We start from the raw sequence: 55,872 nt of genomic DNA, 5'->3' as shown, positions 1-55,872 counted from the left end.
TTGGAGCGGGAAACGAGACTCGAACTCGCGACCCCGACCTTGGCAAGGTCGTGCTCTACCAACTGAGCTATTCCCGCTTGGTGATGCGCATTCTATAGAATTAAGAAGCTCCGTCAACCCCTTGATTCAAAAAAGTTTTATTTCTTTTCAACATCGGTCTTCAGATGCGGCCAGGCAGCGCGCAGGTACTGAACCATCGACCACAGCGTCAGGCCGGCGGAGACCATCAGCAAGGCGTAACCGAGAACGACCCAGAAGGTGAAGTCCCGTGGATTGGCCAGCAGGATCACCAGCGCGAGCATTTGCGCAGCGGTTTTCCATTTGCCCAGGTTCGATACGGCAACGTGTGCACGGGCACCGAGTTCGGCCATCCATTCACGCAATGCCGAAACGACGATCTCGCGACCAATGATGACAGCCGCTGGCAGTGTCAGCCAGAGATTGCCGTGTTCCTGCACCAGCAGGACCAGTGCGACGGCGACCATCAGCTTGTCGGCAACCGGATCGAGAAACGCTCCGAACGGCGTGCTTTGCTCCAGTCGGCGAGCCAGATAACCATCCAGCCAGTCCGTTGCTGCCGCGAAGGCAAACACCGAGGCGGAGGCCATGTAACTCCATTGGTAAGGCAGATAGAACAGCAAAATGAAGATCGGAATGAGCAGGACGCGTAGAACGGTAATCAGATTAGGGATATTCATCGGCACAACTGGCTACGAGGTGAAGGGGCATTCTACTCGCTATGCAGGTTTGCATAAATCGACTCTGCGAGCTTTTTACTGATCCCCGGGGCTTTGGCGATCTCTTCGATGCTTGCACGAGTCAGCTCCTGCAATCCACCAAAATGTTTCAACAAATCGCGTCGACGGGTCGGCCCTACTCCCGCAACGCCTTCCAGCGTTGACGTACGGCGGGTTTTGCCACGACGCGCGCGGTGTCCGGTAATTGCAAAACGGTGAGCCTCGTCGCGGATCTGCTGAATCAGATGCAGCGCCGGCGAGTCGCCGCGCAAGGTGAACTCGTGCGCTGCATCATTCAGATACAGAGTTTCGAAACCAGCCTTGCGCGTCGCACCCTTTGCCACGCCGAGCAGGATCAGATCCGGCACGGCCAGTTCGTTAAGCACGTCGCGGGCCATCGACAACTGCCCCTTGCCACCGTCCACCAGCAGAATATCCGGCAACTTGCCCTCGCCGTCTTTCAACTTGCTGAAGCGTCGGGTCAAGGCCTGGTGCATGGCAGCGTAATCGTCGCCTGCTGTAACACCTTCAATGTTATAGCGACGATAATCGGATTTGATCGCACCTTCCGGGCCGAACACCACGCAGGACGCGACGGTCGCTTCGCCGCTGGAATGACTGATGTCGTAACACTCCAGGCGTTGTGGCGGCTCCTCCAGGTTCAGCACTTCTGCCAAAGCCTCGAAACGCGCAGCCGTGTGCTGACGGTTGGCCAGACGTGCACCCAGTGCCTGCTCGGCATTGGTTACAGCCAGTTGCTGCCAGCGAGCTCGCGTTCCGCGCACCCGGTGACTGATGGTCAGTTCGCGGCCACGCAACTCGTGAATCGCCTCGACCAGTGTCGGAAAATCTTCGTGGACGACGTTGACGATCAATTCGCTTGGCAGGTCGCGCTCCGGACTGCTGATGAAGTATTGGCCAAGAAACGCCGCCATGACCTGCGAGACATCTTCTTCAATACCCACCTGCGGGAAGAAATTCTTGCTGCCCAGCACCCGTCCGCCGCGCACGCTGATCAAATGAACGCAGGCACCGCCCGGGTTGACGAACGCCGCAATGACGTCGATATCGCCGGTGCCGCCTTCCATGCTCTGTTGATCCTGAACCCGACGCAGCAGTGCAATCTGGTCACGCAATTCAGCGGCGCGCTCGAATTCAAGGTTGATCGCCGCCTCTTCCATCGCCGTTGACAGCTCGTTGGTCAGTGCATGACTGCGTCCTTCGAGGAACATCACCGAGTGACGTACATCCTCGGCATAGACCTCAGGCTCGACCAGTCCCACACAGGGTGCCTTGCAGCGTTTGATCTGATATTGCAGGCATGGCCGGGTACGGTTCTTGTAGTAGCTGTCTTCACACTGCCGAACAAAAAAGGTTTTTTGCAGCAGGCTGAGGCTTTCGCGAATGGCACCGGCACTCGGATACGGGCCGAAGTATTTGCCTTTGGCTTTCTTGGCGCCGCGATGGATGCTCAGACGTGGGAATTGTCCGTCGGAGAGAAACACGTAAGGGTAGGACTTATCGTCGCGCAACAGAATGTTGTACGGCGGTCGCCATTCCTTGATCAGCGTTTGCTCAAGCAAGAGCGCTTCGGTTTCATTGGCAGTGATGGTCGTCTCGACCTGGGCGATACGCCCGACCAGTGCTGCCGTTTTCGGTGCCAGCCCGGTCTTGCGAAAATAGCTGGCCAGACGCTTCTTGAGATTCTTGGCTTTGCCGACATACAGCAGACGCGCGTCGCTGTCGAACATGCGATAAACGCCAGGGCGCCCGCTGACGGTGGACAGAAAGGCGCCGGAATCGAATGCTTCAGTCATGATCAGGCGCTGGCATCAACCATGCCGTGACGCACCGCCAGAAGCGTCAACTCGACGTCACTGCTGATCGAGAGTTTCTCGAAAATGCGATAACGGTAAGTGTTGACGGTTTTCGGCGACAGACACAACTTGTCGGAAATGATCTGTACCTTCTGACAGCTGACAATCATCAATGCGATCTGAATCTCCCGTTCGGACAAGGCATCGAACGGCGAATCGTTGGTCGGCTGGAAGGATTTGATCGCCAACTGCTGAGCGATCTGCGGGCTTATATAGCGCTGGCCGGCGAATACCAGGCGAATGGCCTGAACCATCTCCGGCAACCCTGCGCCTTTGGTCAGATAACCCGCCGCGCCTGCCTGCAACAACCTTGTAGGAAAAGGATCCTCTTCACACACGGTAACGGCAACCACCTTGATATCCGGCTGACTGCGCAACAGTTTGCGCGTGGCTTCCAGACCGCCGATGCCGGGCATCTTGACGTCCATCAGGACCACGTCGGGTTTCAATTCCCGCGCCTTGATCAGGGACTCTTCACCTGACTCGGCCTGACCCACCACCTGCAAGCCATCGATATCGGCCAGCATCCGTGTAATGCCTGTACGAACGAGATCGTGGTCATCGACCACTAGCACCCTAATCAAGCAGACACCTCGCGATATGGTCTTATTGGGATGCCGGACACCTTAGCAAAAACTGCCAGACAGACCTAGCGGCAAGCAGCATTTAAAAAGTTTCAATTCATCATTGAGGGCTTGCCAGCCGTGGGTTTCAGAGCACAGGTGTACCGATATCGAGCTGCATCCTCAGGAAACACTCGTCCTCACCCTGTACTGCAAAGCCTTTTCTCAGATACAAGTTTTTCGCCAGATTATTTTTGAATACCGTTAGACGCACAGCGGGGTTGCCGTCGCGGCGAGCCATGGCAATAACCTGATCAATCGCCCAGGAACCCACGCCCTGGCGCTGAAACGCCCGCGTCACCTGTAGTTCACGGATATACAGCGCCCGCGCATCGCGGCTGAGGCTGAAAAACCCCAAGGGCGCCTCCTCACGGATCATCAACCAGTTCTCACGTCCGACCCAGGCAACGTCGAACGCCTCATCCTGCCACAACAAATCGTAATCATTGTAATAGCGCAGCATGTTCTCGCAGGTCAAAGTTCGCACAAATGCCAGGTCATCCTGCGTGGCCCGGCGCATTTGAAAGGTCATACAGCCCCCGCGAGACTGACGACCTGCCCCTGCCATGAGCCACCTTCGCGACGAGCGATCACCAATTCATCGCCAGCACCGGGAGCGGCAATGATCAATATGCCGTCTTCAGACCACACGGCGCTGCGCCCGGCCGATTGCCAGCCTCCGGTGAGACCGCCATGGTTGGCCATCAATACCACCATCGAGTGTTGCCGGGCATATCCCTGCAGCATCGCGGTGTCAGGTTCGTAGCCCTTCTCGCCGATCAATACGCCCGCAGCGTACAGACCGGCGCCCAGCTCGGCAGCGGCCGCCGCATGGCTGGCGTGAGAAAAATCGGCACAGACAGCCAGGGCCACCGTGTCCGCGCCGATATGCAGGGCTGCGCCACCATTCCCGGCGGCGTAAATGAGCTCTTCACCGCAATGCAGATGCTGTTTGCTGTAAACCCCAAGCGTGCCATTGGCGCCCAATACCAAGGCACCAATCAATACTGCCGAACTGCCCTCCTGACGAATCGGCATGCCGACGACAGCCGTGATGCCGCGTTTTTGTACCAGATCCCTTAACGGTTGCAGCACGGCGTCTTGCGGATCAATGGCCAATGCCGCCGCCACTTCACCCTCATAACCGGTCAGCGACAACTCGGGAAACACCAGCAACTCGACACCGTGTAGCGCCGCCAATTCGATGAATTCCATGTGCCGGACAATGTTTGCGGCGGGATCACCGGCAATGGAAACCGATTGAGCAGCAGCGATGGTCAGAGTTGTCATGTTTCGTCCTTGGTTTCAGGCAAAGCGCAGAGTGTGTCACAACTGTTGCGGCGCTCAAGCGATAGGCATTGTCCTGTGCAATCGATAGCATTTTCTGATTGCTGATGCGTATCTGCCTCTAGTAAGCTCGGCGCATTCATCGGAGACAGACCATGTTCAACACCCTTTCACAGCTACGTACCGCAAGCGCCTCGCGCTCGGTTTCGTCTGCCCGGGTGAATGACGTCTGCGCTCCTGCAAGCTTTTATTTTGGGTATTGGTTTAGCCACTAGCGCGCCTGATACCCCACACGGCGCCCATGAAGACGGGTCGCCACCTGAGAAATCTCAACCCCCGGTCGGCCTCCCGACCGGGGGTTTTGTTTTTTCAGGCACAAATTTTCCAGCAACACACCAGACACTTTGAGGATTACGACATGACCTACGCCACTTATTACCGTTACGACCGTTTTTTCGCCTGGCGATTTACCAGCCTCCGCTCGGGACAGCCTGCCGCCTCCGATCGGTCACCTACAGGTGGCAAGCACACACACGTAGCCAATACGGCCAACTGTCGAACACCCCAATAGGGCCGAGCGAGCGGGAAACACCCGCCGCCTGCCCAGGAAGACCGAATATGAACTCGTCCGTTTCTGCCCTGCCACTTTCCACTCTTGATTCTGCCAACGAAGCACTGACTCTGCGCTTGCCCAGCTCGTTGCAACTCAAACAGCAATTGCCTCTGACCAGCGCCCTGAGTCAGCAGATTGCCGCCCACCGCCAAGCGGTGCGGGCCATTCTTGATGGCGACGACCAGCGCCTGCTGGTGATCGTCGGACCTTGCTCGATCCACGACTCGCAATCCGCCATTGAATACGCAGACAAACTCGCACGCCTCGCCGACGAAGTCAGCGATATGATGTTGCTGGTCATGCGCGCCTATGTCGAAAAGCCGCGCACCACCATCGGTTGGAAAGGCCTGGCCTACGATCCACATCTGGACGGCAGTGACGACATGGCCGGTGGTCTGACGCTGTCCCGCGAGCTGATGATCGAAATGATCCGCCGCGGGCTGCCAATCGCCACTGAAATACTGCAACCCATGGCAGCCGGATACTTTGACGATTTGCTCAGCTGGGTCGCGATCGGTGCACGCACTACCGAATCGCAGATCCACCGCGAGATGGCCAGCGGCCTGAGCATGCCGGTCGGTTTCAAAAACGGCACCGATGGCGGCGTGACCGTGGCAGTCGATGCGATGCGCTCCGCTTCCCACCCGCACCGACACTTCGGCGTTGATAGCCAGGGACATCCAGCCATTGTCCAGACCACAGGCAATCCTGATACCCATCTGGTACTGCGTGGCGGCCATCAAGGGCCAAACTTCGACCGCGAAAGTGTCGCCCGGATCCATGCCGACTTGACCCGCCTGAAGATTCCGAGCCGGATCATGGTCGATTGCAGTCACGCCAACAGCGGTAAAGACCCGTTGCGCCAGCCTGATGTATTCAACGATGTAGTGGAGCAACGCCTGCACGGTGACCGTTCGCTGATCGGCATGATGATCGAGTCTCACCTGTTCGAAGGTTGCCAGCCACTCAGTACCTCTTTGCGTTATGGCGTCTCGGTTACCGACGGTTGCCTGGGTTTCGCCGCAACGGAGCGCTTGCTGCTGAACGCCGCCGAACGCCTTCGCGCGCAATCTCAGGCCTGACCTCGCCAACAGCCTTTGCGGACACCTGGTCCGCAAAGGCTGAAAGGCTGATCAGCCCGCACGGAAATTACGCACGAACACGTATGCGGGTAGCGCTGGAAGCCTGACTGACATCATCCAGTCGCTCCACCGTATACGACACCTGCACCACCGTTTCCCGGTGCTCCCGCCAGAATCGGTGCGGCACAATAAACACCAGAGGCTCCCCGGCGGTTTCCCGGGTGATGTCGCGATCATCACGGTGATTGAAATACTCACCATCACAGCGCAGGTACACCAACTCGCCCTCCTCTGCCTGAGCATCGACGATGACCACCGTCACGCCATCAATGGAATCGGCGACATCAAGTTCGCCACCCTCCGCATCCAGAACCTGCGGTGCCGCCAGCTCGCCTCGAACGAGGGGAGCGATCAGGATTCTCAAGATCGCCGACTGCCTCAATTCACCCTCTGCCGATATGACCTGATAACTGAGGCTTACCGTTTGTCCGGTGTGCGAGGCCAAGTGTTCGTGGGTAATCCAGAAAGAAAGCTCTTCGCGAACGGCAAAAGCTTCGACCATCAACTCATCACTGAACGTCTCTTCACTTTTTGCACCTTGCCAGCCAAGCAGGATCCGGTCCCCGACGGCCATCCGTGCATACGGACGCACAATCACGTTTGTACCTTTCTCGACACGCGCCGGATCGAGTGTCCCGCCTACGGTCTCTTCGATAAGTGGTGCCAGCAGATCAGGTTCGGGATCACCTACGTTCAATTGCAAGCGATCAGATGAAATCGGCTCAGGCAGATTGACGCTGAACAGCGTCCAGTGAATTTCCACCGAGCCGCGTTCCAGCATGGCGATGTGCACACCCTTGATGACGAACACGACCTCGTGCCCCACTTGCGCGGCACTGACAAAACGCGAAGTTACAGATTCGTAGGACAGTCCATCAGCATCGAGACCGCACCAATTCAAGACCAGCTTGTCACCACATTTCATCTGCGGGTAAGGCGCAACCCGAACAAAGGCCTTGTCCAGTGAGGGATCGATCATTCCGCCCTCCAGAACTTCGAGAGCCGGCGCAGGCAAATGCCGGACGGTCGCAGCCTCCGTAACAGGCCATGGCCGATAGCTGAATTCGAGTGTCTCGCCTTGCACCCGGAAACTCAGTTTTGGCTGCAGGGCTGAATGGGTATCCAGCAATGAGGTATCTGTTGCGAGCGTCTTGCAAGCATCGGTATTAGCGTCATACATGGTCATTCGTGGCTCCATTCCCTGGATAAAACGTCGCTGATCACAACAACGTCGAATGAGAGCCATTAAATAGCAACGCTTGCGCTTTCGATGTCAGCCTCGACAACTCCATAGCGGAGGGAAATGCGTCTGAAGGCGTAAGGCACAGGTATTGAACCCGTCAAAATAGCGCTAAAGATTGCTGAATGTTCCGACCATGCCCGCAAACAGAGCTGAAATGTCGTACAGCTTTTAGTCCTTTTTCACTTCAATACTGCGGTATTTTCGGACACCGACTGCATGACAACGTGATTTACAGTGATCCGGCGGAATCACCTATGAACGTCTGGAAAAGAGGTAGGAACATGCAACGGAATGCAACAACTCGCTATCCCATCCTGTTGGTCCACGGCCTGTTCGGTTTTGAGCGGATAGGCCGTTTCGAGCTGTTCCAAGATGTCAAGCAGGCATTGCAGGGTGCGGGCAACCGAGTGTTTGTGCCGCAGCTATCGGCCACTCATGACAACGAAGTTCGTGGCCAGCAATTACTCATGCAGATCGCGCGGGTGTTGAAAGACACAGGAGCAGGCAAGGTCAATTTGATCGGGCACAGTCAGGGTGCCCTGGCATGCCGTTACGCTGCCGCACTGGCATCCAGCAGCGTCGCATCCGTCACTTCGGTCAGCGGCCCAAATCATGGCTCGGAACTGGCTGACCTGTTGCGCAAAGCGCTGGTTCCCGGACAGATACCGGAACATCTCGCCGAGGAAATCGCCACGCAGTTCGCGAACTTCCTGTCGTTGCTCAGCGGTCAACTCGCGTTGCCGCAGAACGCCATAGCAGCACTCAACGCGTTGACCACCGAAGGTGTTGCGCGTTTCAATCGTAAATACCCGCAAGGTCTGCCTCCTGTCTGGGGAGGGCAAGGTGCGGAACAGGTCAATGGCGTTCGGTACTATTCGTGGAGCGGCACACTGCCAGAAAATCCGCTGGCCAATCCTCGTCCGCTCGACCCGTTACATGCCGTGTGCCGGGCCTTTTCCGGACACTTTTGCACCGAAGCCTGGCAGAACGACGGACTCGTCGGTCGCTACAGCTCGCATCTGGGCAGCGTGATCCGTTCGGACTATCCTTTCGATCACCTCGACAGCCTGCGCAGGCCCAAGGTCTTGCGATCACTCACACCTGATCCGATCGACCTCTATATAGAGCACGCCATGCGCCTGCAGGCCGTGCACTTGTAAATCGGGGGCGAACCCACTGAATGGAACTTTGCCGAGAATTCACCCACTGAATCCGGTAGGCTCCACACTTTACTGAAATAGATCGGAGATTTTCCCCATGGCTAAAGCCACTGCCCGCCACATCCTGGTTTCCAGCGAAGACAAGTGCAACGAACTCAAGGCCCAGATCGAAGGCGGCGCTGATTTCGCCGAAGTCGCCAAGGCCAACTCCACTTGCCCATCCAGCCGTCAGGGCGGCGACCTGGGTTCGTTCGGTCCTGGCCAGATGGTCAAGGAATTCGACACCGTGGTCTTCAGTGCACCGATCAACGTCGTGCAAGGCCCGGTGAAGACCCAGTTCGGTTATCACCTGCTGGAAGTCACCAGCCGTCAGGACTGATTCGTCGTCCGATTGCTCTGCAACGGCCCGCCTTTTGGTGGGCCGTTGTGTTTCAGTTACACATACGGCTGGCGACTGGCGCGCCTCTCGCGTACAACTTGCGCTTATCGATTACCCGGTTCCAAGGCTGACAATGCGACTGGTTTTCCCAACATTGATGCTTACCGCCCTCGCCCTGCTGTCGGGCGCCTGCGGTGTGAATGCAGCACCGCAACACGCGCTGACCGTGTATGGCGAACCCGCCAAGTATCCTGCCGGTTTCAGCCATTTCGACTACACCAACCCGCAAGCACCGAAAGGCGGGACAATGCGCCGCTCGGCAATAGAAATCGGTCACTTCGACCATTTGCTGCCGTATATCGACAAAGGCATCGGCGTCACGCAGATCGACGGCCTGCTGTATTCGCCGCTGGCCCAGCGCTCGATGGACGAGCCTTACACCGTCTATGGTCTGGTGGCACAAAAGATCGAGCGTTCGGATGACGGGCTTTCACTACGCTTCTTCATCAATCCCAAGGCACGCTTCGCCGACGGTAAACCGATCACCGCCGAAGACGTGCGCTATACCTACGATCTGCTGATGACACAGGGCAGTCTGCGTTATCGCACTCAGTTTGCCGACGTCAAAGGCGTCGAAGTGGAAGCACCGTTGACCGTGCGTTTCGACTTCAAGAACAACGAAAACCGTACCCTGCCGCTGGATATCGCGACCCTGCCGGTATTCCCCGAGCATTGGTGGAAGAGTCGCGACTTCGCCGGCGGTGGCGGTTATGAACCGCCGCTGGGCAGCGGACCGTATCGCGTCGGCAAGGTCGATTCCGGGCGCAGCATCACCTTCGAACGCAATGCCGACTGGTGGGGCAAGGACTTGCCGGTCAGTCGTGGCCTGTACAACTTCGACCATTTCAGCATCGAGTACTTCGGCGATACCGACGTTGCCCGCCAGGTGTTGCGCGGCGGCGCCTACGACTACAACCGCGAGTTCTCCGCCACCGGATACTCGATCGGCTACGACAGCCCGGCGTTGAGCGACGGACGTCTGCAGAAAGCTCACCTGGCCACCGAGGCCCCGCAATCGGCCCAGGGTTTTGTGTTCAATCTGCAAAAACCGATGTTCCAGGACCGTCGTGTGCGTCAGGCGCTGGCCATGCTTTGGGATTTCGAATGGAGCAATCGGCAGATGATGCGCAACCTGTACATCCGTCAGCAAAGCTACTTCTCCAACACCGACCTCGCCGCGGGAAATTTACCCGATGCCGCCGAGTTGAAAATCCTTGAACCGCTGCGTGGACAGATCCCCGACGAAGTCTTCACGAAAGTCTTCCAAGCGCCGAAAACCGATGGCAGCGGCATCATCCGCGACAAACAACTGCAAGCCCTCGAACTGCTTGAACAGGCTGGCTGGAAACCGGACGGCGATCAACTGGTGAATGCTGAAGGTGAGCCCCTGAGTTTCACGTTTCTGGTCAGTCAGAACGGCATGGATCGCCTGCTGCTTCCGTACAAGCGCACATTGAAGCAGATCGGCATCGACCTCAACATCCGCCGGATCGACTCCTCGCAGTACGTCAATCGCCTGATGAGCCGCGACTACGACATGATCGTCACTGGCTATCCGGTCACCACCGCGCCTGGAGGCGAGCTGCTCAACTACTTCGGTTCCGCGTCGGCCAACGATCCGGGGGCCAACAACTACATGGTCCTGAAAAACCCGGCAGTCGACACGTTGATCAACGGACTGATCCGCGCCTCTACCCAATCGGACATGCTGCATTACGCGCACGCCCTCGACCGGGTGTTGCAATGGAATTACTACTGGATTCCCAATTACTACCCGCCAGGCACGTCGACCGTCTGGTGGAACCGCTTTGGCATACCGACAGTTCAAGCCAGCAATGACGAAGCCATCGATAGCTGGTGGGAGATCAGCAGCACGGCGCTGACCAATCAACAGATGACCGCTGAAAAAATCAGTCGAAGCAGACCCGGAGGGCCGCACTGATGTGGGCTTACATACTACGGCGCCTGCTGCTGATCATTCCGACGCTGGTGATTATCCTGCTGGTCAATTTCGTCATCATCCAGGCCGCGCCGGGTGGCCCGGTGGAGCAGGCCATTGCGCACCTGCAAGGGATCGGCGGTGGCAATGTCGGCGGCGGTTCCAGCGAAACCATGAGCAGTACCTCTCGGGCGAGTCGTGGCCTCGATCCGCAACTGATCAAGGATATCGAAAAACAGTACGGTTTCGACAAGCCGGCCCATGAACGCTTGTGGCTGATGCTGAAAAACTACGCGCAGCTGGACTTCGGCAAAAGCTTCTTCAGAGGCGCCACGGTCACCGACCTGATTCTCGAAAAAATGCCGGTAACCCTTTCACTCGGACTCTGGGCCACGCTGATCACCTATCTGGTGTCGATCCCGCTGGGCATTCGCAAAGCCGTGCACCACGGCAGCCATTTCGATATCTGGAGCAGCACGGCAATCATCATCGGTTATGCGATGCCGGCGTTTCTGTTTGCGATGTTCCTGATCGTGGTGTTTGCCGGTGGTACGTCGTTGAACTGGTTTCCGGTGCGCGGACTGGTCTCGGACAACTTTGATTCGCTGTCGACCCTGGGCAAGATCGCCGACTACTTCTGGCACCTGGTGCTGCCGGTGACTGCGCTGGTCATCGGCGGCTTTGCAACGTTGACGATCCTCACCAAAAACTCGTTCCTCAATGAAATCACGCGTCAGTATGTGGTCACGGCTCGCGCCAAAGGCTTGAGCGAACGCCGCGTGCTGTACGGGCATGTGTTTCGTAACGCAATGCTGCTGGTGGTCTCGGGCATTCCCCAGGCGTTCATCAGCGTGTTCTTTGCCGGCTCGTTGCTGATTGAAGTGATTTTCTCTCTCGACGGTCTCGGCCGCATGAGTTACGAGGCGGCAGTATCGCGGGACTATCCGGTGGTGTTCGGTTCGCTGTTCATCTTCACCCTGTTCGGCCTGCTGATAAAACTGATCGGCGACCTCTGCTACACCTTGGTCGACCCGCGTATCGACTTCGCCGCGAGGAATGCCTGATGTTCAAGCTCTCGCCGCTGGGTCGCCGGCGTTTCGAACGTTTCAAGAAAAACCGCCGGGGCTGGTGGTCGTTGTGGCTGTTTATCGGTCTGTTTGTGCTGACGCTGGGCGGCGAACTGATCGCCAACGACAAGCCGTTGGTGGTCAGTTATCAGGGCCAGTGGTACTTCCCGGTATTCAAGCGCCACACCGAACAGGAGTTCGGTGGCCAATTGCCGTTTCAGGCCGATTACCGCAGTGACTATGTGCAGAACCTGATTCGCAAGGACGGCGGCTGGCTGCTGTTTCCACCGATTCCGTTCAGTGACGACACGCCAAACTACGACCTCAACAAACCGGCACCAAGCCCACCGACGGGCGTCAACTGGCTGGGCACCGACGATCAGGCGCGAGACGTGTTGGCGCGGGTGATTTTCGGTGCGCGCGTATCGATTCTGTTCGCTTTGATGCTGACATTCGTCAGTGCGCTGATTGGCATTGCGGCCGGTGCGTTACAGGGCTATTACGGTGGCTGGGTCGACCTGCTCGGACAGCGTTTGCTCGAGGTCTGGTCAGGGTTGCCGGTGCTGTACCTGCTGATCATCCTCTCGGGCTTCGTCGAGCCGAACTTCTGGTGGCTGTTGGGGATCATGGCGCTGTTTTCATGGTTGGCGCTGGTTGATGTGGTACGTGCCGAGTTTCTCCGTGGGCGCAATCTGGAATACGTCAAAGCTGCGCGCGCATTGGGCCTGACTGACCGCAAAGTGATTGTCCGGCACATTCTGCCGAATGCCATGAACGCGACGCTGAGTTATCTGCCGTTCATTCTGACGGGGGCAATCTCGACACTGACCGCACTGGATTTCCTTGGTTTCGGCATGCCTGCCGGCAGCGCTTCGCTGGGCGAACTGATCGGTCAGGGCAAGCAGAACCTGCAGGCGCCCTGGCTGGGGTTGACGGCGTTTTTCACCCTGGCGCTGATCCTTTCCTTACTGGTGTTCATCGGCGAAGCGCTGCGTGACGCGTTCGACCCACGATCCTGAAGCGTGACCATGACTGACAACCTGATTGAAATTCGTAACCTCAATGTCGCTTTCCATGGCCAGAACGTGGTGCGCGACCTGTGCCTGGATATTCGTCCCGGCGAGTGCCTGGCACTGGTCGGCGAATCAGGCTCGGGCAAATCGGTGACCGCGCATTCGATTCTGCAACTACTGCCTGAAGGCGATGCACAAACCACTGGCAGCATTCGTTATCGTGGCCAGGAACTGGTGGGGGCCGACCCGAAGGTGTTGCGTGAACTGCGCGGCAACCGTATAGCGATGATCTTTCAAGAGCCGATGACCTCGCTCAATCCGCTGCATACCATCGAAAAACAGATAGGCGAAACCCTGTTGCTCCACCGTGGCCTTGGCGGCAAGGCGGCACGGTTACGCATCCTTGAATTGCTCGGCCTGGTCGGCATCCAGAAACCCGAGGAGCGGCTCAAGGCTTATCCGCATCAGTTGTCCGGCGGCCAACGGCAACGCGTCATGATCGCCATGGCGTTGGCCTGCGAACCGGAACTGTTGATTGCCGACGAGCCAACCACCGCACTCGATGTGACGGTGCAGCGCAAGATCCTGCTGCTGCTCAAATCCCTGCAACAACGTTTGGGCATGTCCCTGCTGTTGATCAGTCACGACCTCAATCTGGTGCGCAGCATCGCTCAGCGCGTCTGCGTAATGAAGGCCGGGCAGATTGTCGAGCAGGCACCGTGCGAAACGCTGTTTACCGAGCCGAAACACCCTTACAGTTGCGTGCTGCTCAACGCCGAACCCGACGGCCAAGCGTTGCCCCGTGATGAGCGTGAGAATGTTCTGCAAGTCGAAGACCTTAAAGTCGAGTTTGTCATCGGTGGCGGGCTGTTTCAGCGCAAGCAATACCTGCGTGCAGTGGACGGCATCAGCCTGAGTATCCAGCGCGGCAAGACTCTGGGCATCGTCGGTGAATCCGGTTCGGGAAAATCGACATTGGGTCAGGCGATCCTGCGCCTGCTCGATTCCGAGGGCAGTATCCGTTTCCAGGGCACCGCGCTCGATGGTTTGGACCAGAAGCAACTGCGGCCTTGGCGGCGACAGATGCAGGTGGTGTTTCAGGACCCGTTCGGTAGTCTCAGCCCGCGCATGTCGGTGGCGCAAATCATCAGCGAAGGGCTTGAGGTGCATTGCGAGTCAACGGCCAATGAGTGTGATGAGCAAGTGATCCGCGTACTCAAGGAAGTCGGCCTCGACCCCGAAAGCCGCCATCGCTACCCACACGAGTTTTCCGGCGGTCAGCGACAACGCATTGCGATCGCTCGGGCGCTGGTACTGAAACCGGCGCTGATCCTGCTCGACGAACCAACTTCGGCACTCGATCGCACGGTGCAGAAACAAGTGGTCGCCCTGCTCCGTGATCTTCAGGAAAAGCATGGCCTGACGTATCTGTTCATCAGTCATGACCTGGCGGTGGTACGCGCCCTCGCCCACGACATGATCGTGATCAAGGATGGCCAAGTGGTCGAACGCGGTGCCAGTCATGAGGTGTTCGATGCGCCACAGCATCCGTATACCCGAGAGCTGTTGGCGGCGGCACATCCGCGCCAGGCATGATCGGCGCCAGACGTAAAACCGAGTCGCGGCCATCGCTGGCAAGCCCGCTCCCACAGGTTTCACGGGTGCGCACCCCATCTGTGAACAATCGCGAACCTTATGGGAGCTGGCTTGCCAGCGATGAGGCCGCCATTAACAACCCGAATTCCGGATCTGTCTGCACATGAACTCCACCGAAAGCCTCAAGGACTACCAACGGGTGCGCACCCTGGCGATCCGCTCGCTGTTCGAGATCATCGAGCAATCGAGCGAAGGCACGGTGATTGTCGATCGTGATGCCAACATCGTCTGGATGAACGAGCGTTACGCCCGTCGCTTTGGCCTCGAGTCCGCTGCCGGAGCCATCGGCAAACCCTGCGAAAGCGTGATCCCCGGCAGCCTGCTGCGCGAAGTGGTGCGCACCGGGCGGCCAATCCTGCTGGACATGCAGGACACCCCGAAAGAGCCGCTGGTGGTGATGCGTCTGCCGATCCACGATGATGCTGGCAGCGTCATCGGCGCCATCGGTTTTGCCCTGTTCGATGAATTACGCACCTTGTCGCCGATGCTCAAGCGCTACCTGAGCATGCAGGAAGAACTGGCCTCGACGCGTTCGCTGCTGCGCGCCCGCCAGACCAAATACAACTTCGCCCACTTCATCGGCACCAGCGCGGCCAGCCTTGAAGTCAAACGTCGTGCGCGACGCAGTGCCAGCGCCGATTCGCCGGTATTGCTGCTCGGCGAAACCGGCACCGGCAAGGAGTTGCTCGCGCAAGCGATCCACAGTGCTTCGCCACGGGCGCACAAGGCGTTCGTCAGCATCAACAGCGCGGCGATTCCCGAGGCATTGCTGGAAGCGGAATTTTTCGGCACCGCACCGGGCGCGTTTACCGGCGCCGACCGCAAGGGCCGCACCGGTAAACTGCAGATTGCCCAGGGTGGCACACTGTTTCTCGACGAGATCGGTGACATGCCGCTGCCGTTGCAAAGCAAGCTGCTGCGCGTACTGCAGGAAAAAGAGTTTGAACCGGTCGGCTCCAACGAGGTGATCCAGAGCGATGTGCGAGTGATTGCCGCGACGTCGACGGATCTGCAAGCGGCGATCAAACGCGGCGAGTTCCGCGCCGACTTGTATTACCGCCTCAACGTACTGCCGATCCAGGTGCCGCCATTGCGCGAGCGTCTTGATGATCTGCCGGCACTGAGCGAAGCGATTCTGGAAGAACTGCGCAGCCAGCACGAATTGCACCACGATGCGCTGCAACTGCTCGGCCAGCATGCCTGGCCGGGAAACATTCGCGAACTGCGCAATGTATTGGAACGGGCGGCGTTGCTTAGCGATGACCTGATGCTGACAGAGAGCGATATTCGCGCCGCCATCGGCACGTTGACTCAGGTTGAGCGCAGCTCTGCGCCTACGATTGAAACGCTGCCCGTGGAAACCTATGCGCAGGCTCGCGAGCGCTTTGATCGGCAGTTGATCCAGTCAACGCTGGCGCAGTGCGCGGGGAAAGTGCCGGCAGCGGCGGCAAGGTTGGGGCTTGGGCGGTCGACGTTGTATAAGAAAATGGTTGCGTTGGGGATTGCCGAGTCTCAATAACGAGACTTGATCTCTGATTTGAGATTATCCATTTAAAGATCAAAAGATCGCAGCCTTCGGCAGCTCCTACGGAGGTTCATCCAATCCAGTGTAGGAGCTGCCGAAGGCTGCGATCTTTTGATCTGCCGAAAAAGTCTCCAAACGGAGACAACCCATTGAAACACGCCCCACAAAAACACCTAATATCTTTATATTTCAATAACTTATATACCTGGCACAAATCTCGCTTTAGCCTCTCCTGCACCCGTTTCAACCACAAAAATAACAATTCTGGAGAGACACACCATGAGTGTGATCATTGCCTTGGCAGCCCTCGCGCTGCTGATGCTCGCGGCCTACCGTGGCTACAGCGTTATTCTCTTTGCACCGATCGCCGCCCTCGGCGCCGTGCTGCTGACCGATCCTTCTGCCGTCGCCCCAGCCTTTACCGGGGTGTTCATGGAGAAAATGGTCGGCTTCATCAAATTGTATTTCCCGGTATTCCTGCTCGGTGCGGTGTTCGGCAAACTCATTGAGCTGTCGGGCTTCTCACGCTCGATTGTCGCTGCCGCCATTCGTCTGCTCGGGACCAAACAGGCGATGCTGGTGATCGTACTGGTCTGCGCCCTGCTCACCTACGGTGGTGTGTCGCTGTTTGTCGTGGTGTTTGCGGTGTATCCGTTTGCCGCCGAGATGTTCCGCCAGAGCAATATCCCCAAACGCCTGATCCCGGCGACCATCGCCCTCGGGGCGTTTTCGTTCACCATGGATGCCCTGCCCGGGACCCCGCAGATCCAGAACATCATCCCCAGCACGTTCTTCAATACCACCGCTTGGGCGGCGCCGTGGCTGGGCGTGATCGGCACGATTTTCGTCTTCTGCACCGGCATGCTGTTTCTGCAACGTCAGCGCAACAAGGCGCAGCGCGCCGGTGAAGGCTACGGGACCGAGTTGCGCAACGAACCGGAAACAGCCGAAGACCTGAAACTGCCGAACCCATGGATTGCGCTGTCGCCGCTGCTGGCAGTGGGCATCATGAACCTGCTGTTCACCCAGTGGATTCCGCAGTGGTACGGCAAGACCCACAGCCTCGCGCTACCGGGCATGGCTACGCCGGTTACCACCGAAATAGCCAAGCTGACGGCAATCTGGGCGGTGCAGGCGGCTTTGCTGGTGGGCATTCTGATGGTGTTGGCGTTCGGCTTTCAGGCGATTCGCAGCAAGCTCGCCGAGGGCAGCAAAAGCGCAGTGAGTGGCGCGTTGCTGGCGGCGATGAACACTGCGTCGGAATACGGTTTCGGTGCTGTAATCGCTTCGCTGCCGGGCTTTCTGGTCTTGGCTGACTGGCTCAAGCAGATTCCCAATCCGCTGGTCAACGAAGCCATCACCGTGACGTTACTGGCAGGGATCACCGGTTCGGCGTCGGGCGGCATGAGTATCGCGCTGGCGGCGATGTCCGAGCAGTTCATCAGCGCCGCGCACGCGGCGAACATTCCACTGGAAGTGCTGCACCGTGTAGCGGCGATGGCCAGTGGAGGCATGGATACCTTGCCGCACAACGGCGCGGTGATCACCCTGCTCGCGGTCACCGGCCTGACCCACCGCGAAGCCTATAAAGACATTTTCTGTATTACGCTGATCAAGACCCTTGCGGTCTTCGTCGTGATCGGCACTTTCTACGCCACTGGCATTGTGTGAGGTACTCATGACCACTCTTTCCGGCAAGACCGCACTGGTTACCGGCTCCACCAGCGGCATCGGCCTGGGTATTGCGTTAAGTCTGGCCAAGGCTGGGGCCAACCTGATCCTCAACGGTTTTGGTGATGCCACGAGCGTCATCGCCGAAGTCGGCCAGTTCGGCGGCCGGGTTGGCCATCATCCGGCCGATGTCAGCGACCCGGCGCAGATCGCCGAGATGATCGCCTACGCCGAGCGTGAGTTCGGCGGCGTCGACATTCTGGTCAATAACGCTGGCATCCAGCATGTCGCCGCTGTCGAGGAATTTCCGGTCGAGCGCTGGGATTCGATCATTGCGATCAACCTGTCGTCGGTATTTCACAGCACGCGCTTGAGCCTGCCGGGCATGCGCACGAAAGGTTGGGGGCGGATCATCAATATTGCCTCCGTGCACGGTCAGGTCGGTTCGACCGGCAAGGCTGCGTATGTCGCGGCCAAACACGGGGTGATCGGTTTGACCAAAGTGGTTGGCCTGGAAACCGCGACCAGCAATGTCACCTGCAATGCAATCTGCCCGGGCTGGGTGTTGACGCCGCTGGTGCAGAAGCAGATCGATGATCGCGCCGCCAAGGGTGTCGATCCGCAACAGGCGCAGCATGACCTGCTCGCTGAAAAGCAGCCGTCGCTGGAGTTCGTCACACCGCAGCATTTGGGCGAGTTGGTGTTGTTTCTGTGCAGTGAGGCGGGTAGCCAGGTAAGGGGCGCGGCGTGGAATATTGATGGTGGGTGGTTGGCGCAGTAGTCGGTTGAAAGACCGCGTTAACGTTCATCGCGGGCCAGCCACGCTCCCACAGGTGCAGGGTAAAATTGGAATCTGCTGACTACCTGTGGAGTGTGCCTGCCCGTGTCTGGATCTGAAGCTAAAACAAGAGGCAAACAATGTCCGACATCCTTTGGCAACCCGACGCCAACCGTATCGCCCAATCGCGCATGGACACCTTCCGGCGCGCGGTCAATCAGCGTCATGCGCTGAATCTCGACGACTACCCTGCTCTGCACCAATGGAGCATCGAGCAGCGTCCACAATTCTGGCAGGACATCGTCGATTTCTTCGACATCCGTTTTCACACTCAACCTGATGCGGTGCTGCGTGAAGGTGCACAAATGCCCAGCGCCGAATGGTTTCCCGGTGCCACCCTGAACTTCGCTGAACACCTGCTGCGCCGCCGTGACGATGCCGTGGCGGTCGTGGCAGTGGCGGAAAACGGCCAGCGCGAGCAACTGAGCTGGGCCGAACTGGCCGAGCATGTCGCCGGCTTCCAGGCCAGTTTGCAGGCTTGCGGCGTCGGCCTCGGCGATCGGTTGGCCGCGTGCATGCCGAATACCTGGCAGACGCTGGTGGCGATGCTTGCGACCACCAGCCTCGGCGCCATCTGGTCGTGCTCTTCGCCGGATTTCGGCACGCACGGCGTCATCGACCGTTTCGGCCAGATCGAGCCGAAGGTGCTGATCACCTGCGCCGGCTATCGCTATGCAGGTAAAGAGATCGACCAAACCACCAAGCTCAATGAAATTCTCCAACGGCTGCCAACACTGAAGCAGCTTATTGTCGTGCCTTACGCACGCCCGCAAGCGCGCCTCGCCGATTACCGGACACGCGCCGAAGTGACGCTCTGGGATGACTTTTATCAACCCGGCGGCGATCCGGATTTCGTCGCGGTGGCGTTCGATCATCCGCTCTACGTGCTGTATTCCAGTGGCACCACCGGCGTGCCGAAATGCATTGTGCATAGCACCGGCGGCGTGTTGCTGCAACACGTCAAGGAACATGGCCTGCATTGTGATCTTGGCCCCGGCGAGCGTTTGTTCTACTACACCACCTGCGGCTGGATGATGTGGAACTGGCTGGTATCGGCCCTCGCGGTCGGCAGCGCAGTAGTCCTGTACGACGGCTCGCCGTTCTATCCGGATCATCAGCGGTTGCTCGATCTGATCGACGATGAACGCATCAGCGTGTTCGGCACCAGCCCAAAGTTTCTCGCGACCCTGCAAAGCGATGGCAGCAAACCGCGCGACAGCCATGATCTGCGCAGCCTGAAAACCCTGCTGTGCACCGGCTCGGCGCTGTCGCCGCAAAGTTATGACTTCGTCTACCGCGACTTCAAAACCGACGTGTGCCTGGCGTCGATGTCCGGCGGCACCGATATTGTCTCGTGCTTCGTCAATGGCAATCCGCTGTCAGCGGTGCGTCGTGGCGAAATCATGGGCAAGAGCCTGGGCATGGCCGTTGAAGTCTGGAACGACGCCGGTCAACCGGTGACCGGCGAGAAAGGTGAACTGGTCTGTACCCGGCATTTCCCGGCGATGCCGATCGGCCTGTGGAATGACCCGGATGGCAGCAAACTGCAGCAATCCTATTTCAGTCTGTTTCCCGGCGTCTGGGCGCAAGGTGATTACGCCGAACAATTGCCCAACGGCAGCATGATGATTCATGGCCGCTCGGATGCCGTACTCAACCCCGGCGGCGTACGTATCGGCACCGCGGAAATCTATCGTCAGGTGGACAAAGTCCCGCAAGTGCTCGACAGCGTCGCCATCGGTCAGCGATGGCAAGACGACGTGCGCGTGGTGTTGTTTGTGCGTCTGGCAGACGGCGTAACACTCGACGACCCTCTGCAACAGCAGATTCGGCAGGTGATCCGCGCCAATACCACACCACGGCATGTGCCGGCGAAGATAGTCGCGGTCAGCGATATTCCACGCACGATCAGCGGCAAGGTCGTCGAACTGGCCGTGCGTAATGTGGTGCACGGCGAAAAGGTCAAGAACACCGACGCGCTGGCCAATCCCGAGGCGCTGGAGCAGTTTCGCCAGCGCCCTGAACTCGACGACTGAATCCGCTCATTCCATCAAGCCCCACTCACCCGAGGTGGGTGGCGCCGGTGCAGCATCGGCCTGCAATTTCAAGCGCAGGCGCAGGTTGTTCACCGAGTCGGCATGCTTGAGCGCCTCGTCTTCGCTGATTGCACCTTCCAGCACCAGTGCGTGCAGCGCGCCATCGAACGTCTGCATGCCCAGCTCGGTAGATTTTTCCATGATGCCCTTGAGCTCGCCCAACTGATTACGCCGGATCAGGTCGCCGATGGTCGGCGTCCCCAGCAGCAACTCGACCGCAGCCCGCCGCTGGCCGTCCAGTGTGCGCACCAATCGCTGAGAAACAAAGGCCTTGAGGTTGTTGCCCAAAGCATGCAGCAACTGCGGCCGGCGCTCCTCGGCAAACAGGTTGATGATTCGCTCAAGCGCCTGATTGGCGTTGTTCGCGTGCAGGGTCGACAGCACCAGATGCCCGGTTTCGGCAAATGCCAGCGCATGTTCCAGGGTGTCGCGGTCGCGGATTTCACCGATCAGCACCACGTCAGGTGCCTGGCGCAGGGTGTTTTTCAGTGCGGCATGAAAACTGCGCGTGTCGACACCGACTTCGCGTTGATTGATGATCGACCGTTGGTGCCGGTGGATGTACTCGATCGGGTCTTCAATGGTCACGATATGCCCGCTACTGTGACGATTGCGATGATCGATCAACGCCGCCAGTGACGTCGACTTACCGGAATCGGTGGCGCCGACGAACAGGATCAGCCCCTGTTTGAGCATCACCGCTTCGAGCAGCACCGGCGGCAGCTTGAGGTCTTCAAAACGTGGAATGTCGAGTTTGACGTTACGGATTACAATCGACACCTCATTGCGTTGTTTGAACAGGTTGACCCGAAAACGTCCGATACCGGCGCGCGAGATCGCCAGATTCATTTCCAGATCGCGGTCGAACTCCTGACGCTGTTCGGCGTCCATCAGGGAATTGGCGATGGTCGCGACCTCGCCGGGTCTGAACGGCTGCGCACTCAGCGCCGTCAGCACCCCCTGAAAACGCGCACTGGGTGGCGCTCCCGTAGACAAGAACAAGTCCGAGCCGTGCTCCCGGGCAAAACGTGTTAACAGTGCATCGATTTCCATGGCCACCAGTACCCGCGAAGCTTCCAATATTCAGACATGCCCTGCTGCCGTGACGCAGCGGTACATTGAGCGTCTACCGTCCCTGAAGAATAGTAGACGCCGCTTAACGAACGACACGCAGGACTGACGCGATGAATGCCGTACCCACCCACGACGATGCTCAGGCGCTGATCGCCCGCACCGATTGGAGCCGCAGCCCGCTGGGCGATGCCAGTGCCTGGCCACAAAGCCTGCGCACCGCCGTGGACATCGTGCTCCACTCGCCGATGCCGATGCTGTTACTCTGGGGCCCGCAGCTCACGCAGATCTACAACAACGGCTTCGCCATGCTCGCCGGCAACAAGCATCCGCACGCTTTCGGACAACCGGCGCACCTGGTATGGCCTGAACTTCGAGACTTTACCGACCCGATCTACAGCGCCGTCCTGCAAGGCCAGGTGCGCACCTACAGCGAGCGACGCTTTACCCTGCAACGTGAAGGGCAGGAATCCGACTTCTGGCTGGATTTGACCTACAGCCCGATCCGCGATGAAACCGCGCAAGTGGCGGGCATTCTGGTCACCGCCATCGAAACCAATGAACGGCGGCGGATCGCCCTCGAACTCAAACAACGCTCGGAAGAAAGCCTCAAGGCCCAGCGCGAATCCGAGGAACGTCTGCAATTGGCGCTGGCCGCCACTGACGCTGTCGGCACCTGGGATTGGGACATCGGCGAAGACCGCTTCATCGCTGACAGCCACTTTGCGCAGTTGCACGGCGTCGATCCGGCCCTAGCCGATCAGCTGCCGATCAGCGCTTACCTGCAAGGCGTGCACCCTGAAGACCGCGCCATGATCGCGCGCAGCATCAAGCACTGCATCACCCACGGCACCGAGTACGCCGAGGAATATCGCCTGTTGCAGCCCGATGGCGAGTTGCGCTGGGTGTTTGCCCGGGGCCGCTGCTACAAGGACCATCACGGTCGGCCAGTGCGTTTTCTCGGCGCCGCGCTGGACCTGACTGAGCGCAAACACACCGAGCAGGCGTTGCGCCAGAGCCAGACGGAATTGCAGCTGATCATCAACGCCATGCCGATCCTGATCAGCTATGTCGATCGCGAAGAACGCTTCAGGCTCAACAACGCGGCGTATCTGGACTGGTATGGCCTGACACCGCAAGAACTCTATGGTCGAACCATTCGCGACGTTATCGGCGAGGAAGCCTACTTCCTGCGCGCGCCGTACATTGCCGAAGCACTGGCTGGCAGGTCTTGTTCCTTCAGCCTGTACACCACGCACCGCGACGGCAGCAACCGCCACGCCTTGATGAACTACTTGCCTCGTCACGGTGCGGACGGCGCGGTCAACGGTTTCTACATTTTCGTGATCGATGAAACCGAGCGCAAGAAAACCGAAGAAGCCCTGCGCAACCTCAATGAAACGCTCGAGGAACGGGTCAGCGCCCGCACCGAACAACTGGCGCAGGCCAACCAGCGTCTGCAGAACGAGATGTTCGAACGCGAGCGTGCCGAGGATGCGTTGCGCCATGCGCAAAAAATGGAAGCGGTCGGTCAGCTCACCGGCGGCATTGCCCATGACTTCAACAACATGCTCACCGGAATCATCGGCAGCCTCGATTTGATGCAGCGCTATATTGCCGATGGCCGCGCCAACGAGATCGGGCGTTTTACCGAAGCAGCAGTCTCCTCGGCCAATCGTGCAGCAGCCTTGACCCATCGTCTGCTGGCGTTTTCGCGACGCCAGTCACTGGATCGCAAGCAGCTCAACGTCAATGAGCTGATTCATTCCCTGGAAGATCTGATCCGCCGGACCAAAGGTGATCCGATCGAACTCAAGTTGCAGCTGGCCGATGACCTCTGGCCTGTCAGCACCGACGTCAGCCAGTTGGAAAACGCCTTGCTCAACCTGGTGATCAATGCGCGCGATGCAATGCCTGACGGCGGCGAGTTGCTGATCGAAACCGCCAACGTCTACCTCGATGGCAGCGACATCACCACGCTGGAGCCGGTCAAGGCCGGTGATTACCTGATGCTCGCGGTCAGCGATAACGGTTCGGGCATGACGGCGTCGGTCAGGTCCAAGGCGTTCGATCCGTTCTTCACTACCAAACCGATTGGTCAGGGTACCGGGCTTGGGCTGTCGATGATTTACGGGTTCGCTCAGCAATCGGGCGGGCATGTGAGCCTCGACAGCCTCCCGGGGCAAGGCACTTGTGTGCGCCTGTACTTGCCACGCCTGCAGGGCTTGGAGCTGGAACGCCCGGCCAGTGCGCCGATCCAGCAGCCGGCGCCGGCTGCAACCGGCGAAACCGTGGTAGTGGTCGAGGACGATCCTGCGGTGCGCATGCTGGTGCTCGACCTGCTGCGCGAGCTGGGTTATCAGGCCTTTGAGGCCGAAGACGCGAAAACCGCTTTGCCGCTGTTGGAGTCTGATCTGCGGGTCGACCTGCTGGTCACGGATGTCGGCCTGCCTGGCATGAACGGCCGGCAACTGGCGGAGATCGCCCGCCAGCATCGCCCAGGGCTGAAAATATTGTTCATGACCGGTTACGCGCAAAAGGCCGCCGAGCGGCAAGGGTTTCTCGAAGACGGTATGGACATGGTCGCCAAACCCTTTGCCATTGAGCTGCTGGCGAACAAGATCCGCACGATGATCAGTCAAAATCCGTGACTTGAGGCATAATCCGCGCCCCGCCGTCACCCCGTTATCAGGTATCGCAAGATGAAAGCCCAAGCCCGCCACATTCTGGTAAAAACCGCCGAAGAGGCCGAACAGCTCAAGCAACGCATCGCCAAAGGTGAAGCGTTCGATGTACTGGCCAAGAAATTTTCGACCTGCCCGTCCGGCAAGCGCGGCGGCGATCTGGGTGAAGTGCGGCCTGGGCAGATGGTCGGCGCGATTGACGCGGTGATCTTCAAAAAACCACTGCGTACGGTGCATGGGCCAATCAAGAGCAAGTTCGGCTATCACCTGGTGCAGGTGTTTTACCGGGATTAAATATCGCTTTCCTGTAGGAGCTGTCGAGTGAAACGAGGCTGCGATCTTTTGATCTGGTTTTTAAGATCGCAGCCTTCGGCAGTTCCTACAGGGATTGCATTCAGGTTCTGGGAATCAATGCCCCGGGCACCTGAATCACCCGGCTGGCCAACTGATGCCCCGCCTCGGCAGCCTCTTCCGTACTCCCGCCGAGCAGTCGACTGGCCAGATACGCCGCACTGAACGAATCCCCCGCTGCGGTGGTGTCCACCACCTTTGCGACTTTCTGCGCCGGCACCTCAAATGCCTCGCCATCACAGCGAATCAGGCACGCCTCGGCGCCGCGCTTGAGCACCACTTCCGGGGTGCCGAACTGCGCGTAAGCATCAAACACCGCATCGCAATCGGCAAAACCAAACAGTGCCTGTTCGTCATCCACCGTCAACAATGCCAGATCAACGTACGGCAATACGCTGCGATAGGCCTCACGCGCCTCGTCCACCGAAGCCCACAAGCGCGGGCGGTAGTTGTTGTCGAAGACAATCCGCGCATCGCGCTGACGCGCTTCGATCAGGGTCTGGATCAATCGCTCACGGCCCTTCGTACCGAGCACCGCCAGGGTGATACCACTGAAATACAACACGTCGTAATCCGGCAACGCCGCCAGAATCGGTTCGGCTGCCGGGGTGGTGAAACAATCGCGCACTGCCGCTTCGTTGCGCCAGTAAAGGAAACGACGCTCGCCGTTGGCGTCGGTCTGGATGCAATACAGGCCCGGCAAGCGACCCGGCAGGCGTTGAACCAGATCGAGGCCGATACCTTCGCTGGTCCAGATCTGGCACATGGCATCGCTGAAGCTGTCGTCGCCCAGCGCGGTGACGTAGTCGACCCGGGCCTTGTCGCCCATTGCGCGGGACAAGTACACCGCTGTGTTGAGCGTGTCGCCGCCGAAGCTTTGCTGCAGGCTGCCGTCGGCGCGTTGCTGCAGTTCGATCATGCATTCGCCGATCAGGGCGATGCGCGGGGTGTTCGGGCCCAAGGGGCTCAGGGTGTTCATCTTGTGCTGTCTCCGTTGATGCGCGGATGTCTGGGCGGGCCTCATCGCTGGCAAGCCAGCTCCCACAAGGATTCATGTCGCTCACAAATTTTTTAATCAACACTGAACCCTGTGGGAGCTGGCTTGCCAGCGATTGGCCGCGACTCGGTCTCAAGCTTTAGAAACAAGTCTCCATGCTCTCGATCACCGACAACTGCTCATCCACCAACAACCCTACACGCCACTTGTCGAACGTCAGACACGGGTGCGACGTACCAAAGGAAATGATGTCACCCACACGTAATTCAACGCCCGGCGCCACCGTCATGAACGCGTGCTGATCCATCACCGCCGTGACCTTGCAGGCACTGACATCATCGCCCACGGCTGGCACAACACCCGTCTTGTAACGCAACAACGGCACCGGCAAACCGGCGTCAAACGCGACGTCACGCTTGCCCAGTGCAATCACTGCAAAACCCTGTTCCGGCAGCGACTGCACATGCGCCCAGACTTCCAGCGCCGGGCGCAAACCTTCGTGCAAATCACTGCGACGGTCGAGCACGCAGCACTGCGCCTCCTTATAGATCCCATGGTCATGCGCCACATAACTGCCCGGTCGCAACACGCTGAGGAAACGCCCTGCCGCGTTCTGCGTTTCGAACGATTCGGCAATCAGGTCGTACCACGCCGAGCCCGAAGCGGTGATGATCGGCTTGGCGATCGCGAACGCGCCGCTGTCCTGCAACTGCACCGCCAGACGCACCAGCGACGCGGCAAACTGCCGAATGCCACTGACCGCGTGATCGCCGTGAATCACCCCTTCGTAGCCCTCGATGCCGGTCAGGGCCAGCGCCGGTTGGGCGTTGATCGCCTTGGCCAGTTCGATGACTTCCTGCTCGCTGCGGCAACCGCAACGTCCGCCAACGACGCCGTATTCGATCATCACGTTGAGTTTCACCCCGCGCGAAGCGAAGTAGGCACCGAGATCGGCGACGTTGTCCGGGTGATCGACCATACAATGGAAATCGAACGCGGGATCGACGAGCAGATCGGCAATCAGTGCCATGTTCGGCGTGCCCACCAATTGGTTGGCCATCAGCACGCGGCGTACGCCATGGGCGTAAGCGGCACGAGTCTGGGTCGCGCTGGCGAGGGTGATGCCCCACGCGCCGGCGTCGAGCTGACGCTTGAACAGTGCCGGGGTCATGCTGGTTTTGCCATGAGGCGCAAGTTGCGCGCCGCTGTCGCTGACGAACTTCTGCATCCAGCGAATGTTGTGCTCCAGCGCCTCGCGATGCAGCACCAGCGCTGGCAGGCTGACGTCGCGCGTCAGGTGCGCGCCAATGGCCGCGTCGCCCTTTTCCACAGCAGTATTGATGGCAGTCGTCATGGTCGAACTCCTCACTTTTTACGCGGCCGCAGGCAGCCGCGGTTATTCGTTGATACGCCGGGCGAGGCTGTTGGCGCTCTCGATCAGAACCCGGCGATAGTCGTTGTAATTGTTCTTCGCATCGGCCCGTGGAGCGACGATGCACAAGGTGCAAATCGCGATGCCATTGCGGTCTTTGACCGGCGCGGCGAAGCAATGGGTGAAGGTGTCGGCGACGCTGTCGAAGGAGAAAAATCCATCGATACCCGCCTGCCGGATTTCCGCGAGAAAACGTTCCAGAGGCAAACGCTCGCCATCGGGCAGGATGTAGTCGTCTTCGTCGATCAGGTCGATGATCTGTTGATCGCTCAAGTGCGCGAGCAGCAGGCGTCCGGAAGCCGTCCACGGGATCGGCGCGTTTTCGCCGATGTCGGAGGAAATGCGGAAATGCCGCTCGCCCTCCTTCATCAACGCCACCGTGTATTTGCGCCCGTTGAGCAAGCACATCTGCGCGGTTTCACGGGTCTGGCTGACGATCTCCTGCAGGGCGTGATCGGCCTCGCGACTGAGGTCGAAATGGCGCAAATGCGCTTGACCGAGAAAGTACAGTTGCCGTCCCAGATAGACATGACCGTCCTTGCCTACCGGCTCGAGAATCCGTCGTTCCAGCAGCGAAGCGACCAGTTCGTAGACCGTGGATTTCGGGCTGCCGATGCCGTTGGCGATGTCGTTCGGGCGCAGCGGCTGGCCGACTTCCTTGAGGAAATCGAGGATATCGAACGCCCGGTCCAGACCGCGGGCCCGGCGCTTGATGGTGTCTTCGGTCATTTCAGTGGTTCCCATTCAAAGTCGCCGGGAGTTTACCGCTAATGATCGTTCCCATGCTCCGCGTGGGAATGCAGCCCGGGACGCTCTGCGTCCCTTGGAACGCGGAGCGTTCCGAGAGGCATTCCCACGCAGAGCGTAGGAACGATCCGCGTATTGGTCAGGGTTTCTTCTTGTACGCAATGCAATCAATCTCGACCTTGCAGTCGACCATCATGCTCGCCTGCACACAGGCCCGCGCCGGTGCATGTTCGGGCTTGAAGTACTCGCCGAAAACCTTGTTGAAGCTGCTGAAATCACGCGGATCGTCCAGCCACACCCCGGCGCGTACTACGTCTTCCAGGCCATAACCGGCCTCTTCAAGAATCGCGATCAGGTTCGTCATGGTCTGGTGGGTCTGCTCGACAATGCCACCAACAATGATCTCGCCATCCACCGCCGGCACCTGTCCGGACACATGCAGCCAGCCATCCGCCTCAACAGCGCGCGCGAATGGGCGTGGCTGGCCGCCAGCGGCGGTGCTGCCGGTGCCGTAACGAGTAATGCTCATGGGTATTTCTCCTGATTACAAAACGAAAGATTAAAACCGCGTGCTTTTCAGAAACTCAGCCAGACGCGGTGATTGCGGGCGTTCGAACAGCTCCTTGGGAGGCCCCTGCTCTTCGATTCGCCCCTGATTCATGAAAACGATCTTGTCCGAGACCTCAAACGCAAAACGCATCTCGTGGGTCACCAGCAGCATGGTCATGCCGTCTTCGGCCAGGCCCTTGATCACGTTGAGTACTTCGCCGACCAGCTCCGGGTCGAGGGCTGAAGTCACTTCGTCGAACAGCATCAGGCTCGGGTTCATCGCGATAGCACGGGCAATCGCCACGCGCTGCTGCTGACCACCGGACAACTGGCCGGGGAAGTGATTGCGCCGCTCCAGTAAACCGACGCGCTCCAGCCATTTTTCGGCCAGCACTACGGCTTCGTCCTTGTGCATCTTCTTCACCTTGAGCAGGCCCAGGGTGACGTTTTGCAACGCGGTCAGATGCGGGAACAGATTGAATTGCTGGAACGCCATGCCGGTCATTGCGCGATGGCGGGCAATCACTTTTTCAGCGTGCCTGATGCGTTTGCCGTTGGTTTCGTCATAGCCGATCGATTCGCCGTCGAGCAGGATCTGCCCGCCCTGAAACTCTTCGAGCATGTTCACGCAGCGCAGCAGCGTGGTTTTACCCGAACCGCTGGAGCCGATCAGCGTGACCACGTTGCCGCGCTGCATGCTCAAGTCGACCCCCTTAAGGACTTCGACCGCACCGTACTGCTTGTGCAAACCACGGATGTCCAGCAGCGGCTGGCCGTTTTGAACGTTGGAAACTTGAGCTTCAGTCATGGCAAGGCCACCCGCTTTTCAATGTGCCGGCCGAGTATTTCGATGCCGTAGTTGATGACGAAGAACAGAAAACCGGCGAACAGGTAAAACTCCAGGGTCATGAAGTTTCGGGCGATGATCTGTTGGGTGCTGAGGAGCAATTCGGCGACGCCGATCACTGAGAGCAAGGTCGAGGCCTTGACGATTTCGGTGGATGAGTTGACCCAGGTCGGCAGGATCTGCCGCAGTGCCTGAGGCAACAACACGTAGCCGAGGGATTGGTAGAACGTCAGACCGATGGCCTGGCTCGCCTCCATCTGTCCGCGGGGCAAGGCTTGCAGCGCGCCACGGACAATTTCGGCGACGTGCGAGCCACAAAACAGCGTCAAGCCCAAGGCGCCGGCCTGGAACGCGCTGATCTGCCAGCCCAGCGCCGGTGCCATATAGAAGCAGGCCAGCACCAGCACAAACACCGGCGTGCCACGAATCAGATCGACGTAAAAACGAAACGGCGCGCGCATCCAGAATTTGCCGTAGGTCAGCACCAGACCGGCGACCACGCCAAGCATCGTGCCGAGCAGAATTGCCAGCGCCGACACTTGCACACTGGTCAGGAAGCCCTGCCACAGCGGTTCACGGGCGATCCACAATTCATGTAACCAACTGGGAGATTCGTACATCGCAGCCTCCTATCGGCGGATTGCCAAACGCTGCTCCAGGTATCGCAGCAGCATGGCAATGAGGTAACAGGCCGCGACATACAACGCCGTGGTCACCAGCCAGGTTTCAATCACCCGGTAGCTTTCGACGTTGATCTTGCGCGCGTAATAGGTCAGCTCCGGCACCGCAATCGCGGCGGCCAGCGAGGTGTCCTTGAACAGCGAGATGAAGTTGTTCGACAACGCCGGTAAAACATTGCGCAGCATCACCGGCACGGTGACATAGGCCTTGACCTGCCACTCGCCAAGACCGATCGCCAGTCCGGCTTCGCGCTGCCCTTTGGGAATGCTCAGCAAACCGCCGCGGAACACTTCGGTCAGGTAGGCGCCGGCATACAGCGACAACGTAATGATGAACGAAGGGATCTTGTCCAGACGGATCCCAAGGCTCGGCAGTGCAAAGTAGATCAACAGAATCAACACCAGAATCGGCGTGTTACGCACCACCGTGACGTACACCGAAGCCAGCACCCGCAGGGCGCGATGCTTTGACAGCAGCGCAAACGCCATCAGCAGGCCGATCACGCAGCCGATGGCGATCGACACCAGTGCCAGTTCGAGGCCCAGACCGAGCCCCGCCAGCAAGGTGTCGAAATCGCGCCATACGGCGGCAAAGTTCAACTGATAGTTCATAGTCAGCAGTACCTTGAGCGGGGCGACGTGAATCGCCCCACTCTCACGGGATCATTTGAATTCGACTGGGAAACCGATGGCGGGCGACGGCAGATCTACGCCGAACCATTGCTTGAACGACGCCGCGTAAGTCGGGAATTCAACGCCGGTCATGGCCTCATGCAACGCGGTGTTGACGAAATTCAACCAATCCTGATCGCCGCGTTTAACCGCACACGCGTAGGTTTGCGGGCTCCAGGCATAGGTCGGACTGCGGTAGCGGCCAGGGTTCTGCACCATCAGGTATTTGACCGAGGACTGGTCGGTGGCGGCGGCATCGGCGCGGCCGGAGTTCACCGCCTGATACATCAAGTCGACGCTGTCGTACTGATCGACCTTGGCTTTGGGCAGTGCCTGGTGCACCAGTTCTTCGGCGTAGACGTTCTGCAGCACCGCCACGGTGACGCTGTCGCCGGCGGCTTGCAGGTCTTCGATTTCCTTGTACTTGCTGTTGTTCGGCAGCAACAGGCCGACGCCTTCGCGGTAGTACGGCAGCGTGAATGCGACTTGCTGCGCACGACTGGCGGTGACAGTGATGAACTGGCAGCTCATGTCAACCTTGTCGGTGAGCAGATTGGGAATCCGCGCATCGGACGACTGCACCACGAACTCGACCTTGCTCGGATCGTTGAACAGACCTTTGGCGACGATCCGCGCAATGTCGATATCAAAACCCTGCAACTTGCCGTCCGCGCCCTGGAAATGCCACGGCGCATTGGTGCTGCCGGTGCCGACAATCAATTTCCCCCGGGCCAGCACACTGTCGAGCTTGCCGTCGGCCGCCTGGGCCATACCCATGACAGCGGACGAAGCCGCGAGAAGAAAAACACACGCTTTGAACAACGAAGGACGGCGATGCATGGCAAGCACTCCAGATTTGTGTTTATTCCGCTATACCGGAACACGGTTTGTTACTACGGAATAGACAGCAGAAAGTGTGCCACAGGATTCAGTGAGAATCTGCAATGGATTGAAATGTTTCTGGAATCAATGGGATGCAGCAAACAGGGAAGTTATCGCGAGACGCAACTTGGATTGAACGCGCTACTGTGGGCTACACACCGCGAGTAGGAGGTTCCCATTTGGGGCTTGGGTGATCCGGTTCGGTGCAAACCCTGAGACATGGATTCAGCTTTTAAAAGCAATTCAGCGTTTGGCGGCTTCTTTATAACCATCGCCCCGTTCCCGTTTACCGACAGCTATCACGGTGACGATCAAGATTTCATCCTTGACACTCCAGCTCATAAGTCATCTATCGAGACCTTGATAGTCGGGTCATTTTCCCGCTCCTTGCAGAGCGCTATAAACTCCAGGTCCTCCAGGCGCGCCATCATCGTCTCGTACTCTTTGGCGGGTACACAGTAAAACGCTGGCTCATTTCGGTTGAGAATCGCGACTGACTGCCCACCCCCGGCGGCGACGGTTCCCATCGGGTTTTTTTTCAATTCGGAAATACTCGCAACTACGTGAGAAAGAATGATGTATGCCATGACGGTACTCCTTAAGGGGCTTTGAGTGGCACCCAAAATAGCACTCCAAACGAGTCATGACTTCAATGCGACTGAAGATATCATGCGTTCTTTTCCGACGTTTCTGTCTTGCTCGTCGGGTAGCTCTCGTAAATTCGTGGGAAAAAACTCACGGTTTTTACGCGCACCTGTAATTTCTGACAGTAGACCTTGTTGCCCCCTCTCCTTTAACGTCATTGAACCTACAAGGTCATTGAAAAGGAGATTTCAATGAAAGCCATCGCATCGAATACCGATCTGGCTCCGGTTTATTGCAAAGCCCTGAAAACCTGGCGCCCGGTGATTCTGTATTTCGCCAACGAACACTGCCCTGCCTGCGAATGGGCCGGGCCGATCTTTCGTCAGACAGCCGAGCCGTACCGGCAGCGCGCCGACATTTATATGCTCAACACCAGCGAGTCGCCCCGCCATCCGCAAGTGACCGGCACGCCGACAGTGCTGTTCTACAAGAACGGCAGGCTGGTGAAAAAGCTCAAAGGCATCGGCACCGAAGAAACGCTTGCACGGGATTTCGCCGAGCATATCGGCAGGACCAAAGCCCCCTCCGCCCCCCGCAAACCCTCGCATGATCTGACCTGGCTTCGGCAGACCCTGCGCACCCTCTGTACGATCCCACGCGCAAGCCGATGGGACTTTTCCTGAAGTTTCCATCCAAAAAGCCATCAACTGATGGCACTTTCTTCCTGAATCATCGGTAACAAACAAGCCCCAAACCTGATTGGACAAGCTCCCATCCGGCTGCTTTTCTTTATTTCTCAGTAAGAGAACACGCGAAAGGCGTTTCGCCCCAGCGTTGCAAAGTCCAGGAGGGGGTCAATGTCTTTTAAAGTCATGATGGTTTTCGGTACTCGCCCGGAGGCCATCAAAATGGCCCCGCTCGCTCGGGTTCTGCGTCACTGGCCTGACATCCAACTGAACATCTGCTCCACCGGCCAGCATCGCGAGATGCTCACTCAGGTGCTGGACGCCTTCGAGCTGACGGTGGATGAAGACCTGCACGTGATGACCCAGGGCCAGACCCTCAACGGTTTGTCGCAGCATTTGCTGGCACAGCTTGATCAGGCCTACGAACGGGTCAAACCGGACATCGTGCTGGTCCACGGTGACACCACCACCAGCTTCATCGCCGCCCTCGCCGCGTTCAATCGGCAACTGCCCATCGGCCACGTTGAAGCCGGCCTGCGCACCGGCAATCTGCGCGCACCGTGGCCTGAAGAGGCCAATCGACGCCTGACCGGCGTCATCGCCGACCTGCACTTCCCACCGACATCGAAATCCGCCGCCAATCTGCTGCGCGAAGGCGTGCCCGAAGACAACATCGAAATCACCGGCAACACGGTGATCGATGCCTTGTTGTGGATGCGTGCCCACCAGCAACAAACCGATTGGCAGCCAGCAGCTGATTCACCTTTGGCAGTGCTTGATGATCAGCGCAGGATGATTCTGGTCACCAGCCATCGTCGGGAAAACCTCGGCGATGGTTTTCAGAATATTTGTCAGGCCTTGGCAGAACTCGCCGAGCGTTACCCGGACGTGCAATTCGTTTATCCGGTACACCTCAATCCGCTGGTGCAGGAGGTGGTGTACGGCATGCTCGCCAACAAACCCAACATCTATCTGGTCGCACCACAGGATTATCCGAATTTCGTCTGGCTCATGGGCCGTGCGCACTTCATCCTCACCGACTCCGGCGGCGTGCAGGAAGAAGCCCCCGCCATCGGCAAACCGCTGCTGGTGTTGCGCGACGTCACCGAACGGCCCTCGGTGCTGGAAAGCGGCACCATGCTGCTGGTCGGCACCGACAAGGCCCGCATCATCAAGGAAGCCGCGCAACTGCTCGACGACGAAGAGACCTATACGCGCATGAGCCGTGTGCATTTCCCTTATGGCGATGGTCACGCCAGCGAATTGATTGCCTCCCGCCTGCACGCCTGGTTGAGCGCACGCTCGGCGGCGGGTAACGGGGTATGAGTCTGGGTTGGGTCGATTTCTTTGCGTATGTGTTGTTTGCTCTCAAATATGTGGCGATTGTCCTCGCCTTGTTGATGTTCATCCTGGGTCTGGATGACCTGTTCATCGACCTTGTGTACTGGGGCCGCAGGCTGATCCGGCGCTGGCGAATCTACGAAAAATACGAGCGCGCCGATGAGGAGCGTCTGTACGCGATCCCGGAAAAACCGCTGGCGATCATGGTCCCGGCATGGAATGAAGTCGGTGTGGTCGGCGAAATGGCGCGCCTTGCTGCCTCGACCATCGACTATGAGAACTATCAGATTTTTGTCGGCACCTACCCCAACGACGGCGAAACTCAAGCCGACGTCGATGCGGTTTGCCAGCATTACCCCAACGTGCACAAAGTGGTCTGCGCCCGCCCTGGCCCGACCAGCAAAGCCGACTGCCTGAACAACATCATCGACGCGATCCTGCGCTTTGAAAGCGAGGCAAAAATCCAGTTCGCCGGGTTCATCCTGCACGACGCCGAAGACGTGATTTCGCCGATGGAATTGCGTCTGTACAACTATCTTCTGCCTAACAAGGACCTGATCCAGATCCCGGTCTACCCCTATGCACCGGAATGGAAAGGCTTCACTGCCGGTCACTATGTCGATGAGTTCGCCGAGAACCACGGCAAGGACGTCATCGTCCGCGAGGCCTTGACCGGTCAGGTGCCCAGCGCCGGCGTCGGCACCTGCTTCAGCCGCAAGGCCATCAGCGCCCTGCTCGAAGACGGCGACGGTATCGCTTTCGATGTACAGAGTCTCACCGAAGACTACGACATCGGCTTCCGCCTCAAGCAGAAAGGCATGAAGTGCATTTTCGCCCGCTACTCGGTCAGCAATCCGAAACTGGCGCTGGAGCAACCGTGGGTGTTCGGCATGAACCGCGAGTTCTCCCAGGTGATCTGTGTCCGTGAACATTTTCCTCGGGATTTGCAGCACGCGATCCGGCAGAAATCGCGCTGGATCGTCGGCATCGTGTTTCAGGGCACCAAGAACCTTGGCTGGAGCCGCAAGGGCCTGCTCAACTATTTCCTCTGGCGCGACCGACGCGGCCTGATTGCCTACATGCTGAGTTTTCTGGTCAACCTGCTGTTTGTTGTATTGATCGTCATGTGGCTGGTGACGGTGGTTTCCCCAGAGTCGTGGCGTTACCCGTCGATTCTCTCCGACAGTTCCATCCTGCCCGTGCTGCTCTGGCTGAACGGCTTCATGCTGCTCAACCGCCTGTTCCAGCGCGGCTGGTTCGTCACCCGTTATTACGGACTGGGCGAGGGCCTGCTGTCGGCACCACGAATGATGTGGAGCAACTTCGTGAACTTCTTCGCCAATCTGCGCGCGCTTAAACAGGTTATGGAAATGGGCGACTCCCGCCGCGTGGCGTGGGACAAGACCACCCATGAGTTCCCCGCCCTGACCAAAGCCCAACGCACACCGCTGGGCCATCGTCTGGTGGAAAAAGGCTTGCTGACCGAGGAACAACTGGAAGCGGCGATCACCAGTCCGGTACGTCGACGTCTGGGACGTGAATTGTTGTTGCGCGAGTACATCGACAGTACGCAACTGGTGCAGGCGCTGGCTGAACAACTCGACCTGGAGTGGGCGCCGCTCAATCCATTCAAACTCGACAAACGCCTGATTGATGCCGTGCCGCGCCGCGTGGCCTCGCACTATGGCGTGCTGCCGGTCGCTGAAGATGGCGAAACCCTCGTGCTGGCGTCGGAAGGCCCGGTCAGTCAGGTGTCGCTCGGCGCGATCAGCCGTCAATTGAAACGCCCGGTACGCTGCCGACTGGCACCGCAGGGCCGGGTGACTTTGGGGATTCGTCACTGGTACGCGAGCCCCCGTCAGAATGCGCAAGTGCGTCATATGCTTGAAGTGCTGGAGCGTCACCAGGACGATGAAGCCTTGCTGGAACGCGTCAGCCGCCATCAGGTGTTGCTGGGCAATTTGCTGCAGGTACGCGGGATGGTGCCCCCCACCCTGTTCAATCAGGCGTTGATCGACTTCGACGCCGAGAAGATGTCGCTCGGCGAACACCTGATCTCCCGGGGCATGATCACCCAGGACGTACTCGATCAGGCACTGGCCGACCAGGCCAGCGAACAACAAGCCGCCTACCGCATCGTCCGGGAGGTCGCATGAGGCCTGTTCAGCGTCACACCCTGTTGCTGGGCAGCCTGTTGCTCGGCCTGAGCACAGCGTACCCATTGCAAGCCGCACCGCTGAGTGATTTCGAGCAGTTTCGCAGCTATCCCTACATGGATCGCAGCTATCGCGAGGCGAAAAAGGGCAACTGGAAAGAAGTTGAACGCTTGATGCGGCACTTGCTGGAGAAGGTGCCGAAAAACGATGAGGCAAGGGCCTTGCTCGTCGAGTCATTGGCCAAACAGCGTCGCTACAAGGATGCGATTCAGGCATTGCCAAAGGACAACAGTGAAGCAGTGCTCGACTTGCGTCTGACCTGGATCGAGCAGGATCCGCCGAGCAGCACGCAAGTCGAACAATGGATGGCCACCAGCGACCTCAACGACCGCGTACGGCTTTGGCAGGCTTACAGCTTGAGCCTGGCCAAGTTCGGCGGTGCGGCCAAGGCCCACGACTGGCTGGCGCAACTTTCGCCCAAGGGCGATGAAAACATTCTGCGTCTGGCCCGCGCCAACTGGTCGGAACAATTGCGCGACTGGAGCGGCACCATCGGCGAACTGGCGCCGCTTGCGGCCCGCAAACAGCTGGACGCCGAAGGCTGGCAGCGGCTGGCCAATGCCTACGTACAACGTCTCGATGAAAAACCCTTGCAACAGCTGTTGCAGCAGGCACCTGACCCGCAAGCGGCGCGCAAGGTGCGTCTGGCGATGGTCGATCGCGCCATCGCCATGGGCCACGACCAACAGGCGCAGCGCTGGCTGCAATCGCTGCCCGCCGCCGACCTGGCCGACCCGGCGCAACGCCAGCGCCTGTGGGAACTGGCGCGGCAAACCGACGACGTCCCCACCGTGCAACGTCTGAGCAACGATTTACAGCGTCCGTGCCTGGAAACCACCGAGTGGCTATCGCGCCATGACCCCGAAGCCGCTTTGACGCAACTACGCCAGTGCCAGCCATCAGAGGATCCGCAAGCCTGGCTGGTTCTCGCTCAGCGCCTGCAAGCGACGGACTTGCTGCAGAGCACGCGTTTGCCCGAGCCGTGGGACAGTCGTCGCCAGGCGCAACTGGTCGATGTCTGGCAGGAACAGGGCGAGAGCAGCAAAGTCATGGTCTGGCTCGCGGGCCAGACGCAGACCCCGGCGGTGGTCAAGCGCAGGGCCGAACTGGCCCAACGCATGGGGCGCCGTACGGAAGAGCAAACGCTGTGGGAATACCACTATCGGCAAACCGGCAACCTGGCGTCACTGAATCAGGCCAGTTTCCTCGCACTGCAAAGCGGTGATCGCGCCCACGCCCGGCAACTGCTGGAAAATGCTTATGACCGTCACGGCGCGCGCCTGCCGCCTGTAGCTCTGCAACGTTTGGCGGGGCTTTACGCGTCGTCGAAAGACATCACGCCCGCGCAACAACGGCGTATGGCCTCTTTGATCAGTCATATCGACGGTGCTACCCGTGGCCAACTGCTCGCACAACTCGCCGAAACCGGGCAATGCGATGCGGTACAACAAGCCATCGGCAGTCACCCGCAAGCGGCTGGCGACTATCGCGCCCTCGCCCGCTGTGCGATGCCTGATCGTCCCGGCGAAGCCGTGGTGTATTACCAGCAGGCAGAAAAACTGGGCGATCGCAGCAGTCGCTTGCCGTTGGCCTATGCGCTGGAGGCGGCGGGCGACTCCACCGGCGCACTGGCCATCTGGCGCAGCATTCCGGCCGCCGAACTCACCGACAATGCACGCCTGACTGCAAGCCGAAGTGCATTGAATGCCGGTGACAATCAAGCGGCCGAGCGCTTCTGGCAACAAAGCAGCACTCGCGGCGCCAATGAATGGTCGCTTGGCGCGGCCATCGCCGACGCTCGCGGCGATCATGCCGAGGCGCTGCAACGGCAACGCCGAGCCTTGCAAATCGCTCCGGACGCCGGGCATTTTTATGCCGCTTCGGTTTCCGCGCAAAAGGCTGGCGACCTGGCGCAAAGTGATGCCTGGCTTGCCGAAGCGGTGCGCCGCGATCCAGCCAATCCGCGTTATCGCGCCGACTACGGCATGCGTCTGTCCGGTGCGCCAAGCCGCGAAGAACGCGCAACGGCCATCCCCTATCTGCAACAGGCGACCCGCGATTTTCCCGAGGACTATCACCTTGGCGAAACCCTGGCCTGGCGTTACGACGAAATCGAGGACAGTGCCTCGGCACGTAAAGAGCTGCGTCGGGTTATCGATCTGGAACAGAACCCGGTGGCCGCCGACGATGAGGACGGCAGCATGGAGGCCCGGCGTTATCGTCAGCGCCGCGCCCATGAAGCGCTGTCCCGGCGCGACAATTTTACTATCGCCAGTACCTGGTCACCCGCCGGCGTATCGACTAACGACTTTCTGCGTGACGACGACAGCCAGGGTTCAAATCGCAGCCCCAACTCGCAAAACGTCCAGGTTGCGATGTGGGATCACGCTCTGGGTGAGGAACCAAGCCGCGCCGGCAGCTCGCTGTCGGTTTATGGTCGCGTGTTGCTCGGCGGGCAAAGCCGCACCCGCTACGCCGAATCCGTGGCGGCAGGCGTGGGCTTGCGTTACAAGCCGTGGGGTACGCAAAACATCAACTTCTACGGCGAGATCTACAAGCAAAGCCAGTTCGACGACAAGGACAACCACGGCCTGAGCCTCGGCCAGTTGATCAATCCCGACAAACTCTCGGACCAACTCGATGACCACCGCCAGGACGGCCACACCACTACCGACTACCTGCTGCGCGCCACCGCGTCGTTCCTCGATCAGGGCAAATACCGCAACGACTGGCGCGTTGACGAAAGCGAATGGGATGAGCGCTTCCTCTACCTCGACGCTGCATGGTGGACCAAGGCTGGCGATCACCAATGGCTGTCCCGTTTCCAGCAAGGTCATACCTGGAAGCTGCCGTTAAATGGCGCGCAGACCATCATGCCGTATGGTTTCCTCGAGTTCGCCAGCCAGGATCCGAGCAACGATTGGCGGCAAGACCTGCGCACCGGTGTCGGCCTGCGATGGCAGTGGTGGTACGACGATGATCGCTACAACGCCTACCGTTCCAAACTGACGGTGCGCACCGAATATCAACAGTCCCTGGGCGGCAATCTGTATGAAGGTGGCAACGGTGTGCTGCTGGGCGTGGAGTGGAATTTCTGATGGCGCGCTGGATGCTGTGTTTCTGCCTGATGTTTGGCTCACTCTTCGCACGAGCCGATGAGCGTGTGTTCTATCAACCGCTGAATGTCGATGCCAGCCTCAGTCAGGCGCAGTGGCAGAAAATCTGGCAGGACACCGCCAGACAGGGCGCGCGAACCCTGATTGTGCAATGGACCGCCTATGGCGACTCCAATTTCGGCGGCGCCAACGGCTGGCTCGCCAACAGCCTCAAGCTCGCCCAACAGCAAGGTTTGCAATTGGTGTTGGGATTGAAGATGGACCCGGCCTATTACCAACGCATCGACGAACTGGACAGCGCCGCCCTCGGCAAATATTGGCAAGCGCAATTGGGTCAGTCGCTGGCTCAGCAGCGCCGACTGCGCGAAGACTGGAAACTCACGGTACAAGGCTGGTACTTGCCGCTGGAGCTGGATGACTTCCACTTTCTCGCGGCGGACCGTCGTATGACGCTGCAAAAGCAGCTCAAGGATTTCGCCGCAAAAATCGATGCGCCGCTGCATGTCAGCGCATTCAGTGCCGGCAAACTGGCCCCAACGGTAAACGGGCAGTGGCTGGGCGATTTGAGCGCACTGGGTATTCAGGTGTGGTGGCAGGACGGCGCCGGCACAGGTCGCTTGCCGGTGGTCGTGCGTGAAGGTTATGCCAGCGCACTGCCCTGCTCCGTCGGCATTGTGCGTGAAGCGTTTCGTCAGGTCAGCCGTGAAGGCCAGCCCTTCCACGCCGAACCCGTCGCCCCGGATGCGACATCGACCGGGTGTCATCCCGGCGCAGTGTTTTCACTGCGCTATCGTCCATGGGGCCGAGTGATTCTCGACAACCAGCGCAACCATCAGGGCGGCAATGTACAAAACCATTGAAGAGCAAGTACTGAAGAAAACTGCGCCCGCCGAATTGCGGGCGGAGTTCATCCAGCATGAATTCGAGCGCATGCAGTCGTTCAGCCTGCTGATCTACATCGTCAGCATTGGCATGTGGCTGTTATTCGACCTGATCGTAAGTTTCCTCGGCGGTCAGGGATTCACTTGGCGCTCGATGATTTTCCTGGCGCTGTTTGCGGTGTTGACCGTGGTGCTGGCCTTCACCCGCAAGGCTCATCACTTCAATGTCATCACCGTGCTGTTCGTGCTGGGACTGACCGTTGGCATACGCTTTATCGTCAACGGTCTGCCACCCGCCGTACACAGTTCCTGGCTGGTGCTCGCGGCCGCCAGCATGCTCTACAGCATCTCGGTGCTGCCGCTGAGTCGCTGGTCATTCTTTGTCGTTCAAGTGCTGATCTGGGTACTGCTCAACCCCTTCATCAATACCACTATCAGCCTGATCGAACTGAGGGGTGTACTGACCGCGTGCTACAGCGTGTTTCTCTGCGCACTGACCATCTACACCTTTCTGAAATTGCGCGAAGCCAAGCTCTACAACTACATCATGTCCAGGCTGCTGCTGGATCAGGCCTATAACGACCCCCTCACGGAAATCCCCAACCGTCGCTCATTCATGACCGTCGCCGAACAACATCTGCAAGCCGTGCCTCGCGAACATGACCACTACCTGGCAATGATCGACATCGACAACTTCAAGAAAGTGAATGACACCTATGGCCACGACGTCGGTGATGAGGTGCTGAAACGCATCGCCGCCGATATCAAAACCGTCATGCTGCCGTTCGATTACGCCCGGCTGGGCGGTGAAGAGTTTGCGATTTATCTGGCCGGCGTGCGGCGAGAAGACGTTGAAGCCCTCGCGACCGAACTGTGCCGATTGGTGCGCGAGCAACCCACACGGCACCCAGTGACCATCAGCATCGGCTTGACCTGCGTGGAGGACAACGACACCTTGACTCAGGCTTTGATCAAGGCGGATGCGGCACTGTATGAGTCAAAGCATACCGGCAAGGATCGGTACACTTTTCATCAGTAGATTTAGCTGGCTTCGGTATTACGCGGCCTCGGGAACCAACAACACCCGCGTCACCCGCCGCTCCTCAACCGCCAGAACGGTCATTTGCCAACCTTCATGCGTCAGGCAATCACCCTTCATCGGCAAACGGTCCAGCAAGCTCATCACCAACCCGGCCATGGTCTGGTAGTCCTCGGTCGGCTCGGCGCCAAAACCGGTGCGCTGGCGAACCCGCGTCAGGTTCAATGCACCGCTGACCATAAATCCGCCCTGCTCTTCGACGACGTCCGGGCCTTCGATTTCACTGGCATCGGGTAGCTCACCGGCAATCGATTCAAGGATGTCGGTCATGGTCAACACACCGACAAAATCACCGAATTCATTGACCACGAAGGCAATGTGCGTCGACGCACCGCGCATTTGCTCCAGCGCGTTCAGAATCGAGTAGCTGTCGAGCAGATTGACGGTCTTGCGGGCCAAATGCTCCAGATTCGGTTCATTACCGGCCAAGTATTCCTTGAGCAATTCTTTCTTGTGCACGAAACCCAAGGGTTCATCCACCGCACCGTCACGAATCAACGGCAGGCGCGAGTAGGACGAATGCATCAACTTCGTACGAATCGCCTCCGCGTCATCAGCCAGATCGATGCTGTCGACATCGGCGCGCACGGTCATCAGGGCGCGGATCGGGCGCTCCGCCAGTTGCAGCACGCCACTGATCATCACTCGTTCGCGGCGATCAAACAGCTCGGCAGTCGGTGCCTCGCCATCGTCCAGCAGGTCGGAAATCTCCTCGCCAACCTCTTCCACCGCCAACTTGCGCCCACCGAGCAAGCGCATGACCGCGTGGGCCGTGCGCTCGCGCATCGGGCGCAGGCCTTGCATCGAACGCTTGCGTCGGGCGCGGGCAATCTGGTTGAACACCTCGATCAGGATCGAGAAACCGATGGCCGCGTACAGATAACCTTTCGGGATGTGGAAGCCCAAACCTTCAGCGGTCAGGGCAAAGCCGATCATCATCAAGAAGCCCAGACACAGCATGATCACCGTCGGGTGGGCGTTGACGAAGCGCGTCAACGGTTTGCTGGCAACGATCATCAGGCCAATGGAAATGATCACCGCGATCATCATCACCGCGAGTTCATCGACCATGCCCACGGCGGTAATCACCGCGTCGAGCGAGAACACCGCATCGAGCACCACGATCTGCGCGACGATCGGCCAGAACAAGGCATACGCGGTATTCGTCGACCGCTCGCCAACGTGCCCCTCCAAGCGTTCGTGCAATTCCATCGTTGCTTTGAACAACAGGAACACACCACCGAACAGCATGATCAAGTCACGGCCGGAGAAGCTCTTGTCGAACACTTCGAACAACGGCTGCGTGAGGGTGACCAGCCAGGAAATGCTCGCCAACAGGCCCAGACGCATGATCAGTGCCAACGACAGGCCGATGATCCGCGCGCGGTCACGTTGATGCGGTGGCAGTTTGTCCGCGAGGATTGCGATGAACACCAGGTTGTCGATACCCAGCACCAGTTCCAGCACGATCAGAGTCAACAGGCCTAACCAGGCCGTGGGATCCGCTAACCATTCCATAAAACGTCTCGATCTCTCTTCAGTGAATTCAGGCTGCCGGACACGGCAAAGCGCAACGCGAAGGCTCAAGAGCCGCGTTAACAACGATAGTCGGGTGTCGGAAAACCGGATGCTGCGAGTGCGTCAAGACCGCGCAATGGCGCGTGGGGGAACTACAACTGGGAGGTTCCAAGAGGGTGTTCATGCAAATCCTGAATGAAAAATGGCCTTGGAGCGTACAGGCTTTGGGAACATTTCCTACAGCGGCAAATCATTTCAAAATCTGTAGCAAGCTGAAAAGCTTCGCGAGCAGGCTCGCTCTCACAGAAGTCTCAGATGTGAATGTGATGCTTGGTTTGACATCGAACCCTATGGGAGCGGGCTTGCCCGCGAAGAGGCCCGCTCAGACACCGCAACCTTCAAAGTTCGTCGATATGCCGATAATCCGCCTCGAGCGCCGCCGCCAGTTCCTTGGCCCGCCCTAGTCGAATCGGCCCGCGCTCAATGTCGACCAACAGCCCCGGACAGGTTACTGCCGACATCGCACCGAGATCCTTCAAGCGCCCATCGGTGACCACCAGCAATCGCTGTTGCTCGGCAGGAAAGCGCTTGCGCCGAACCGTTAACCATTGCTGTGCCTGCGCCAGCGCCGCCAGCAACGGTGTACCGCCACCCGCGCCTAACTGATCAAGCCAGACGCCCAGTCCGCTGGACGCTTTCAAACCCTGCACCTGCCATTTCGGCGTGGTGCCACTGGCGGTCAACAATGCCAGCCGCGCACGCTGTCGATAGGCGTCATCGAACAACTGCGCGAGCAAGCCCTTGGCGTCCCGCAAGGCATGATGACGACGAGTCGAAGCCGACGCATCGACGATCACCAGCCACAGTTCGTGGGGCGAACGCGTGCGCAATTGGAACAGCAGATCTTCACGCACTCGAGGACGCCCATTGAGCAAGGTGCCCGGCCAGTTCACCGTACCGCTGCGGGCCACATGGCGCTTGCCCTGACGTCCACCGTCCAGTTGTCCGGCCCGGGGTTTGGCATTCGCCCCCGCTGCGGATCGGGGGCGAATGCTTACGGCTTTTTTGGTAGCGGCCAACTCGGCACTTCGCGGCGGGCGCCAGTGGCTAAGGCGGGCGCAGGCATGTCGCCCCACTCGCCCTGCCCTTCGCTCGGCTTTGTGGCCTGAGTCTCGGCCGGCGACTGTGCAGACTGTTGCGGAGCCGATGGCGGTTGCTCACGACGACGATGGCGCAGGGCAAACTCGGCAACGGCGTCGATGTCTTCTTCGCCAATCTCCGCTGCCCCGCGCCATGCCGCGTGGGCACGAGCCGCACGCAGCCAAACCAGATCAGCGCGCAGGCCATCCACCCCGGCAGCAAAACAACGTTCGGTAATTTGTGCCAACGCAGTATCGTCCAGCGCAATGTTGGTCAAGGCCGCGCGAGCGTGTTCACAACGAGTGCGCAAAGCTTGTTGTTCGCCTTGCCATTGCGCACAGAAGCCTTGCGGATCACTGTCGAAATCGAGTCGACGCCGGATGATCTGACCCCGCTCGATGGGCGCGGTGTGGCCGCTGAGGGCAACGTTCAGACCGAAGCGGTCGAGCAATTGCGGGCGCAATTCGCCTTCTTCCGGGTTCATCGTGCCGATGAGGACGAACTTCGCCGAGTGCCGATGGGAAATACCGTCACGCTCGATCAGGTTGGTGCCGCTGGCGGCGACGTCGAGCAGCAGATCGACCAAGTGATCGGCCAGCAGATTGACCTCGTCGACGTAGAGCACGCCGCCGTCCGCCTTGGCCAGCACACCGGGAGAAAACTGCGCGCGACCTTCGCTCAGTGCGGCATCGAGGTCCAGCGTGCCGACCAGGCGCTCTTCGGTGGCGCCCAACGGCAAGGTGACGAACTGGCCGCTGGCAAGCAGATCGGCCAGGCCTCGGGCCAACGTGGATTTGGCCATGCCGCGCGGGCCTTCGATCAGCACACCGCCGATTTTCGGGTCGATGGCGGTGAGGCACAGAGCGAGTTTCAGGTCATTGGCGCCGACCACGGCGGAGAGCGGGAAATGCGGGGTGTCGGTCATTTGGGTTTTCTCTGTCGTGGTCTTTGGTGTGCTTGAGTGTTGTGGGGTGTCAGTTGGGGTAGCCCTCACCCTAGCCCTCTCCCAGAGGGAGAGGGAACTGACCGAGTTGCTTTTGCAAGTTGCGCCGACCTGAGTTATCGAGTTGACTTCGATTCTGAACAGCACACAAATCGGCTCCCTTTCCCCCTCGCCCCCTTGGGGGAGAGGGCTGGGGTGAGGGGGTGACTTTCCTGAGGACGCTACATATCTTCCTCAATATCCAACAGCAGATTCTCCAGCGCCTCTTTATAAGCCCCCGGTTCCTGCCACATCCCGCGCTGCTGTGCTTCCAGCATCCGTTCGGTCATATCCCGCAGCGCGTGCGGATTATGCTCACGAACAAATTCCCGGGTCGCCGGATCCAGCAGATAAGCATCGGCGAGCAGCGCGTATTGATGATCGTCGATCAACTGCGTGGTCGCATCAAACGCAAACAGGTTATCGACCGTCGCCGCCATTTCGAACGCGCCTTTATAGCCGTGGCGTTTGACGCCATCGATCCATTTCGGATTGGCTGCCCGCGAGCGGATCACGCGGTTCAGCTCTTCTTTCAAGGTGCGAATCTTCGGCAGATCCGGCTGGCTGTGATCACCGTGATAACTGGCCGCTGCTTCGCCGCGCAGGCTTTCGACGGCAGCCAGCATGCCGCCCTGGAACTGGTAATAGTCGTTGGAATCGAGCAAGTCGTGCTCGCGGTTATCCTGATTCTGCAGCACCGCTTGCACTTGGCTCAGGCGCTGGACGAATTGCTCGCGGGCAGCCGTGCCTTCATCCGAACCGCCATAGGCGTAAGCGCCCCAGTTCAGATAGACCTCGGCGAGATCCTCGCGGGTTTGCCACAGGCGCCCGTCGATCGCGCCCTGCACGCCGGCCCCGTAAGCGCCGGGTTTGGCGCCGAAGATTCGCCATCCGGCCTGACGCCGCGCGGTGTCTTCATCGAGACCCGATTGCAGCAGCGCCTCGCGTTCGGCGCGTACTTTGGCGGCGAGTGGATTGAGATCATCCGGCTCGTCCAGCGCTGCCACGGCTTGCACGGCGGCATCGAACAGGCGAATCAGGTTGGCGAAGGCGTCGCGGAAGAATCCCGAGACACGCAAGGTCACATCGACACGCGGACGGTCGAGCAGACTCAGCGGCAAAATCTCGAAGTCATCGACGCGCTGACTGCCTGTCGCCCATACCGGACGTACGCCCATCAGGGCCATGGCCTGGGCGATGTCGTCGCCGCCGGTGCGCATGGTCGCCGTCCCCCAGACAGACAGCCCGAGTTGACGCAGGTGATCGCCGTGATCCTGCAAGTGCCGTTCGAGAATCAGCGTGGCCGACTGGAAACCGATGCGCCACGCCGTCGTAGTCGGCAGGTTGCGCACGTCGACCGAGTAGAAGTTGCGCCCGGTGGGCAGGACGTCGAGGCGGCCACGACTCGGTGCGCCGCTGGGGCCGGCGGGGACAAAACGACCGCCGAGGGCGTCGAGCAGACCGCGCATTTCAGCCGGGCCGCAGGCGTCCAGGCGTGGGGCGACGACTTCGCGCAGATTCTGAATGATTGCACTGACCTCCGCCCAACGCGGTCCCTGTAGGAGTGAGCCTGCTCGCGATAGCGGTGGATCAGGTAAATCTTCAGCGACTGACACTCCGCTATCGCGAGCAGGCTCACTTCTACAAGGGGATTGCAGTGTCTGGGAGATCAGTTGAGTGGCGAACAGTTCGAGGCGTTCGCGGGTGTCGCCGGCGGTGCGCCAGGATTCGTTGCTTTGCGCTTGCAGCGCTTCGGGGCACGGGCCGGCCCATGGCTCGGCCAACGCGCAGTCGAGCGGATCGAAACCCAGTTCAAACGCTTTGGCCAATGCCCGCAGCAGGCTCGATTGCGCGCCTTTTCCGTCCCCTCGCGGAATCCGCAGCAAGGCCAACAACGTATCAATGCGCAGTCGCCCCGTCGGTGACTCGCCAAAAATGTGCAGACCATCGCGAATCTGCGATTCCTTCAGATCACACAAATACGTGTCCAGACGCGGCAGCCAGATCGCCGCATCGGCGTCGCTGTCCAGGCCCGCATCCAGTTGCAGTTCACGATCAATCTGCGTGTCGCGCACCAGTTGCAGGATGTCGCGCTGCAACTCACGGGCACGGCGCGGATCGAGCAGTTGCGCCTCGTAATATTCGTCGGCCAACAGCTCCAGATTGCGCAACGGCCCGTAGGTTTCGGCGCGGGTCAGCGGCGGCATCAAGTGATCGATGATCACCGCTTGCGTGCGTCGTTTGGCCTGAGCGCCCTCGCCCGGGTCGTTGACGATAAACGGATAGATATTCGGCAGCGGCCCGAGCAGTGCATCCGGCCAGCAATTCTCCGAGAGGCCGACGCCTTTGCCCGGCAGCCACTCGAGATTGCCGTGCTTGCCGACGTGAATAACGCCGTGCGCGCCGTAGGTGTTGCGCAACCAGAAATAGAACGCCAGATAGCCGTGTGGCGGCACCAGATCCGGATCGTGATAGACCGCGCTCGGATCGACCTGATAACCACGCGCCGGTTGAATGCCGACGAAGGTCAGACCGAAGCGCAGACCGGCGACCATCATCCGCCCGTCGCGGCACATCGGATCGTTTTGCGGCGATCCCCAACGCTCAATCACGGCAGTGCGATTGGCTTCGGGCAGCGCATTGAACATGGCCAAATAAGCGTCCATCGCCAGACTTTGCTGGCACGGGCGCAGGTCCAATGTGTCGAGATCGTTGCTGACGCCACCGAGCAATTGCTGGATCAACTCGGTGCCACTGTCCGGCAACTCTGCCGTGATCGGATAGCCCTCGGCTTGCAATGCTCGCAGGATGTTCAGCGCTGCCGCCGGCGTGTCGAGACCGACGCCGTTACCGATGCGCCCATCGCGGGTCGGGTAGTTGGCGAGAATCAACGCCATGCGTTTTTCGCCATTCGGCACCCGCGCCAGATCGATCCAGCGCCGCGCCAGTTCAGCGACAAAATCCATGCGCTCAGGCTGCGCGCGATAGCAGACCACATCGGACTGACTGCGCTCGCTGCGCCAGGCCAGATCCTTGAAGCTGATCGGCCGGCTGATGATGCGCCCGTCGAGTTCCGGCAAGGCAATGTGCATGGCCAGATCGCGCGGGCCCAGACCCTGCTCGCTGTCGCGCCAGCCGGGCTCGTTGTCCTGCGCGCAGATCGCCTGAATCACCGGAATGTTGCGGCGAAACGGCCGCAGATGCGGCGCTTCGGGGCTGGACTGGGCGAAACCGGTGGTGTTCAAAATCACCCCGGCCTCGACTTCATCCAGCCAATCCTCGACCACCGCCAGGCAGCCGGGTTCTTTCAAACTGGCCACCGCGATCGGCAACGGATTAAGTCCCGCCACCTGCAAGCGCTGGCAGAAAACATCGATGAACGCGGTGTTCGCCGCTTGCAAATGCGAGCGGTAAAACAACACCGCCGCAACCGGTTGCTCAGGCAGCCATTCGGCTTGCCAGTCACTCAGTGCAGCGGTGTTTTTAGTCGGGTGGTAAATCGCCGTGCGCGGCAGGGTTTGCGGTTCTTCCCAGACGTAATCGCGGCCGAGCCAACGGCTGGCCATGCAACGGAAGAAATCCAGCGCATTGCCCATGCCGCCCTGACGCAAAAACTGCCAGAGCCGGTCGCGATCCTCTGCGTTGACGGTGCTCAAGTCGCTGAGTTCCGGATCGGGCCGATCATCGCCCGGCACCAGAATCACCTGCACGCCACGCTCGCTCAGTTCAACCAAACGCTCGACACCATAACGCCAATAGGCGATGCCGCCGTGCAACGAGATCAGAATCACTTTGGCGTGGCGCAGCACTTCATCGACGTACAAATCGACCGACGCGTGATTCTGCACCTGCATCGGGTTGGCCAGACGCAGGCTCGGGTAATCTTCCGGCAACTGCTGCGCGGCTTCCGCGAGCAGCGCCAGGCTTGAGTCGCCGCTGCACAGGATCACCAGCTCGGCGGGGGTTTGGCCTAGGTCGGCAATGTTGTCATCCGAGACGAATCCGCCGGGCTGAGTCCTGAGCAGGTGCATGATTTAAACGCTGAGCGCGGCGCGCAATTGCGCTTCGAGTTGCGCGGCGTCGAGTTGCTGACCGATCAAAACCAGGCGCGTGACGCGCGCTTCATCAGCGCCCCACTGGCGGTCGAAATGTTTGTCGAAACGCGTGCCAACGCCCTGGATCAGCAAGCGCATTGGCTTGTTCGGGATGGCCGCGAAACCTTTGACACGGAGGATGCCGTGCTTGACCACCAGTTGCGTCAGGGCGTCGAGCAGCAGGCTTTCATCGGCTTGCGGCAGTTCGATGGAGATTGAATCGAAAGCGTCGTGATCGTGGTCATCGTGGTCGTCATCGCCTTCACCGTGATGATGGTCGTGATGGCTGTGGCGGCTGTCGATGTGCTCTTCGGAACCGGCGCCAAGGCCGATGAGCACGTCCAGCGGCAGACGACCGTTGCTGGCTTCGATGATTTTCACCGCTGGCGGCAACTCTTCGGCGACTTCGGCACGTACACGAGCGAGATCTTCCGGGCTGGTCTGGTCGGCCTTGTTGAGGATGACGAGGTCGGCGCTGGCCAGTTGGTCGGCGAACAGTTCGTGCAGCGGCGACTCGTGATCCAGGTTCGGATCGAGTTTGCGCTGGGCGTCGACCTGATCCGGGAACGCGGCGAAGGTGCCAGCGGCTACGGCCGGACTGTCGACCACGGTGATCACCGCGTCAACGGTGCAGGCGCTGCGGATTTCCGGCCACTGAAAGGCTTGCACCAGCGGTTTCGGCAAGGCCAGGCCCGAGGTTTCGATGAGGATGTGGTCGAGGTCACCGCGACGCGCAACCAGCTCGCGCATCACCGGGAAGAACTCTTCCTGAACGGTGCAGCACAGGCAGCCGTTGGCCAGTTCGTAAACGCGACCGGTGGCTTCTTCTTCGGTGCAACCGATGGTGCATTGCTTGAGGATTTCACCGTCGATGCCCAACTCGCCGAACTCGTTGACGATCACTGCGATGCGACGGCCCTGGGCGTTGTCGAGCATATGGCGCAGCAGCGTGGTTTTGCCCGAGCCGAGAAAGCCGGTGACGATAGTGACGGGGAGTTTGGCCAGTGTTTTCATCGGTATGCCCTTTGGCAAGCGGCGGGCATACGGGACGAGAACCGGCAACGCACGCGCATGCCTGGAGAGTTCGCCACCGGATCACCCCGCCCGGTTGTAGTGAGAATCTGTGACGAGGCAGGTCTCCTGGCTGACGGCGTTCAGGCGCTGGGCCTGGTGTTTGCTGCGCCTTCCCGCGGGCTCATCGGTTGAGCTGGCAGTGGCGTGGCAGCGAACATCGCCGTTCACAGTTGCGGGGGCAGCCGCGGCATTGACCGCGTTCCCTTCTTAGCTTCGGCAGCGGCCGAAGAACCTCGAAAGCGCAAGGCTACGCATCGTCTAAGGGTGGGTCAATGGGCGTTGAGTTTTGGTTTTTGGGGCATATCCGTTGCTGTGGGTGCTGCCGCTGGCGGTTTCGCTCTTACAGCGAGTCCCTTTTTCAAACGCCAAAAAGGAACCAAAAGGCTTTGCCCCGGCGTACGGCACTTCGCTGAGGCTCAGTGTTCCCTCGCTACGGTGTCCATCCGGGGGCATCGCCTACGGTTTGCTTCGCTGCACCTCCTCTCGATGAATGCGGCTGCGCCGCACGGCGCTGCGCGCCTACCCCCGGATGAACACCTCCGCTCGGCCTGCCGAAGGGGCAAAAAAGCCAGATCAAAAGCCAGATCAAGAGCCAAAGCCAGATCACGAGCCCCTCACCCTAGCCCTCTCCCGGAGGGAGAGGGGACTGATCGAGTTGTTTGGGCGAGGTACGCCGACGTGCGATACCGCGTCGAACGCGCATTTTGAAAAGCCCAAAAATCGGCTCCCTCTCCCTCGGGAGAGGGCTGGGGTGAGGGGCGAATCCACCACAAAACCAAAGCCGACCACGCTGTGCTCTTCACCACTCAACAGGATGAGCGTTAGCTCGGCTGCAGCTCTTGATCTGTAAGGCGACGTCGGAAGGCTGAGTGGAGGGATTGATCCGGGCGTGGGAGCGCAGCGACCGTTTGGCGCAGCCAAACACAGCGAGAGGAGGTGCAGCGCAGCAAACCGTAGGCGCTGCGCCCGGATCAATCCCGCAGCGAAGGAACCCCGAGCCCCAGCGAGCGGGCCGCACGTAGGAGCAAGCGTTTTTTGCTTACTTTTTGCTGGGCCGGCATTCCGGCGTTTGAAAAAAACTGAGTCGCCGTAAGGGCGAAACCGTAATCAGCAACACCCGCAGCAACGGATCCACCCACAAAATTGACTAAAATCCCCGAGCCATGCTCTCCTACACACCTTGTTACGGGTGCCCTTCACAGGGTGAAACGGGAAACCGGTGAATCATGTGCTTTACTCAAGCCCATGTCAGTCCGGTGCTGCCCCCGCAACGGTAAGCGAGCGAAGCGTCAGATCCACTGTGCCAGTACGGCATGGGAAGGTGACGCTTGCAGGTCGGCCAGATGCCAACCCCTCGTGAGCCCGGAGACCGGCCCGCAACGCACAGTACGCATTTTGCGTCGCTGAACATAACAAACCCGCGGTGGGCGGGCGCTGTTCGAACCCCTGCGTGCTCGACCCGCAGGGGTTTTATGCGCTCTGAATCACCCGCTGACACTCCAGAGGGAAGCGCCATGTCGATCATCAGCAGCACCGGCAGCAACACGGACAAAATCGCCAGCACCACCACCTTGAGCCAACGCTTGACCGCCGCTGTCTTCGCGTCGATTCTGGGTGCCAGCCTGGTCTATTTCGCCGGTTTCTCGCATATCGAAGCAGTGCACAACGCCGCGCACGATACCCGCCACAGCGCCGCGTTCCCGTGCCACTGAGACCTGCCGACATGATCAAGCGAATTGCTCAAACTGCAGGTTTCACTGGCTTGCTGGCCGCCCTGCTCCTCACCCTGCTGCAAAGCTTCTGGGTTTCACCGCTGATTCTCCAGGCGGAAACCTTTGAGAAGGCCGAACCGGTTGCCGAAGTCCACGAACACGCCGCTGGCACCGCTGCGCACACTCATGATACCGAGGCCTGGGAGCCGGCAGACGGCTGGCAGCGCGTGGTTTCGACCACTGGCGGCAACCTGGTGGTGGCCGTGGGTTTCGCCCTGATGCTTGCGGGTCTGTACACCCTGCGCGCGCCGACCAAAACTTCGCAAGGCCTGCTCTGGGGGCTGGCCGGTTACGCAACATTCGTGCTGGCGCCCACTCTGGGCCTGCCACCTGAATTGCCGGGCACCGCTGCAGCCGATCTGGCCTCGCGACAGATGTGGTGGATCGGTACTGCCGCGTCGACCGCTGTCGGCCTGTCGTTGATCGCATTCAGCCGGCACTGGTTGATGAAAATCCTCGGCGTGGCGATCCTCGCCGTGCCGCACGTGATCGGCGCGCCTCAGCCGCAAGTGCATTCGATGCTCGCCCCTGAAGCATTGGAAGCGCAGTTCAAAATCGCTTCGCAGCTGACCAACGTAGTGTTCTGGCTGGCCCTGGGCCTGATCAGCGCCTGGTTGTTCCGCCGCAAAATCGATGGTCAATACCACGCATGACGAGTGACAGCGCAGCGCCGACCTTCGTGGTCGGCCTGGGCTGCCAGCGCGGCTGCCCGGCCAGCACGCTGCGCGCGTTACTGGATCAGGCGTTACAGGCGCATCGCATTGAGCTTCATGCGGTGAAGGCTTTGGCCAGTATCGACCTGAAACGCGATGAACCCGGTTTACAGGAACTCGCCGCACAACTGGCGCTGCCATTGCTGTACTTCAGCAGCGAGGAGTTGGCCAGTTACCAAGAGCGACTCAGCCACCGTTCCGAGATCGCTTACGAACGCACCGGTTGCTACGGCGTGGCGGAAAGTGCTGCGCTGGCCCTTGCCGAACAGTTGATTCAGGCACCGGCAAAACTGCTGATTTCCCGGCAGAAATACGCCCAGGCCACCTTCGCATTGGCCGGCGCCGCGTAAAAACCCGATAATCCCCGCCATCGATCATGAGCAATCTTCATCTGAAGCGATTGCTGCGCCTCTTTTTCACAGGATTCTACGATGACCGTCTACTTCATCGGCGCCGGCCCCGGCGACCCGGAACTGATCACCGTCAAAGGCCAGCGGCTGATCCGCAGTTGCCCGGTGATCATTTATGCAGGCTCGCTGGTACCAGCGACGGTGCTCGAAGGTCATCAGGCTGACACGGTAGTCAACAGCGCCGAATTGCATCTGGAACAGATCATCGAACTGATCAAAACCGCCCACGCAAAGGGGCAGGATGTGGCACGGGTGCATTCCGGCGATCCGAGTCTGTATGGTGCGATTGGTGAGCAGATTCGCTATCTGCGTGAGCTGAATATTCCGTTCGAGATCATCCCTGGCGTGACCGCGACGGCCGCGTGTGCGGCGTTGCTGGGCGCGGAGCTGACGCTGCCGGACATTTCACAAAGCGTGATTCTGACGCGTTATGCCGATAAGACCGCGATGCCAGCGGGTGAGGAACTCGGCAGTCTGGCGCAGCATGGTGCGACCATGGCGATTCATTTGGGCGTTAATCATCTGGACAAGATTCTGACGGAACTGCTGCCGCATTACGGCGCTGATTGCCCGATTGCAGTGATTCACCGGGCGACGTGGCCGGATCAGGATTGGGTGGTGGGGACGCTGGCGGATATTGCCGGGAAGGTTGAGGCCAAGGGGTTTCGGCGTACGGCGTTGATTCTCGTCGGGCGGGTATTAGAGAGTGAGGTGTTTAGCGAGTCATCGCTGTACCGCGCGGGGCATGCACACCTTTACAGACCCTGAAAGCAAAAGATCGCAGCCTTCGGCAGCTCCTACAGGGAAACACATTCCAATGCAGGAGCTGCCGAAGGCTGCGATCTTTTGATCTTGTGGCACCAGACAAATGCACTCATCACGGGAAAATGCATTGCCTGGTTTGTGACGGCTTCGCAGTGAACACCTTACTTAGTAGTAGGCGTTTTCTTTCTGCGTGTGGTCGGTCACGTCACGAACGCCTTTCAGCTCCGGAATGCGCTCAAGCAAAGTACGCTCGATGCCTTCCTTCAAGGTCACGTCCGCCTGGCCGCAGCCCTGGCAACCGCCACCGAACTGCAGCACGGCGATGCCGTCTTCAACCACATCGATCAGGCTGACCTGACCGCCGTGGCTGGCCAGCCCCGGGTTGATTTCGGTTTGCAGGTAATAGTTGATGCGCTCGTTGACCGGGCTGTCGGCGTTGACCATCGGTACTTTGGCGTTCGGCGCCTTGATGGTCAGCTGGCCACCCATGCGGTCGGTGGCGTAATCGACAACGGCGTCATCGAGAAACGCTTCGCTGAAGTGATCGATATAAGCGGTGAAGCTTTTCAGCCCCAGCGCGGTGTCTTCAGGTTTTTCTTCGCCCGGCTTGCAGTAGGCAATGCAGGTTTCGGCGTACTGAGTGCCAGGCTGGGTGATGAAGACGCGGATGCCGATGCCCGGGGTGTTCTGCTTGGAGAGCAGATCAGCCAGGTAATCGTGGGCGGCGTCGGTAATGGTAATAGCGGTCATGGAAACTCCTCGCAGGCTTGGGCGCAGTTTACGCCAATCGTTGCGCCGGACAAAGTCCTAGTATTTTTGTCGGGAAAGATTCTCGTCGGGCGCGCCGTCGATTCGCGCCTTGAGCCAGCGATAGCTGCGTTTTTCTACCCATTCGTAGCTCAGCCATGAGCCGACGCCGATCGCCAGCGCGCACACGACAAACATCAAATACGGGTTGATGCCATAGCGTCGCGCAATGAAACCGCCCGCCGACAGCACCAGAACGTGCATCAGATACACCGAATACGAACAATCACCGAGCAGCTTGAGCACACGGCTGCGCTCGACATAACGCTCAAGCGAGATACACGCCATCACCAGCACCGCACTCGGTACACCCCAATTGAGCAGCCTCGGCGCCGGTGCCAAATGATAAATCGCCAGCAACGCCGCGACGATGGCCGTCAGTGGCAGCCACAGTCCCGCACCGATCCAGCCCCGGCGATAGAGCATGCCGATGCCGATCCCCAGCAGAAACTCATAGACAATGTCCGAACGGTAAAACTCGCTTATCCAGCCAAACCCGGTCCACGCCTGACTCACAGCAAACAGCGACGCCGCGACTACCAGCAGGCGCACCTGCAGGCGGAACAGCAACGCCCAGGCAAACAGCAGGTAAAACAGGATTTCGTAATTCAGCGTCCAGCCGACATTCAGCGTCGGATAGAAGCCGTAGCCGCCGGGGTTTTCCGTGGGAATGAACAGCAACGACAACAACAGATGGTTCCAGTCCACCGTCTGATCCGGCAACAGCGGCTGGGCGAACACCACCAGCAGCGCCATCAGCACGGTGTACAGCCAATACGCCGGGACGATGCGAAACAGGCGATACAGCAGAAAGCGCGCCGGCGGCAGCGGTTTG

General features: G+C 59.4%; 46 protein-coding genes, 1 tRNA gene and 2 riboswitches (1 of these 49 cut by a window edge). Of the genes, 23 read left to right on the top strand and 24 right to left on the bottom strand.

The features are described 5' to 3' along the window. Nucleotide 1 precedes the first annotated feature (1 nt). From CQ009_RS24675 to CQ009_RS24650, 6 genes are all read right to left on the bottom strand, one after another. Nucleotides 2–77: transfer RNA gene (locus tag CQ009_RS24675), tRNA-Gly, on the bottom strand. A 60-nt stretch (nucleotides 78–137) separates the two neighbouring features. Then, on the bottom strand, nucleotides 138–698 hold the full coding sequence (pgsA, locus tag CQ009_RS24670) for a CDP-diacylglycerol--glycerol-3-phosphate 3-phosphatidyltransferase (protein ID WP_064390243.1): 561 nt from the start codon (nucleotides 696–698) through the stop codon (nucleotides 138–140). A gap of 32 nt (nucleotides 699–730) precedes the next feature. After that, a complete protein-coding gene (uvrC, locus tag CQ009_RS24665) occupies nucleotides 731–2,554 on the bottom strand; it encodes an excinuclease ABC subunit UvrC (protein ID WP_064390244.1) in 1,824 nt (607 codons plus the stop codon). Between the two features lie 2 nt (nucleotides 2,555–2,556). Continuing rightward, complete coding sequence (gene uvrY / locus CQ009_RS24660; protein WP_105708999.1) at nucleotides 2,557–3,198, bottom strand: UvrY/SirA/GacA family response regulator transcription factor; 642 nt, start codon at nucleotides 3,196–3,198, stop codon at nucleotides 2,557–2,559. A 127-nt stretch (nucleotides 3,199–3,325) separates the two neighbouring features. Continuing rightward, on the bottom strand, nucleotides 3,326–3,769 hold the full coding sequence (locus tag CQ009_RS24655) for an N-acetyltransferase (RefSeq protein WP_105708998.1): 444 nt from the start codon (nucleotides 3,767–3,769) through the stop codon (nucleotides 3,326–3,328). Continuing rightward, on the bottom strand, nucleotides 3,766–4,527 hold the full coding sequence (locus tag CQ009_RS24650) for a carbon-nitrogen hydrolase family protein (RefSeq protein ID WP_105708997.1): 762 nt from the start codon (nucleotides 4,525–4,527) through the stop codon (nucleotides 3,766–3,768). The genes CQ009_RS24655 and CQ009_RS24650 overlap by 4 nt, the downstream gene beginning before the upstream one ends. A gap of 615 nt (nucleotides 4,528–5,142) precedes the next feature. Here CQ009_RS24650 and CQ009_RS24640 point away from each other — a divergent pair. Next, nucleotides 5,143–6,219: a 3-deoxy-7-phosphoheptulonate synthase gene (locus CQ009_RS24640; protein WP_105708996.1), complete on the top strand. Its 1,077-nt coding sequence runs from the start codon at nucleotides 5,143–5,145 to the stop codon at nucleotides 6,217–6,219. Nucleotides 6,220–6,286: 67 nt separating this feature from the next. On the opposite strand, the gene CQ009_RS24635 is transcribed toward CQ009_RS24640, so the two are convergent. After that, nucleotides 6,287–7,465: a hypothetical protein gene (locus tag CQ009_RS24635; RefSeq protein WP_224790831.1), complete on the bottom strand. Its 1,179-nt coding sequence runs from the start codon at nucleotides 7,463–7,465 to the stop codon at nucleotides 6,287–6,289. A gap of 338 nt (nucleotides 7,466–7,803) precedes the next feature. Here CQ009_RS24635 and CQ009_RS24630 point away from each other — a divergent pair, with 338 nt between their 5' ends. The 10 genes from CQ009_RS24630 (at nucleotide 7,804) to CQ009_RS24585 (ending at nucleotide 20,866) form a co-directional block, all read left to right on the top strand. Further along, a complete protein-coding gene (locus tag CQ009_RS24630; RefSeq protein ID WP_064390249.1) occupies nucleotides 7,804–8,682 on the top strand; it encodes a triacylglycerol lipase in 879 nt (292 codons plus the stop codon). Between the two features lie 97 nt (nucleotides 8,683–8,779). Next, nucleotides 8,780–9,061: a peptidylprolyl isomerase gene (locus CQ009_RS24625; RefSeq protein WP_007912303.1), complete on the top strand. Its 282-nt coding sequence runs from the start codon at nucleotides 8,780–8,782 to the stop codon at nucleotides 9,059–9,061. Nucleotides 9,062–9,194: 133 nt separating this feature from the next. Further along, entirely contained in the window at nucleotides 9,195–11,063 is a 1,869-nt protein-coding gene (locus CQ009_RS24620; protein ID WP_105708995.1) for an extracellular solute-binding protein, read from the top strand. Further along, the gene (locus CQ009_RS24615) at nucleotides 11,063–12,124 is read left to right on the top strand and encodes a microcin C ABC transporter permease YejB (protein WP_064390251.1); all 1,062 of its coding nucleotides are present in this window, start codon (nucleotides 11,063–11,065) and stop codon (nucleotides 12,122–12,124) included. The genes CQ009_RS24620 and CQ009_RS24615 overlap by 1 nt, the downstream gene beginning before the upstream one ends. Further along, nucleotides 12,124–13,146: an ABC transporter permease gene (locus CQ009_RS24610; RefSeq protein WP_064390252.1), complete on the top strand. Its 1,023-nt coding sequence runs from the start codon at nucleotides 12,124–12,126 to the stop codon at nucleotides 13,144–13,146. The genes CQ009_RS24615 and CQ009_RS24610 overlap by 1 nt, the downstream gene beginning before the upstream one ends. A gap of 9 nt (nucleotides 13,147–13,155) precedes the next feature. After that, nucleotides 13,156–14,736 (top strand): ABC transporter ATP-binding protein, encoded by a 1,581-nt coding sequence (locus tag CQ009_RS24605; RefSeq protein ID WP_105708994.1) that lies wholly within the window; start codon nucleotides 13,156–13,158, stop codon nucleotides 14,734–14,736. A gap of 163 nt (nucleotides 14,737–14,899) precedes the next feature. After that, nucleotides 14,900–16,315, top strand: coding sequence for a sigma-54-dependent Fis family transcriptional regulator (locus tag CQ009_RS24600; RefSeq protein WP_064390254.1), 1,416 nt, complete (start codon nucleotides 14,900–14,902; stop codon nucleotides 16,313–16,315). A 285-nt stretch (nucleotides 16,316–16,600) separates the two neighbouring features. Next, on the top strand, nucleotides 16,601–17,992 hold the full coding sequence (locus CQ009_RS24595; protein ID WP_064390255.1) for a GntP family permease: 1,392 nt from the start codon (nucleotides 16,601–16,603) through the stop codon (nucleotides 17,990–17,992). A 7-nt stretch (nucleotides 17,993–17,999) separates the two neighbouring features. Then, nucleotides 18,000–18,773, top strand: a complete 774-nt coding sequence (gene hbdH / locus CQ009_RS24590; RefSeq protein ID WP_064390256.1) for a 3-hydroxybutyrate dehydrogenase — start codon at nucleotides 18,000–18,002, stop codon at nucleotides 18,771–18,773. Nucleotides 18,774–18,910: 137 nt separating this feature from the next. Next, a complete protein-coding gene (locus CQ009_RS24585; protein ID WP_105708993.1) occupies nucleotides 18,911–20,866 on the top strand; it encodes an acetoacetate--CoA ligase in 1,956 nt (651 codons plus the stop codon). Nucleotides 20,867–20,872: 6 nt separating this feature from the next. On the opposite strand, the gene CQ009_RS24580 is transcribed toward CQ009_RS24585, so the two are convergent. After that, the gene (locus tag CQ009_RS24580) at nucleotides 20,873–21,979 is read right to left on the bottom strand and encodes a PilT/PilU family type 4a pilus ATPase (RefSeq protein ID WP_064390258.1); all 1,107 of its coding nucleotides are present in this window, start codon (nucleotides 21,977–21,979) and stop codon (nucleotides 20,873–20,875) included. Between the two features lie 131 nt (nucleotides 21,980–22,110). Between CQ009_RS24580 and CQ009_RS24575 the strand changes: the two genes are divergently transcribed. Further along, nucleotides 22,111–24,648, top strand: a complete 2,538-nt coding sequence (locus CQ009_RS24575; RefSeq protein WP_105708992.1) for a PAS domain-containing sensor histidine kinase — start codon at nucleotides 22,111–22,113, stop codon at nucleotides 24,646–24,648. A gap of 51 nt (nucleotides 24,649–24,699) precedes the next feature. Then, nucleotides 24,700–24,975 carry a peptidylprolyl isomerase gene (locus CQ009_RS24570; protein ID WP_007912322.1) on the top strand — a complete coding sequence of 92 codons (276 nt, stop codon included), beginning with the start codon at nucleotides 24,700–24,702 and terminating at the stop codon, nucleotides 24,973–24,975. 100 nt (nucleotides 24,976–25,075) lie between these two features. Here CQ009_RS24570 and CQ009_RS24565 read toward each other — a convergent pair whose 3' ends face one another. From CQ009_RS24565 to CQ009_RS24525, 9 genes are all read right to left on the bottom strand, one after another. Next, entirely contained in the window at nucleotides 25,076–26,011 is a 936-nt protein-coding gene (locus tag CQ009_RS24565; RefSeq protein ID WP_105708991.1) for a sugar kinase, read from the bottom strand. Nucleotides 26,012–26,168: 157 nt separating this feature from the next. Then, nucleotides 26,169–27,383 carry an amino acid deaminase gene (locus CQ009_RS24560; RefSeq protein WP_105708990.1) on the bottom strand — a complete coding sequence of 405 codons (1,215 nt, stop codon included), beginning with the start codon at nucleotides 27,381–27,383 and terminating at the stop codon, nucleotides 26,169–26,171. A 42-nt stretch (nucleotides 27,384–27,425) separates the two neighbouring features. Continuing rightward, nucleotides 27,426–28,190, bottom strand: a complete 765-nt coding sequence (locus tag CQ009_RS24555) for an IclR family transcriptional regulator (protein WP_105708989.1) — start codon at nucleotides 28,188–28,190, stop codon at nucleotides 27,426–27,428. Between the two features lie 157 nt (nucleotides 28,191–28,347). Next, on the bottom strand, nucleotides 28,348–28,737 hold the full coding sequence (locus tag CQ009_RS24550) for a RidA family protein (RefSeq protein WP_064390263.1): 390 nt from the start codon (nucleotides 28,735–28,737) through the stop codon (nucleotides 28,348–28,350). A gap of 30 nt (nucleotides 28,738–28,767) precedes the next feature. Beyond that, entirely contained in the window at nucleotides 28,768–29,565 is a 798-nt protein-coding gene (locus tag CQ009_RS24545) for an amino acid ABC transporter ATP-binding protein (RefSeq protein WP_105708988.1), read from the bottom strand. Then, nucleotides 29,562–30,224 carry an amino acid ABC transporter permease gene (locus CQ009_RS24540; protein WP_105708987.1) on the bottom strand — a complete coding sequence of 221 codons (663 nt, stop codon included), beginning with the start codon at nucleotides 30,222–30,224 and terminating at the stop codon, nucleotides 29,562–29,564. The genes CQ009_RS24545 and CQ009_RS24540 overlap by 4 nt, the downstream gene beginning before the upstream one ends. Before the next feature lie 9 nt (nucleotides 30,225–30,233). Further along, entirely contained in the window at nucleotides 30,234–30,896 is a 663-nt protein-coding gene (locus CQ009_RS24535; RefSeq protein WP_003225455.1) for an amino acid ABC transporter permease, read from the bottom strand. Nucleotides 30,897–30,947: 51 nt separating this feature from the next. After that, nucleotides 30,948–31,796 carry a transporter substrate-binding domain-containing protein gene (locus CQ009_RS24530; RefSeq protein WP_105708986.1) on the bottom strand — a complete coding sequence of 283 codons (849 nt, stop codon included), beginning with the start codon at nucleotides 31,794–31,796 and terminating at the stop codon, nucleotides 30,948–30,950. Between the two features lie 380 nt (nucleotides 31,797–32,176). Next, nucleotides 32,177–32,425, bottom strand: a complete 249-nt coding sequence (locus CQ009_RS24525) for a type II toxin-antitoxin system Phd/YefM family antitoxin (protein WP_105708985.1) — start codon at nucleotides 32,423–32,425, stop codon at nucleotides 32,177–32,179. 249 nt (nucleotides 32,426–32,674) lie between these two features. Between CQ009_RS24525 and CQ009_RS24520 the strand changes: the two genes are divergently transcribed. The 6 genes from CQ009_RS24520 to CQ009_RS24495 all read left to right on the top strand — a co-directional run bounded on the left by CQ009_RS24520 (nucleotide 32,675) and on the right by CQ009_RS24495 (nucleotide 41,702). After that, nucleotides 32,675–33,106, top strand: a complete 432-nt coding sequence (locus tag CQ009_RS24520; protein WP_105708984.1) for a co-chaperone YbbN — start codon at nucleotides 32,675–32,677, stop codon at nucleotides 33,104–33,106. A gap of 174 nt (nucleotides 33,107–33,280) precedes the next feature. Continuing rightward, nucleotides 33,281–34,435: a non-hydrolyzing UDP-N-acetylglucosamine 2-epimerase gene (wecB, locus tag CQ009_RS24515; RefSeq protein WP_064390267.1), complete on the top strand. Its 1,155-nt coding sequence runs from the start codon at nucleotides 33,281–33,283 to the stop codon at nucleotides 34,433–34,435. Further along, the gene (nrfB, locus tag CQ009_RS24510) at nucleotides 34,432–36,606 is read left to right on the top strand and encodes a cyclic di-3',5'-guanylate-activated glycosyltransferase NrfB (protein ID WP_105708983.1); all 2,175 of its coding nucleotides are present in this window, start codon (nucleotides 34,432–34,434) and stop codon (nucleotides 36,604–36,606) included. Before wecB ends, nrfB begins: the two co-directional genes overlap by 4 nt. Further along, entirely contained in the window at nucleotides 36,603–39,764 is a 3,162-nt protein-coding gene (locus tag CQ009_RS24505; RefSeq protein ID WP_105708982.1) for a phage receptor, read from the top strand. Before nrfB ends, CQ009_RS24505 begins: the two co-directional genes overlap by 4 nt. Continuing rightward, the gene (locus tag CQ009_RS24500) at nucleotides 39,764–40,642 is read left to right on the top strand and encodes a DUF4434 family protein (protein ID WP_105708981.1); all 879 of its coding nucleotides are present in this window, start codon (nucleotides 39,764–39,766) and stop codon (nucleotides 40,640–40,642) included. The genes CQ009_RS24505 and CQ009_RS24500 overlap by 1 nt, the downstream gene beginning before the upstream one ends. Continuing rightward, on the top strand, nucleotides 40,626–41,702 hold the full coding sequence (locus tag CQ009_RS24495; protein ID WP_105708980.1) for a GGDEF domain-containing protein: 1,077 nt from the start codon (nucleotides 40,626–40,628) through the stop codon (nucleotides 41,700–41,702). The genes CQ009_RS24500 and CQ009_RS24495 overlap by 17 nt, the downstream gene beginning before the upstream one ends. An 18-nt stretch (nucleotides 41,703–41,720) precedes the next feature. On the opposite strand, the gene CQ009_RS24490 is transcribed toward CQ009_RS24495, so the two are convergent. From CQ009_RS24490 to cobW, 5 genes are all read right to left on the bottom strand, one after another. Further along, entirely contained in the window at nucleotides 41,721–43,280 is a 1,560-nt protein-coding gene (locus tag CQ009_RS24490; RefSeq protein WP_105708979.1) for a TerC family protein, read from the bottom strand. Between the two features lie 398 nt (nucleotides 43,281–43,678). Beyond that, the gene (locus tag CQ009_RS24480) at nucleotides 43,679–44,359 is read right to left on the bottom strand and encodes a VWA domain-containing protein (RefSeq protein ID WP_256585495.1); all 681 of its coding nucleotides are present in this window, start codon (nucleotides 44,357–44,359) and stop codon (nucleotides 43,679–43,681) included. Further along, nucleotides 44,335–45,345 (bottom strand): ATP-binding protein, encoded by a 1,011-nt coding sequence (locus CQ009_RS24475; protein ID WP_105708977.1) that lies wholly within the window; start codon nucleotides 45,343–45,345, stop codon nucleotides 44,335–44,337. The genes CQ009_RS24480 and CQ009_RS24475 overlap by 25 nt, the downstream gene beginning before the upstream one ends. A gap of 239 nt (nucleotides 45,346–45,584) precedes the next feature. Continuing rightward, nucleotides 45,585–49,433 carry a cobaltochelatase subunit CobN gene (cobN, locus tag CQ009_RS24470; RefSeq protein ID WP_105708976.1) on the bottom strand — a complete coding sequence of 1,283 codons (3,849 nt, stop codon included), beginning with the start codon at nucleotides 49,431–49,433 and terminating at the stop codon, nucleotides 45,585–45,587. A 3-nt stretch (nucleotides 49,434–49,436) separates the two neighbouring features. Beyond that, nucleotides 49,437–50,510 carry a cobalamin biosynthesis protein CobW gene (gene cobW, locus CQ009_RS24465; protein ID WP_105708975.1) on the bottom strand — a complete coding sequence of 358 codons (1,074 nt, stop codon included), beginning with the start codon at nucleotides 50,508–50,510 and terminating at the stop codon, nucleotides 49,437–49,439. Between the two features lie 98 nt (nucleotides 50,511–50,608). Next, a riboswitch (cobalamin riboswitch) is annotated at nucleotides 50,609–50,821 on the bottom strand. A gap of 919 nt (nucleotides 50,822–51,740) precedes the next feature. Next, a riboswitch (cobalamin riboswitch) is annotated at nucleotides 51,741–51,963 on the top strand. A 121-nt stretch (nucleotides 51,964–52,084) separates the two neighbouring features. Between cobW and CQ009_RS24460 the strand changes: the two genes are divergently transcribed. The 4 genes from CQ009_RS24460 (at nucleotide 52,085) to cobM (ending at nucleotide 54,233) form a co-directional block, all read left to right on the top strand. Further along, entirely contained in the window at nucleotides 52,085–52,282 is a 198-nt protein-coding gene (locus tag CQ009_RS24460; protein WP_064390276.1) for a CbtB domain-containing protein, read from the top strand. 11 nt (nucleotides 52,283–52,293) lie between these two features. Continuing rightward, complete coding sequence (locus tag CQ009_RS24455; RefSeq protein WP_064390277.1) at nucleotides 52,294–52,995, top strand: CbtA family protein; 702 nt, start codon at nucleotides 52,294–52,296, stop codon at nucleotides 52,993–52,995. Next, the gene (locus CQ009_RS24450; RefSeq protein WP_105708974.1) at nucleotides 52,992–53,405 is read left to right on the top strand and encodes a cobalamin biosynthesis protein; all 414 of its coding nucleotides are present in this window, start codon (nucleotides 52,992–52,994) and stop codon (nucleotides 53,403–53,405) included. Before CQ009_RS24455 ends, CQ009_RS24450 begins: the two co-directional genes overlap by 4 nt. Nucleotides 53,406–53,486: 81 nt before the next feature. Then, nucleotides 53,487–54,233 carry a precorrin-4 C(11)-methyltransferase gene (cobM, locus tag CQ009_RS24445; RefSeq protein WP_105708973.1) on the top strand — a complete coding sequence of 249 codons (747 nt, stop codon included), beginning with the start codon at nucleotides 53,487–53,489 and terminating at the stop codon, nucleotides 54,231–54,233. A gap of 162 nt (nucleotides 54,234–54,395) precedes the next feature. Here cobM and nfuA read toward each other — a convergent pair whose 3' ends face one another. Both nfuA and CQ009_RS24435 read right to left on the bottom strand, forming a co-directional pair. Then, on the bottom strand, nucleotides 54,396–54,980 hold the full coding sequence (gene nfuA, locus CQ009_RS24440; protein ID WP_007912592.1) for a Fe-S biogenesis protein NfuA: 585 nt from the start codon (nucleotides 54,978–54,980) through the stop codon (nucleotides 54,396–54,398). A gap of 57 nt (nucleotides 54,981–55,037) precedes the next feature. Continuing rightward, nucleotides 55,038–55,872 carry the 3' portion of an acyltransferase gene (locus CQ009_RS24435; protein WP_105708972.1) on the bottom strand. The gene runs 188 nt beyond the window's last position, so the window shows 835 of its 1,023 coding nt (coding positions 189–1,023); its start codon lies beyond the right edge, outside the window; it ends in the stop codon at nucleotides 55,038–55,040.

Source organism: Pseudomonas sp. MYb2, from assembly GCF_002979955.1.
Lineage (GTDB): Bacteria > Pseudomonadota > Gammaproteobacteria > Pseudomonadales > Pseudomonadaceae > Aquipseudomonas.
Note: the sequence above shows the minus strand (reverse complement) of the source record. Positions and strands in the feature narration are given on the sequence as shown.

Coding starts and splice junctions, on each gene's coding strand:
- pgsA (WP_064390243.1), bottom strand. CDS start 698: ATGAATATCCCTAATCTGATTACCGTTCTACGCGTCCTGCTCATTCCG.
- uvrC (WP_064390244.1), bottom strand. CDS start 2,554: ATGACTGAAGCATTCGATTCCGGCGCCTTTCTGTCCACCGTCAGCGGG.
- CQ009_RS24655 (WP_105708998.1), bottom strand. CDS start 3,769: ATGACCTTTCAAATGCGCCGGGCCACGCAGGATGACCTGGCATTTGTG.
- CQ009_RS24650 (WP_105708997.1), bottom strand. CDS start 4,527: ATGACAACTCTGACCATCGCTGCTGCTCAATCGGTTTCCATTGCCGGT.
- CQ009_RS24640 (WP_105708996.1), top strand. CDS start 5,143: ATGAACTCGTCCGTTTCTGCCCTGCCACTTTCCACTCTTGATTCTGCC.
- CQ009_RS24635 (WP_224790831.1), bottom strand. CDS start 7,465: ATGACCATGTATGACGCTAATACCGATGCTTGCAAGACGCTCGCAACA.
- CQ009_RS24630 (WP_064390249.1), top strand. CDS start 7,804: ATGCAACGGAATGCAACAACTCGCTATCCCATCCTGTTGGTCCACGGC.
- CQ009_RS24625 (WP_007912303.1), top strand. CDS start 8,780: ATGGCTAAAGCCACTGCCCGCCACATCCTGGTTTCCAGCGAAGACAAG.
- CQ009_RS24620 (WP_105708995.1), top strand. CDS start 9,195: ATGCGACTGGTTTTCCCAACATTGATGCTTACCGCCCTCGCCCTGCTG.
- CQ009_RS24615 (WP_064390251.1), top strand. CDS start 11,063: ATGTGGGCTTACATACTACGGCGCCTGCTGCTGATCATTCCGACGCTG.
- CQ009_RS24610 (WP_064390252.1), top strand. CDS start 12,124: ATGTTCAAGCTCTCGCCGCTGGGTCGCCGGCGTTTCGAACGTTTCAAG.
- CQ009_RS24605 (WP_105708994.1), top strand. CDS start 13,156: ATGACTGACAACCTGATTGAAATTCGTAACCTCAATGTCGCTTTCCAT.
- CQ009_RS24600 (WP_064390254.1), top strand. CDS start 14,900: ATGAACTCCACCGAAAGCCTCAAGGACTACCAACGGGTGCGCACCCTG.
- CQ009_RS24595 (WP_064390255.1), top strand. CDS start 16,601: ATGAGTGTGATCATTGCCTTGGCAGCCCTCGCGCTGCTGATGCTCGCG.
- hbdH (WP_064390256.1), top strand. CDS start 18,000: ATGACCACTCTTTCCGGCAAGACCGCACTGGTTACCGGCTCCACCAGC.
- CQ009_RS24585 (WP_105708993.1), top strand. CDS start 18,911: ATGTCCGACATCCTTTGGCAACCCGACGCCAACCGTATCGCCCAATCG.
- CQ009_RS24580 (WP_064390258.1), bottom strand. CDS start 21,979: ATGGAAATCGATGCACTGTTAACACGTTTTGCCCGGGAGCACGGCTCG.
- CQ009_RS24575 (WP_105708992.1), top strand. CDS start 22,111: ATGAATGCCGTACCCACCCACGACGATGCTCAGGCGCTGATCGCCCGC.
- CQ009_RS24570 (WP_007912322.1), top strand. CDS start 24,700: ATGAAAGCCCAAGCCCGCCACATTCTGGTAAAAACCGCCGAAGAGGCC.
- CQ009_RS24565 (WP_105708991.1), bottom strand. CDS start 26,011: ATGAACACCCTGAGCCCCTTGGGCCCGAACACCCCGCGCATCGCCCTG.
- CQ009_RS24560 (WP_105708990.1), bottom strand. CDS start 27,383: ATGACGACTGCCATCAATACTGCTGTGGAAAAGGGCGACGCGGCCATT.
- CQ009_RS24555 (WP_105708989.1), bottom strand. CDS start 28,190: ATGACCGAAGACACCATCAAGCGCCGGGCCCGCGGTCTGGACCGGGCG.
- CQ009_RS24550 (WP_064390263.1), bottom strand. CDS start 28,737: ATGAGCATTACTCGTTACGGCACCGGCAGCACCGCCGCTGGCGGCCAG.
- CQ009_RS24545 (WP_105708988.1), bottom strand. CDS start 29,565: ATGACTGAAGCTCAAGTTTCCAACGTTCAAAACGGCCAGCCGCTGCTG.
- CQ009_RS24540 (WP_105708987.1), bottom strand. CDS start 30,224: ATGTACGAATCTCCCAGTTGGTTACATGAATTGTGGATCGCCCGTGAA.
- CQ009_RS24535 (WP_003225455.1), bottom strand. CDS start 30,896: ATGAACTATCAGTTGAACTTTGCCGCCGTATGGCGCGATTTCGACACC.
- CQ009_RS24530 (WP_105708986.1), bottom strand. CDS start 31,796: ATGCATCGCCGTCCTTCGTTGTTCAAAGCGTGTGTTTTTCTTCTCGCG.
- CQ009_RS24525 (WP_105708985.1), bottom strand. CDS start 32,425: ATGGCATACATCATTCTTTCTCACGTAGTTGCGAGTATTTCCGAATTG.
- CQ009_RS24520 (WP_105708984.1), top strand. CDS start 32,675: ATGAAAGCCATCGCATCGAATACCGATCTGGCTCCGGTTTATTGCAAA.
- wecB (WP_064390267.1), top strand. CDS start 33,281: ATGTCTTTTAAAGTCATGATGGTTTTCGGTACTCGCCCGGAGGCCATC.
- nrfB (WP_105708983.1), top strand. CDS start 34,432: ATGAGTCTGGGTTGGGTCGATTTCTTTGCGTATGTGTTGTTTGCTCTC.
- CQ009_RS24505 (WP_105708982.1), top strand. CDS start 36,603: ATGAGGCCTGTTCAGCGTCACACCCTGTTGCTGGGCAGCCTGTTGCTC.
- CQ009_RS24500 (WP_105708981.1), top strand. CDS start 39,764: ATGGCGCGCTGGATGCTGTGTTTCTGCCTGATGTTTGGCTCACTCTTC.
- CQ009_RS24495 (WP_105708980.1), top strand. CDS start 40,626: ATGTACAAAACCATTGAAGAGCAAGTACTGAAGAAAACTGCGCCCGCC.
- CQ009_RS24490 (WP_105708979.1), bottom strand. CDS start 43,280: ATGGAATGGTTAGCGGATCCCACGGCCTGGTTAGGCCTGTTGACTCTG.
- CQ009_RS24475 (WP_105708977.1), bottom strand. CDS start 45,345: ATGACCGACACCCCGCATTTCCCGCTCTCCGCCGTGGTCGGCGCCAAT.
- cobN (WP_105708976.1), bottom strand. CDS start 49,433: ATGCACCTGCTCAGGACTCAGCCCGGCGGATTCGTCTCGGATGACAAC.
- cobW (WP_105708975.1), bottom strand. CDS start 50,510: ATGAAAACACTGGCCAAACTCCCCGTCACTATCGTCACCGGCTTTCTC.
- CQ009_RS24460 (WP_064390276.1), top strand. CDS start 52,085: ATGTCGATCATCAGCAGCACCGGCAGCAACACGGACAAAATCGCCAGC.
- CQ009_RS24455 (WP_064390277.1), top strand. CDS start 52,294: ATGATCAAGCGAATTGCTCAAACTGCAGGTTTCACTGGCTTGCTGGCC.
- CQ009_RS24450 (WP_105708974.1), top strand. CDS start 52,992: ATGACGAGTGACAGCGCAGCGCCGACCTTCGTGGTCGGCCTGGGCTGC.
- cobM (WP_105708973.1), top strand. CDS start 53,487: ATGACCGTCTACTTCATCGGCGCCGGCCCCGGCGACCCGGAACTGATC.
- nfuA (WP_007912592.1), bottom strand. CDS start 54,980: ATGACCGCTATTACCATTACCGACGCCGCCCACGATTACCTGGCTGAT.